Genomic DNA, 56,957 nt, shown 5'->3' with positions numbered 1-56,957 from the left:
TGGTGGACGTGCAGCTGCATCGCTACTGGATTGTCGATGGCGACGGCCAGCGCGTCGAGCGTCGCGTCCATACCGTTGCCGCCCACAGCGCCGCGGCCGACCTCGGGCTGTATCGCCACTACATGCAGAAGGAGATCTTCGAGCAGCCCCGCGCGGTGGCGGATACGCTCCAGGACATCACGTCGATCATGCCGGAGCTGTTCGGCGATGGCGCGTGGCGCGCGCTCAATGGCGTGGAGGATGTGCTGGTGCTGGCGTGTGGCGGCAGCTATCACGCGGCGCTGACCGCCGGCTACTGGATCGAAAGCCTGGCGAATCTGCCGGTGCGGGTGGAGATTGCGAGCGAATACCGCTACCGCGACTCGGTGGTCAATCCCAATACGCTGGTCGTGGCGGTGTCGCAGAGCGGGGAAACCGCCGACGTCCTCGGCGCGGTGCAAGTGGCGAAACAACGTGGCATGACCCGAACGCTGGCGATCTGCAACGTCGCCACCAGCGCACTGGTCCGCGAATGCGCCTTGCATTTCATCACGCGTGCGGGCGTGGAGATCGGCGTGGCATCGACCAAGGCGTTCACGACGCAACTGGTGGCGCTGTTCCTGCTGGCGCTGACGCTCGCGCAGATGCGCGGCCGCCTCTCCGACCAGGAGGAACAGGAGCACCTGCGCGCGCTGCGCCACCTCCCTGACGCGATGAGCCGTGTGCTGGCGCTGGAGCCGCACATCATCGGCTGGGCGGAGCAGCTGACCCGCAAGGAGAACATCCTGTTCCTCGGTCGCGGCATGCATTATCCGATCGCGCTCGAAGGCGCGCTGAAGATGAAGGAAATTTCCTACATTCACGCGGAAGGCTATGCCGCCGGGGAACTGAAGCATGGACCGCTGGCGCTGATCAGCGACGAGATGCCCGTGGTGGCCGTGGCCCCCAGCGACCGCCTGCTCGAAAAGCTGAAGTCCAACATGCACGAGGTCAGCGCGCGCGGTGGCCGGCTCTTCGTCTTCGCGGACATGGATGGCGCGCTGTCGTCGGCAAACGGTGTGGAGATCATCCGGCTCACCGAACACTATGGCCTGATGTCTCCGATCCTTCATACGATTCCGATGCAGTTGCTGGCCTACCATGCCGCGCTGGCGCGCGGGACGGACATCGACAAGCCGCGAAATCTTGCGAAATCGGTGACGGTGGAATAGTTCCAGATCTGTCGCAGTTCGACCCGCTTCGCTCCGCATGCGCACCTCGCTTGCGCTATCGCAATCGGCTCTCGTCGATTCCGCTATCGGATTTGGCCGGCAAGTACAACAATAGTCGTCTTGACTGGATTCCGGCCGGAGCACCCATGAGCCTCTTTCGTACCAAGAACATCGAAGCCATGCTGGAGGTCAGCGAGCATGACGGGCTGCGCAAGGTGCTCGGGCCCGTCGATCTGGTGCTGATGGGCATCGGCGCCATCATCGGCACCGGCATCTTCGTACTGACCGGGACCGGCGCGCTGACGGCCGGCCCGGCGCTGACCGTCTCCTTCGTGATCGCGGCCATGGCATGCGGGTTTGCCGCGCTCTGCTACGCGGAGTTCGCTTCCGCGATTCCGGTATCCGGGTCGATTTATACCTACAGCTACGCCACGCTGGGCGAGATCGTGGCGTGGATGATCGGCTGGGACCTGCTGCTGGAGTATGGGCTGGCGACGTCGGCGGTGTCGGTCGGGTGGTCGGGATACTTCCAGTCGCTGATCGCGGGATTCGGTTTTCATCTGCCCGTGGCACTGACCGCCGCGCCGGGTTCGGTGCGGGGCGCCGAGACGATCCTGAACCTGCCGGCCTGCCTGATCATGCTGGCGATCACCTGGGTGGTGTCGTATGGCGTGCGCGAGTCCACACGGCTGAACAACGTCATGGTGGCGATCAAGATCAGCGTGGTGCTGTTGTTCATCGTCGTGGGTGTCTGGCATGTGCGGCCGCAGAACTGGCAGCCGTTCGCGCCGTTCGGTTTCGACGGCGTCTTCAACGCCGCGGCGCTGGTGTTCTTCGCGTTCATCGGCTTCGATGCCGTGACGTCCGCCGCCGAGGAAGTGCGCAACCCGCGCCGGGACCTGCCGATCGGCATCATCGGATCCCTGGCCGTCTGCACCATCCTCTATGTCACCGTGGCGGCGATCATGACCGGCATCGTGCCGTACATGAAGTTCGAAGGGGTCGATCACCCGGTCTCGCTGGCCTTGCAATATGCCGGGCAGAACTGGGTGGCGGGGTTTGTCGACCTTGGCGCGATCCTCGGCATGACCACGGTGATCCTGGTCATGACCTACGGGCAGACCCGCATCATCTTTGCGATGTCGCGCGACGGCCTGCTGCCCGAGCGGCTGTCGGCCGTGCATCCGGTCCATGCCACGCCATTCGTTGCCACGTGGACGGTCGGGCTGGTGTTCGCCGCGATCGCGGCGTTCGTGCCGCTGAACGTGCTGGCCGAGCTGATCAACATCGGCACGCTGGCGGCCTTCACGCTGATCTCGATTGCGATCCTGGTGCTGCGGCGCACGCGGCCGAATCTGCCGCGCGCGTTCCGCTGCCCGGGCGTGCCGGTGATTCCGTTGCTGGCGGTGGTGTTCTGCCTGTTCCTGATGGCACACCTGCAGGCGCTGACGTGGATTGCCTTCCTGTGCTGGCTGGCGCTGGGGCTGGTGATCTACTTCGCGTATTCGCGCCGCAATGCCGTGTTGCATAACCACGGCGGCGACGCAGAAGGCTAGCCGCCGCGCGACCCCGCATCCTGCAGGAACGCCCGCGAGCGGGGCTCGCCCGCGTAGGCGGAGTTGATGCGCACCCACGGCGTGGTGTCGCCGCCCGGCCGGAAAAAATGGCCGGGTGCCAGCGCGATCCCATACTGCTCGCCCAGTGTCACCAGTTCGCGGGAATCCTCGATGCCGCGCGGGCGCGCCCACAGGAAATTGCCACCCGCGGGTTCGCAGAACACGTCCCACCCGCTCTGGCCGAGGATCTTGACCGCATCGGCGGTCACCTCTCGCGTGCGCACGCGCAGCCGCTCCACGTATTTGCGATAGGCGCCGCGCTCCAGCATCGTCGCCGTCACGGCCTCCGCGAAGTGCGATCCGGCCACGCTGGTCAGCACCTTCACGTCGATCAGGTCCTTGATGAGCGTCTTGTCGGCGACGAGGTAGCCCACGCGCAGCGCCGCCGATACCGTCTTCGAGAATCCGCCGATATAGATCACGTGCTCGAGCTGGTCGAGCGTGGCGAGCCGGTCGGTGAAGTGGAGCTGGAAGTCGGAAAAGATGTCGTCCTCGACGAAGCGGAAGTTGTGCTTGCGCGCGAGTTCGAGCAGGCGGAATGCGACCGGCGGTGACAGCGTCGAGCCGGTGGGATTCTGCAGGATGCTGTTGGTGAAAAACAGCTTGGGCTTGTGGTCGCGCAGCAGCCGCTCGCAGGCCTCGGGATCGGGCCCGTTCGGCGTGTGCGGCACGCCCACCAGCTGCACGCCATGCATGCGCAGGAGCCCGAACAGGTTGTAGTAGCCGGGGTCCTCGACAAACACGGTGTCGCCGGGCTTGAGCAGGTGGCGGACCACGAGGTCCAGCGCCTGGCTGGCGCCCGAGGTGATCAGCACCTGCGACAGTTCCGCCTGGATGCCGACCTGCCGCACGCGCATCAATACCTGCTTGCGCAGCTCGGGATGCCCCAGCGGGGTGGCGTAGTGGATCACGCTGTCGATGTCGTGACGCGCGATATGGCGAATGGCCTGGGTCAGTCCCTCCACGTCGCGCCATTCCTCGGGGACAAAGCCGCCCGCCAGCTTCAGCGCGCCGCTCGGATGGTGGAACTGATCGATGATGTGGAGCGACAGGTCCTCGGCCAGGCTCGGGTCCGACCAGCCGCGCCCGCTGCGCCCGGCGAGCGGGCTATCCGCCACGTAGAAGCCCGACCCCTGGCGCGAGTCGACGAGCCCCTGCGACACCAGCCGGTCATAGGCCTCGATCACCGGGAAGCGGCTGATCTTGTGCTCGGCCGCCATTTGCCGGATCGACGGCAGGCGTGCCCCCGGCGTCGCCTCGCGCGAACTGATCCACGATTTCACGGCAAGGACGATCTGCTCCGTCAGGGGCACACCGGTGGAGGGGTCGAGCATCAGTTTCACGGGAGCGGGGGCGGCAAGTGTCAGTAAAAACTACTGAACAGTTCAACGAAAACTGTTCGGAACTGTGCATGGGATTGTAGTCCGCGCCATGAATAATGGAAGCGTGGCGGAGGCGCCCCCAGGATCGCCGCTCCGCCGGGCATGACGAGGAGACACCGATGCGTGAACTCAAGACCTTTGAACTCGATGAACCGGGGCTGCCAGTCAGCTGGCGCGCCCCGCATGGGCAGAGCGTGACCGTGCTGGAGGGCCGGCTGTGGCTGACCGTCGAAGGCCAGATCGCGGACATGTGGCTGCGTCCGGGCGATGTCGTGGCGTTGCCGGAAGGTGCACGGGTCTGGCTGTCGGGCGAGTCGCCCGTCGCCCGCTTCCGGCTGGCCGAGACCGCGGCGCCGCTGTCGCTCCGGCGCGTCGCCGCCATCGCGCGCCAGATGGCCCGCCGCTGGGCGGAGCGCAAGACCGACGCCTTTGGCGATTGCCCCCAGATCAGCGCCTGACTCCTGCCTCCCGATCTCGCTGCTTGACCGGACGCTCGCCTGACCGGGCGTCCGGTACATCCGGCCTCCGGCCTATCCGGCCTATCCAGACCCCCTTCGGCCAATTCAGCGCCCCGAGGCGCCGGCCACGCCACTCCCGGCCGGCCCGTCTGGCCCGAATCTCCCCGCTATGCGACGATGCCGTGATGGCGCGTGCAGACGCATCGTCTGCGCCCCTTGCCTTACGTTAACGTAAACGTCATATAATCGTCCGGCCCTCGTCAGTGCGATCGTCAGAATTGCCGGCGTGCGGCAGCCAGCCACATATCAGAGCGGTGGAGACAATGACTGATCTTTCCGATGTGAGCAGGACTGCGGCCGCTACGCCGCAGACGGCCGCGAGCCGGACCCCTGTCAACAAGGTGCGGTTCGTGACGGCGGCATCGCTGTTCGACGGCCACGACGCATCCATCAACATCATGCGGCGCATCCTCCAGTCCCACGGCTGCGAGGTCATCCATCTTGGCCACAACCGCTCCGTGCAGGAAGTGGTCACGGCGGCGCTGCAGGAAGATGCCCAGGGCATCGCCATCTCCAGTTACCAGGGCGGGCACGTCGAGTACTTCAAGTACATGATCGACCTGCTGCGCGAGAACGGTGGCGAGCACATCCAGGTGTTCGGCGGCGGGGGCGGCGTGATCGTGCCCGATGAGATCCGCGAACTGCAGGCCTACGGCGTGGCGCGCATCTACAGTCCCGAGGACGGCCAGCGCATGGGGCTGGCCGGGATGATCGCGGACATGGTCCAGCGTTGCGACATCGACCTCACGCGCTATGCGCCGGCCACGCTCGATGCCGTGGCTGCGGGCGACCGCCGCGCGCTCGCGCAACTGATTACCGCACTTGAAAACGGCAAGGCCGACGCATCCCTGGTCAGCGCGCTCCACGCGCAGGCCAAGGCCGCGAAGACGCCGGTACTCGGCATCACCGGCACGGGCGGCGCGGGCAAGTCGTCGCTGACCGATGAACTGATCCGCCGCTTCCGCCTTGACCAGCAGGATGCCCTGTCGATCGCCGTGATTTCGATCGATCCGTCGCGCCGCAAGTCTGGCGGTGCGCTGCTGGGCGACCGCATTCGCATGAACGCGATCAACCACCCGAACATCTTCATGCGGTCGCTGGCCACGCGCGAAGCGGGGTCGGAGATTTCGCAGGCGCTGCCCGACGTGATCGCCGCATGCAAGGCGGCGCGCTTCGACATGGTGATCGTGGAAACCTCCGGCATCGGCCAGGGCGACGCCGCCATCGTGCCGCACGTGGATCTCTCGCTGTATGTGATGACGCCCGAATTCGGCGCGGCCAGCCAGCTCGAGAAGATCGATATGCTCGACTTCGCCGACTTCGTCGCCATCAACAAGTTCGACCGCAAGGGCGCGCAGGACGCGTGGCGCGATGTGGCCAAGCAGGTCCAGCGCAACCGCGAGCAGTGGCACAGCAAGCCGGACGAGATGCCCGTCTACGGCACGCAGGCGTCCCGCTTCAATGACGATGGCGTGACCATGCTCTATCAGGGCCTGGGTGCCGCGCTGGCGGAACGGGGCCTGCAGCTGAAACCCGGTGTGCTGCCGGCGCCGGCCGGGCGGATCTCCACCGGCCAGAACGTGATCGTGCCGCCCGCACGCAGCCGCTATCTGGCCGAGCTGGCCGATACGGTGCGCGCTTACCATCGCCGCGTGGCCGAACAGAGCAAGCTGGCGCGCGAACGTCAGCAGCTGCGCGCCGCGCGCGCGATGCTGCAGGCTGCCGGTGTGGACGGCAACGCGACGGCCGATGGCGCCGCGCTCGATACGCTCGCCGCCGAACGCGATACCGCGCTGGGCAGCGTGGAGCGCAAGCTGCTGTCGATGTGGCCGCAGATGCAGCAGGCCTACAGCGGCGACGAATACGTCGTGAAGATCCGCGACAAGGAGATCCGCACCGGACTGGTCACCACCACGCTGTCCGGCACCAAGATCCGCAAGGTGGTGCTGCCGCGCTTCGAGGATGACGGCGAAGTACTCAAGTGGCTGATGCGCGAGAACGTGCCGGGCAGCTTCCCCTACACCGCCGGCGTGTTCGCCTTCAAGCGCGAAGGCGAAGACCCCACGCGGATGTTCGCGGGGGAGGGCGACGCGTTCCGCACCAACCGGCGTTTCAAGCTGGTCTCCGAGGGCATGGACGCCAAGCGACTGTCCACCGCATTCGATTCGGTGACGCTCTATGGCGAAGATCCGCACGTGCGTCCCGACATCTACGGCAAGGTCGGCAACTCGGGTGTGTCGATCGCCACGCTCGAAGACATGAAGGTGCTCTACGACGGCTTTGATCTGACCAGCCCGAGCACGTCGGTGTCGATGACGATCAACGGCCCGGCACCCACGCTGCTGGCGATGTTCATGAACACCGCCATCGACCAGCAACTCGAAAAGTTCCGCACCGACAACCATCGCGAGCCCACCGCCGACGAGGAATCGAAGATCCGCGCCTGGGTGCTCCAGAACGTGCGCGGCACCGTGCAGGCGGACATCCTCAAGGAAGACCAGGGCCAGAACACCTGCATCTTCTCCACGGAGTTCTCGCTCAAGGTCATGGGGGACATCCAGGAGTACTTCGTCCACCATCAGGTGCGCAATTTCTATTCGGTGTCGATCTCTGGCTACCACATCGCCGAGGCCGGTGCGAATCCGATCTCGCAGCTGGCGTTCACGTTGTCCAACGGCTTCACGTATGTCGAGGCCTACCTGGCCCGCGGCATGCACATCGATGACTTCGCGCCGAACCTGTCGTTCTTCTTCTCCAACGGCATGGACCCGGAATACAGCGTGCTGGGCCGCGTGGCGCGCCGCATCTGGGCCGTGACGATGCGTGACAAGTACGGCGCCAACGAGCGCAGCCAGAAGCTGAAGTACCACATCCAGACGTCCGGGCGGTCGCTGCACGCGCAGGAGATCGACTTCAACGACATCCGCACCACGCTGCAGGCGCTGATCGCGATCTACGACAACTGCAATTCGCTGCACACCAACGCGTATGACGAGGCGATCACCACGCCGACCGGCGAATCGGTGCGGCGCGCGCTGGCCATCCAGCTGATCATCAACCGCGAATGGGGCGTCGCCAAGTGCGAGAACCCCAACCAGGGCAGCTTCCTGATCGAGGAACTGACCGACCTCGTGGAGGAAGCCGTGCTGCAGGAGTTCGAGCGCATCGCCGAGCGTGGCGGCGTGCTTGGAGCGATGGAGACCGGCTACCAGCGTGGCAAGATCCAGGAGGAGTCGCTCTACTACGAGCAACTCAAGCATGACGGCACGTTGCCGATCATCGGCGTGAACACCTTCCGCAACCCGGACGGCGATCCGATTCCGCAGACGCTGGAACTGGCCCGTTCGAGCGAAGATGAAAAGCAGAGTCAGCTGAACCGCCTGGCGGAATTCCAGCGGACCTGTGCGGGTGATGCGCCGGCCATGCTGGAACGGCTGCGGCTGGCCGTGATCGCCAACGAGAACGTGTTCGCGGTGCTGATGGATGCGGTGCGCGTGTGCTCGCTCGGGCAGATCACGCATGCCTTGTTCGAAGTCGGCGGTCAGTACCGTCGAAACATGTAGGGGAGGAGGTTCGCCGCGGAGGAGCGCTGCGTTACACTCAACGCTCCTCCGCCACGAGGCGAGTTTTCTCCGAGACAGTCATGCAAGCCGAGTACGACAGCAACAATATCTTCGCCCGCATCCTGCGCGGCGAACTCCCGTGTTTCAAGATCTACGAGGACGCCGACAACATCGCGTTCCTGGACATCATGCCGCAGTCCGATGGCCACGCGCTCGTCGTGCCGAAGGAGCCGGCGGTGGATTTCTTCGGCCTGTCCGAAGCCGGCGCCGCGGCGGCGATCCGCGCGACCCAGCGCGTGGCGCGTGGTGTGCGCGAGGCGTTCCAGCCCGATGGCGTGGTGATCACCCAGTTCAACGGCGCCGCCGCTGGGCAGACCGTCCCGCACATCCACTTCCATATCGTGCCGCGCTACGCGGACCAGACGCTGCGCGGCCACGCGCGCGAGAAGCAGAGCATGGATGTGCTCCGGCAACACGCCGATCGCGTGATTGCCGCGCTGGCGAAACTGCCGGCCTGAGCGGAGTCCTCCGGCTCTCGCTCCGAATGATTCTGAATCCCTGACCAAGCAAGGAAGTACATGGCAATCAAGACAGTAGGCATCGTCGGTGCCGGCACGATGGGCAACGGCATTGCTCAGGCATGCGCGGTGGTAGGCCTGGACGTCATCATCGTGGATATCAGCGACGCCGCCGTGCAGAAGGGCATCGCCACCGTGGCGGGCAGCCTGGACCGGCTGATCAAGAAGGACAAGGCCACCGAGGCCGACAAGGCCGCCGCGCTGGCGCACATCCACGGCAGTACGTCCTATGACGATCTGAAGCGCGCCGACATCGTGATCGAGGCCGCCACCGAAAACTACGAACTGAAGCTGAAGATCCTCAAGCAGATTGACAGCATCGTGGGGCCGGACGTGATCGTGGCGTCGAACACCTCGTCGATCTCGATCACCAAGCTGGCCGCCGCCACGTCGCGCGCGGACCGCTTCATCGGCATGCACTTCTTCAATCCGGTGCCGATGATGGCGCTGGTGGAACTGATCCGCGGCCTGCAGACCAGCGACGCGACGCATGCCGATGTGGAAGACCTCTCCAGGCGCCTGGGCAAGTACCCGATCACGGTGAAGAACAGCCCGGGCTTCGTGGTTAACCGCATTCTCTGCCCGATGATCAACGAGGCCTTCTGCGTGCTGGGCGAGGGTCTGGCATCGCCGGAAGAAATCGACGAGGGCATGAAGCTGGGCTGCAATCATCCGATCGGCCCGCTGGCGCTGGCGGACATGATCGGCCTGGACACGATGCTCGCCGTGATGGAAGTGCTCTACACCGAGTTTGCCGATCCGAAGTACCGTCCGGCCATGCTGATGCGCGAGATGGTGGCGGCCGGCTACCTCGGCCGCAAGACGGGCCGCGGCGTGTACGTGTACAGCAAGTAAGCTGACGCAGCGCCTCGCGGCACTTTGCCATCAACGCCGGCTACATGCCGGCGTTTTGCTTTCCTCAGTTCCACTCAGCCCGTTTCACACCCGTCTTCCCGACGTCACTCCCCATACTGCCGCAGGCTCTCGAGGTCGAGCACCTCGATCACGCCGTAGTCCACGCGGACCAGTCCCTGCTGTTCCAGCACCTTCAGCGCCTGGTTGGCGCGCTGGCGCGAGATGCCTGCCAGCAGGCCGATCTCTTCCTGTGAAATCTCCAGCGTATTGCCAAGGGCCGGATACAGGTGCTCGTTGAACAGCGACGACACGGCGCGTGCCACGCGGGAATCGATGTCGAGCAGGCGCTCATACTCCACCGCCGCGATGAACTGTCCGAGCCGCTCGTTGAATTGCATCAGCAGGAAGCGCGTGAACGGCAGGCTGGTATCCAGCAACCACTGAAAAGTGTCGCGCGGGATGAAAGCGATGCGCGAGCGGCGCAGCGACATCACGTCGTATTTGCGGATTTCCGACTTCAGCACCGCGCCTTCCCCAAACCAGCCGCCTGTCGGCACGCCGGTGAAGGTGACTGACTTGCCGGACGGCGATACCGTGGTGATCTTGACGATGCCTTCGACCACGCCAAGCCAGTGCTCCGCCAGGTCCCCCTTGTGGCAGACGTAGTCGCCCTGGGCGTACTCGCGCACGGTGGTCACGCGTTTGACACGCTCGCGCTGTTCGGGGCTCAGGTCGACGGCCCAGGCGCAACGGTCGATGAAATCGTTGGAAATCGCGTTAGACATCGCCAGTCTGTTCTCCCGTAGGGATTAACCCGGAATTGTCACCGGCGTGACAACCGGGGGGGTGGGCATCGGCTATCTTACGATCACGACGGAACCGCCCCAGCCAGATTCCACAAGGCATGGCGGGCTTGGTGCGGTGCGGTAACGCACGCTTCGCGCAAAGGCCCAGTATAGCGACCGGTCTGGCGGCTTGATACCCGGCGTGGCCCCTACGCCATCAGGGACAGGAGACAGCGATGCAGGAATCGTCGGCGACGACCTTTCCGCGATGGCTGCTGGCGCATGCCAGTCAGCGCCCGGATCATCCGGCCTATCGCGAGAAGGATCTGGGTATCTGGCAGACATACAGCTGGTCGCAGGCCGCCCGCGAGGTACGCGCGCTGGCATGCGGGCTGGCCGCGCTCGGCTTCCGGCGCGGCATGAACCTGGCCGTGGTGGGTGACAACCGCCCGCGCCTCTACTGGGCCATGACCGCCGCGCAGGCGCTGGGTGGCGTTCCGGTGCCCCTCTATCAGGACGCCATCGCCAACGAGATGGTGTATGTGCTGGACGATGCCGAGATCGACTTCGCCATCGTCGAGGACCAGGAGCAGGTGGACAAGCTGCTCGAAGTGGAAGCGCAGCTCGCCACGCGCGGTCGCGCCGTGCGTCATGTCATCTACGAAGACCCGCGCGGCCTGCGCGACTACGATCATCCGTCGCTGCTGTCGTATGAGCGCCTTCAGGAAATCGGCCGTGAGTACGACCAGGCGCATCCGGGTTTCTTTGACGCAGCCGTCGAGGCTGGCGCGCCGGACGACACCGCGATCATCCTCTATACGTCCGGCACCACGGGCAAGCCGAAGGGCGTCTGCCACGCGCACAGTGGGCTGATCGGCGCGGCCCGCAACGGCTGCCAGTTCGATGGGCTGGGGCCCGACGACGACGTGCTTTCCTACCTGCCGATGGCGTGGGTGGGCGACAACCTGTTTTCCTACGCGCAGGCCATGGTGGCCGGCTTCACCGTGAATTGCCCGGAATCGCGTGAAACCGTGATGACGGACCTGCGCGAGATCGGCCCCACGTATTACTTTGCGCCGCCACGGATCTACGAAGGCTTGCTCACGCAGGTCATGATCCGCATGGAAGACGCCGGTTGGATCAAGCGCAAGATGTTCCACTGGGCGATGGACGTAGCGCGCCGCTGTGGCGCCGACATCCTGGACAAGCGGCCGGTGGCGCTGGGCGACCGCCTGCGCTACGCGCTGGGCGAAGCGCTGATCTACGGCCCGCTGCGCAACGTGCTGGGCATGAGCCGGATTCGCGTGGGCTACACGGCCGGCGAGGCGATTGGCCCGGACCTGTTCCGCTTCTATCGCTCGATTGGCGTCAACCTGAAGCAGTTCTATGGCCAGACCGAGACCTGCGCCTACGTGTGCCTGCAACCGGACGGCCAGGTCAAGTTCGACTCGGTCGGGCCGGCGGCGCCGGGCATGGAAATCCGCATCGCCGACAATGGCGAGGTGCTGGTGCGCGGCGTGGGGCTGCTCAAGGCCTACTACAAGCGCGAGGACGCTACCCGCGAGGCCATCAACGACGAGGGCTACTTCATGACCGGCGACGCCGGCGTGATCGATGCGGACGGCCACCTGAAGATCATCGACCGCGCCAAGGACGTTGGCAAGCTGGCGGACGGGTCGATGTTCGCGCCCAAGTACATCGAGAACAAGCTCAAGTTCTTTCCGTACATCAAGGAAGCCGTGGCGTTCGGCACGGACCGCGCGAGTGTCTGCGCGTTCATCAATGTCGACTTCGACGCCGTGGGCAACTGGGCCGAGCGCCGGCATCTGCCCTATGCGGGCTACGTGGACCTGGCCGCCCAGCCAGACGTGATCGCGATGATCGCCGAGTGCGTGGAACAGGTGAATGCGGATCTGGCGAACGATGCGATGCTGGCCGGATCGCAGGTCGCGCGCTTCCTGATTCTCCACAAGGAGCTGGATCCGGACGACGATGAGCTGACTCGCACGCGCAAGGTGCGACGCGGCTTTATCGCCGAGAAGTACGCGGTGCTGGTGGACGCGTTGTACGCGGGCAAGCCAGAGCAGTTCATCGAGACGCGCGTGAAGTTCGAGGACGGGCGCGAGGGCAGTGTCTCCGCGACGCTGAAGCTGGTGGACGTCAAGCGCTTTCCGCCCGCGGGCGGCGCGCGCGCGGCATGAACAGGGGCGATGGCATGACGCAAAGGGCTTGGCAAGGAGCGACCCGGCAGGCTGATGGCCCGCCGGCCTGGAGCGGCACGGCGCGCGTGGACGCCACCGGCACGATTGCGCCGGCCGGCCCGATCACCCCGTCCGGCCACGCCGAAGGGGTGCAAGGCGAGACGCTGCGTACCGGCGACGCGTGGCAGGCCGATTCCACGGCGCATGTCCACACGCGCGGCGATGTGATCCTGGATCTCCAGAACATCTCGCTGGCGTTTGGCGGCGTCAAGGCGCTGACCGACATCTCGTTCGATGTCTGCGAGCACGAGATCCGCGCGATCATCGGCCCCAACGGTGCGGGCAAGAGTTCGATGCTGAACGTGATCAACGGCGTGTACCACCCGCAGCACGGCCGCATCATCTTCCGTGGCGAGGAACGCCGCCAGATGCATCCGACCGCCGCCGCGCGGCAGGGCATCGCGCGCACGTTCCAGAATATCGCGCTGTTCAAGGGCATGACCGTGCTCGACAACATCATGACCGGGCGCAACACGCAGTTCCGCACCGGTCTGTTCGCCCATGCGCTCTGGTGGGGACCGGCCCGCGCAGAAGAGATGCGCCACCGCCGCAAGGTGGAAGAGGTGATCGACTTCCTGGAGATCCAGGCGATCCGCAAGACGCCGGTGGGCCGGCTGCCGTATGGCCTGCAGAAGCGTGTTGAGCTGGCACGCGCGCTGGCCGCCGAGCCGTCGATGCTGTTGCTGGACGAGCCGATGGCCGGCATGAATGTGGAAGAGAAGCAGGACATGTGCCGCTTCATCCTCGATGTGAATCACCAGTTCGGCACCACGATCGTGCTGATCGAGCACGACATGGGCGTGGTGATGGACATCTCCGACCGCGTGGTGGTGCTGGACTACGGCAAGAAGATTGGCGACGGCACGCCTGAAGAGGTGAAGTCGAATCCCGACGTGATCCGCGCCTATCTGGGCACCTCTCACTAGCGCACAAGGCAGAGACCCATCATGACGTTCTTCATCGAAATCCTGATCGGCGGGCTGTTGTCCGGGCTGATGTATTCGCTGGTGGCGCTTGGCTTCGTGCTGATCTACAAGGCGTCCGGCGTGTTCAACTTCGCGCAGGGCGCGATGGTCTACTTTGCCGCGCTGGCGGTGGTGGGGCTGATGGACAAGGGCCTGCCGATGTGGGCGGCCGTGATCGGCGCGTTCGTCGTGATGATCATCGTCGGCATGAGCACCGAGCGCTTCGTGCTGCGCAAGCTGGTGAACCAGCCACCGATCACGCTCTTCATGGCGACCATCGGTCTCTCGTTCTTCCTGGAAGGGCTGGGGCCGCTGCTGTTCGGCAACGAGGTGCGCCCGATCAACCTCGGGATCGTCGACGAGCCGATCGAGTCGATCATGACGCGCTTCAATATCGTCCTGTCGAAGTTCGACTTGGCGGCCGCGGCCATCGCGGGGGTCCTGGTGGGTTCGCTCGCGCTGTTCTTCCAGTACACGAAGGTGGGCCGCGCGCTGCGCGCCGTTGCGGACGATCACCAGGCGGCCTTGTCGCTCGGCATTCCGCTGCAGAACATCTGGGCCATTGTCTGGGGCGTGGCCGGCTTTGTCGCACTGGTGGCCGGCATGCTCTGGGGATCGCGCAACGGCGTGCAGTTCGCGCTGACGTTGACCGCGCTGAAGGCGCTGCCGGTGCTGATTCTCGGCGGCTTCACCTCGGTGCCGGGCGCCATCGTCGGCGGGCTGATCATCGGCGCCTCGGAGAAGCTGGCGGAGATCTACATCCCGCCCGTGTTCCAGTCGATGTTCGGCGGCAATTTCGGGGGCATCGAAGGCTGGTTCCCCTATGTGTTTGCGTTGTTGTTTCTACTGGTCAGGCCGGAGGGCTTGTTTGGTGAGAAACACATCGACCGCGTGTAACCGGAGGACCGAACGATGCTCTACCGCGAATCCGGCCAGTTCAAGACCAGCTACGTCGCCGACAGCCAGATCTTCCCTATCCGCCAGGATCGCATCGGCTTCGGGGTCCTGATGGCGGTGGCCTTCATCGGCATTCCGCTGGTCGGCTCCGAGTACTGGTTCACCGCCATCCTGACGCCCTTCCTGATTCTCGCGCTGGCGGCGCTGGGGCTGAATATCCTGACCGGCTACGCCGGGCAGCTGTCGCTGGGCACCGCCGCCTTCATGGCCGTGGGCGCGTATGCGGCCTACAACTTCCAGCTTCGCGTCGAGGGCATTCCGGTGCTGCTGACGTTCATCCTCGCCGGGCTGTCCGCGGCGATGGTGGGCGTTGCGTTCGGGCTTCCGTCGCTGCGAATCAAGGGCTTCTACCTGGCCGTGGCGACGCTGGCCGCGCAGTTCTTCGTGGTGTGGGCGCTGACCAAATTTCCCTGGCTGTCGAACAACAGCTCGTCGGGCGTGATCACGGCGCAACGGCTCGATCTGTTCGGCATCGCCATCGACACGCCGGTCAAGCGCTACCTGTTCGTGCTGGCGATGGTCACCGTCCTGGCGCTGATCGCCAAGAACCTCGTGCGCTCCGCCACGGGCCGCGCGTGGATGGCCGTGCGGGACATGGATGTGGCCGCCGAGGTCATCGGCATTCCGCTGATGCGCACGAAGCTGCTCGCCTTCGCGGTCAGCTCGTTCTACTGCGGCGTGGCGGGTGCGCTGTACGCGTTCTGCTATCTCGGTTCGGTGGAGCCCGATGGCTTCTCGCTGGACCTGTCGTTCCGCATCCTGTTCATGATCATCATCGGCGGCGTGGGCAGCATCCTGGGGTCGTTCCTCGGTGCCGCGTTCATCCTGCTGCTGCCGATCTTCCTGGACAACGTGCTGCCGGGGCTGGCGTCGCTGCTGCACCTGCCGTTCACCAACGCCACCGTGTCGCACATCCAGCTCATGGTGTTTGGCGGCCTGATCATCTTCTTCCTGATCGTGGAGCCGCATGGCCTGGCGCGGCTCTGGCAGATCGCCAAGGAGAAACTCCGCCTGTGGCCGTTCCCGCATTGAGGCATTTGGAGTGGTGATTTTTACGTCGTTCTTATAACAACGCCCGTCCGAGGTGAAGGAGACAGTCATGACAACCGTATTTCGCAATGTGCAGCGCGCCGCCCTGGTGGTCAGCGTCGCGGCTGCGCTGCTGGCGCCGTCAATACCGGCGCTGGCGCAAGCCAACGAGCAGTTCGTCGCGTTGCCAAGCTATCGCGTGGGCCCTTACGGTGCCAACGGGCAATCGTTCTATGGCGGCTTTGTCGACTACCTGAACTACGTCAACCTGAAGGATGGCGGTGTCAATGGCGTGAAGCTGTCGTGGGAAGAGTGCGAGACCGAGTACAACAACGCCAAGGGCGTGGAGTGCTACGAGCGGCTGAAGGCCAAGAACAGCACGAGCAAGGGCACGGCGTATCACACCATGTCCACTGGCATTTCCTACGCGCTGGTCGACAAGACCGCCGGCGACAAGGTGCCGCTGGTGATGATGGGCTACGGCCGCACCGACGCCGTCGATGGCTCGGTGTTCCCCTACGCGTTTCCGCTGGTGACCACCTACCAGATGCAGGTGTCGGCCATCGTCAGGTTCCTGGCGTCGAAGAACGGTGGCTCGCTGGCAGGCAAGAAGATCGTCTACCTGTATCACGACTCGGCGTATGGCAAGGAGCCCATCGTCGCGCTGGAGGCGGAGGCGAAGCTCGGCAAGTTCAACCTGGTCGAGATTCCCGTGGCGCACCCCGGCAACGAGCAGGGCGCGCAATGGCTGAAGATTCGCCAGGAGAACCCCGACTACGTGATCTTCTGGGGCTGGGGCGTGATGAACCAGACCGCGCTGAAGGCCGCGCAGAAGGTTGGCTTCTCGCGCGACAAGATGATCGGGTCCTGGTGGGCCGGGTCCGAGGAAGACACGGTGCCGGCCGGCGACGCCGCCAAGGGCTACATGAGCGCCACCTGGAACGTGGCGGGCAAGAGCGTGCCGCTGATCGCGGACATCGACAAGGTGGTGTATGGCGCCAGCAAGGGCAATATGCAGGACCGCAACAAGGTCGGGTCGGTGCTCTATAACCGCGGCGTGTCGGCAGCGGTGGTGACCGTGGAGGCCATCCGCGTGGCGCAGGCGAAGTTCGGCAAGGGCAAGGTGATGACCGGCGACGACATGCGCTGGGCGTTCGAGAACCTGAACCTGACCAGTGCGCGCTTGCAGCAGCTCGGTGCCACGGGCCTGCTGCCCGAGATCAAGACCAGCTGTGACAACCACGAAGGCTCGGGCAAGGTGAAGATCCAGCAATGGGATGGCACCAAGTGGGTGGTGGTGTCCGACTGGATCGAAGGCAACAAGAACCTGATCCACCCGCTGTTCAAGGCGACGGCTGCGCAGTATGCGAAGGAGAAGGGCATCACGCCGGCTTGCATGAAGTTGCAAGGCTAGTTTGTGATGGGTGTTCTCCCCTCTCTTGCATGGCGGGAGAGGGGAGCGAAACAGGTGGTCGAATCAGGAATGCCGACATGACCCTTCTCTCCGTCAACAACATCGAAGTTATTTACGATCACGTGATCCTGGTGCTAAAAGGCGTCTCGCTTGAGGTGCCGGAGGGCCGGATCGTGGCCCTGCTGGGCGCCAACGGCGCGGGCAAGACCACCACGCTCAAGGCCATCTCCAACCTGCTGCACGCGGAGCGCGGCGACGTGACCAAGGGATCGATCGAGTATCGCGGCGACCGTATCGACCAGCTCACGCCCAACGATCTCGTCAGGCGTGGCGTGATCCAGGTGATGGAGGGGCGCCATTGCTTCGCCCATCTGACCATCGAGGAAAACCTGCTGACGGGTGCCTATACGCGCGGACTGTCGCGCAGCGATACCCGCGACGAACTCGAGAAGATCTACACCTATTTCCCGCGCCTGAAGACGCGCCGCAAGTCGCAGGCGGGCTACACCTCGGGCGGCGAGCAACAGATGTGCGCGATTGGCCGGGCGATGATGGCCAAGCCGGCGATGATCCTGCTCGATGAGCCGTCGATGGGGCTGGCGCCGCAGATCGTCGAGGAGATCTTCGAGATCGTGCGCGACCTGAACACACGCGAGAGAGTCAGCTTCCTGCTGGCCGAACAGAACACGATGGTCGCGCTGCGCTATGCCGACTACGGCTACATCCTCGAGAACGGCCGCGTGGTGATGGATGGCGCCGCCGAATCGCTGCGCACCAACGAGGACGTGAAGGAGTTTTACCTGGGCGTGGCGGCTAACGATGCCGACGGCGCCGCGCGCAAATCCTTCCGTGACGTGAAGAGCTATCGCCGCCGCAAGCGCTGGCTGGCCTGACCCCAGGACATCATGGCTGAATATTTCGATTCGCTCGAGACGCGCGCGCCGGCCGAGCGCGAGGCGGCGTTGCTCGCCGCGCTGTCGCGCCAGGTGGCGCATGCTCAGTCGCACGCGCCGTACTTTGCCGAGGTGCTGCGCGAGGTCGATCCCCGCGCGCTGACGTCGCGCGAGGCGCTGGCCGCCTTGCCCGTCACGCGCAAGTCGGAGCTCACCGCGCGCCAGCGCACGATGCCGCCGTTGGGCGGGCTCAATGCCACGCCGTTGGGCGGCTTGCGGCATGTGTTCCAGTCGCCGGGGCCGATCAACGAGCCGGACGGCCATTCGGCGGACTGGTGGCGTACCGCGCGGGCGATGTTCGCGGCGGGCTTCCGTGCGGGCGACCTGGTCTACAACACGTTCTCCTACCACTTCACGCCGGCCGGGATGATGATGGAAGCCGGCGCGCACCGGATCGGCTGCTGCGTGTTTCCGGCGGGCGTCGGCCAGACCGAATCGCAGGTGCAGGCGCTGGCCAGCCTGCGACCGTCGGCCTATGCCGGCACGCCGTCATTCCTCAAGCTGTTGCTGGAACGCGGCGAGGAGATGGGAACACCCTGCGCGAGCCTGAGCAAGGCCCTGGTGTCCGGCGAGGCCTGTCCGCCGCCGCTACGTGCATGGCTGCAGGACCATGGCATCACCGCGCGGCAGATGTATGGCACGGCGGACCTTGGCCTGATTGCTTTCGAGTCCGATGGGGGCGACGGCTGGGTGGTCGATGAAGGCGTGCTGGTGGAGATCGTGGAGCCGGGCGGCACGAAGCCGATGCCCGAGGGCGAGACCGGCGAAGTCGTCGTCACGGTGCTTGGCAACGGCGACTATCCGCTGATCCGCTTCGGGACCGGTGACCTGTCGGCAATCGTCACGGATTCCTCGCATCGCGCCAGCCCATGCGGCCGAACCAATATCCGGCTCAAGGGATGGCTGGGCCGGGCCGACCAGACGACCAAGGTCAAGGGCATGTTCGTGCATCCCGGGCAGGTGGCGGACGTGGTCCGTCGCCATCCGGAGGTGCGTGCGGCGCGGCTGGTTGTGACGGGTTCGGTTGGCGCGGACACCATGACGCTGCACTGCGACGCCACGCGCGACGACGAGGGGCTGGCGCGCGCCATCGGCGAATCCATGCGCGAGGTCCTGCGCCTGCGCGGCGAGGTGCGGTTCGTGTCGGCGGGGTCACTGCCGCAGGATGGCAAGGTGATAGAAGACGCGCGAGACTACAGCTGAGCTACGCCTTGAACTACGCCTGGGGGTCGCCCGTATTGGGATAGCCCCCGCGCGGTCGCGTCGGCAAGCGCACCATCCACACCGTGACGGCCAGGCCGATGGCCAGCAGCGTGAGCGACGATACCGGCCGCGCGCGCAGCAGCCAGGCCGTGGTGCCCATCGAGGTCCACATCATCGACAGCGCGAGGCACTTGGCGCGCAGCGGAATGCTGCGGTGGGCCTGCCAGTCACGCACGAGTGGCCCGAAGCGCTCGTGCGTGATCAGCCAGTTGTGGAATTTCTCCGACCCGCGCGCGAAGCAGGCCGCCGCCAGCAGGATGAACGGCGTGGTCGGCAGCAACGGCAGGAAGATGCCGATGATGCCGAGGGCAAGGCTCAGGATGCCGCAGGTGACCCAGAATGCGCGAATCGCGCGCTCATGGGGCGTGAGCGCGTCGGGCGAGGCTGCGGTCTGGCGTTTGGGGTCGGTCGGCGGCAAGGGAGGGCGTGGCGAGGCGAAAAACGCCCTTATCGTACCAGCCCCAGGCGGGCGCGCGCCGCATCGTACTCGGCTGTCATCCGCGCCACGATTTCGCCGGCGGTGGGGATGTCGTGGATCTGGCCCACGCCCTGGCCGGCGCCCCAGATGTCCTTCCATGCCTTGGCCTTGGAGGCGCCGCTGGAAAAATCCATCTTGGTCTTGTCCGCCACCGGCAGGTTGTCCGGGTCCAGGCCGGAGTTGCTGATGCTCTCGCGGATGTAGTTGCCGTGCACGCCCGTGAACAGGTTGGTGTAGACGATGTCCGCGGCGGCGGAGCTGGTGATCGACTGCTTATATTCGGTGCTGGCGTGGGCCTCTTGCGACGCGATGAAGCGGGTGCCCACATAGGCGAAGTCGGCGCCCATGGCCTGCGCGGCCAGCACGGCGTCGCCGGTGGTGATGGAGCCCGACAGCGCGATGGGGCCGTCGAAGATCTTGCGCACTTCGCCTACCAGCGCGAACGGCGACAGCATGCCCGCGTGGCCGCCGGCACCGGCTGCCACCAGGATCAGGCCATCCACGCCGGCCTCGATGGCCTTCTCCGCATGGCGCAGGTTGACGACGTCATGCAGCACGATGCCGCCGTAGCTGTGCACGGCGTCGATCATTTCCTTGACGGGCGCGCGCAGCGACGTGATGAAGATCGGCACCTTGTGATCGACGCAAACCTTCACGTCGTGCTCCAGCCGCGCGTTGGACGTATGCACGATCTGGTTCACGGCGACGGGCCCCACGGGCTTGCCCGGGTTGGCCGCCTTGAACGCCGCCAGGTCTTCCTGGATCTGCGTGAGCCATTCGTCGAGCAGCTCCGCCGGGCGTGCGTTCAGCGCCGGGAAGGATCCGACGATGCCGGCCTTGCACTGCGCCAGCACCAGCTCGGGGTAGCTGACGATGAACATCGGCGATGCAATGACGGGCAGGGCCAAGTTTTGCAGGGCCGGCGGAATGTGTTTGGCGGCAGGCATGGAGTCTCCTCAATCCACTGTGCGGATGCATCCGCATCCGTCTAATTGAACGATCGTTCGATTATAGGGAGTTTCGCATCGTGCGGCGCTGTTGGGGCGCTAGAGGCTCCAATCTACGCCACTGGAGTTTGTCAGCGTTGGCGCAAAAAAAATGCCCCGCGAAACCGCGGGGCAATTACCACGAAGACTGATAAGAAGAGACGGTAAGACACCTGCCAATGCCTCACCGCGAATCGAAGGATAGTCGGTGAATGTGACCGCCAAAAGACAGCGATGCCACATTTTCCGACCCCCCGGCGAGCGCCACGGCAAGTGCCGGACGCGTATCCGGCTCTCCCCCGGTTCCTCAGATCTTCTCCAGCAGCAGTCCCTTCAGATACTCGCCTTCGGGGAATGCGGCGGACATCGGGTGATCCGTGCCGGCCGACAGGCGGCGCAGGATGCGCGCATCGGTCCGTGCATCGGTGGCTGCGCCGGCCACGATCTTCTGGAACAGCTCCATGCTGATCGCACCCGAGCAGGAATACGTGAACAGCAGGCCGCCCGGACGCAGCAGTTGCATGCCGACCAGGTTGATTTCCTTGTACGCGCGCGCGGCACGGTCGATATGCTGGGCCGACGGTGCGAACTTGGGCGGATCCAGCACGATCAGGTCGAACTGGCGACCCTCGGCGCGGAACTCGCGCAGCATCTTGAACACGTCGGCATCGAGCCACGTGGCACGTCCGGCATCGAAACCGTTCAGCGCGACGTTGGCTTCGGCGATCTTCAGCGCATCGCCGGACGAATCGATCGACGTCACCGACTTCGCGCCGCCGCGCAGCGCCGCCAGCGAAAAGCCGCCCGTGTAGCAGAAGCAGTTCAGTACCTCGCGGCCTTCGGCCAGGTCCCCGACGAGCTTGCGGTTGTCGCGCTGGTCGACGTAGAAGCCGGTCTTGTGGCCGCTGCGCACATCCACGTAGTAGCGCACGCCGTGCTCGGTGACGGACAGCTGCGGATCGGGCTCGGCGCCGGCCAGCACGCCGGTCACCAGCGGCAGGCCTTCGCGCTGGCGTACGGCCGCGTCGGAGCGCTCGTAGACGTTCGGGCAACCGGTCTCCCTGACCAGCGCCTGCACGAGTGCGTCCTTCCATTGCTCCACGCCGGCGGAGTTGAACTGGCAGACCAGCTGGCCGGTCTCGCCGGTGCCGTAATAGTCGACGATCAGGCCCGGCAGCCGGTCCGATTCGCCGAAGACCATGCGCACGGCATCGCTGTCGCGCACCCATTGCCTGCGGTGGGCGATGGCGGCGCCCACGCGGCGCTTGAACAGCGCGTGATCGACGGGTTCGTTCTCGTCGAACGTCCACACGCGGGCGCGGATCTGGGATTCGGGGCTGTAGGCGCCCTTGGCCAGGAAGCGGCCATCGGCGGCGCGGATGGTCACGGTCGAGCCGGGCTCGCAGCGGCCTTCGGTGCTGGCGATGCCCGTGGCGTAGACCCAGGGATGGCGCCGGAGCAAGGACTTTTCCTTGCCGGGCTTGAGGGTGATGACGTTCATGCGGTTACAGCACCACCTTGACCATCGGGTGCGAAGTCAGCGCGCGATACAGGTCGTCGAGCTGCTCGCGGCTGGTGATCCACACCGTCACCGTCAGGCCGAGGTAGTTGCCATTGCGCGACGGACGCATCTCCATCTTGCCGGCGTGGAAGTCGGGGTCGAAACCCTGCACCAGGCTCACGATGGCTTCGGCAAAGCCGTCCTGCATCGCGCCCATGACTTTGATCGGGAAAGCGCTCGGGTACTCGATCAGCGAAGCCTGCGGCGGGATGTCGCCGGGCTGCTGACCGCCATTCGAATCGGTCGTCATGATCTGATCTCGCTTCGCGTGATTACTTGCGCTTGAACCACAGGCGGATGGTGTCCCACAGGCGGCCGAAGAAACCGGCCTCGGGCACCTCTTCCAGGGCCACCACCGGGAACTCGCCCACCTTGGTGGCGCCATCCATCAACTTGACGGTGCCCACCTGCTGGCCCGCGGCGATCGGCGCCAGCAACAGTTCCTGGCGCTCCAGCACCGGCTTGAGACGGCCGCCCGTGCCCTTGGGCACCGTGACGAAGGTCTCGTTGGCCACGCCGATCTTCACGGTGCCGGACTTGCCCTTGTAGATCTCGGGCGTGGCCAGCACCTGGCCCTTGTCATACAGGCGCAGCGTGTCGAAGAACTGGAAGCCGTAGTTCAGGATCTTGAGGCTTTCCTGCGTGCGCACCTGCTCCGTGGTGGTGCCGATCACGATCGACACCAGGCGGCGCGAACCGTTGGGCACGTTGGCCAGCGGACGCTTGGCCGACGAAATCAGGCAGTAGCCGGCGGACTTGGTGTGGCCGGTCTTCACGCCGTCCACGGTCGGGTCGATGTACAGCAGCCGGTTGCGGTTGGGCTGCTTGATCTTGTTATAGGTGAACTCCTTCTGCGAGTACATGCTGTAGTACTCGGGGAAGTCCTTGATGATGCGCGTGGTCAGCGTGGCCAGATCCACCGCGGTGGTGTAGTGGTTCGGGTCGGGAATGCCGTCCGTATTGGTGAAGTGCGTGTTTTTCATGCCCATGCGCTGGGCTTCGCGATTCATCATCGCGACGAAGCCTTCCTCGGACCCGCCCACGGCCTCGGCCAGCGCCAGCGCGGCGTCGTTGCCGGACTGGACGATCAGGCCGAGCAGCAGGTCCTGCACGCTGACCGGCTTGTTCGGCTCGATGAACATGCGGGACTCGTCGCTTTTCACCTTCAGCACTAGTGCGGTGGGCACCACGGTCTGGTCCAGCGTCAGGCGCTTTTCCTTGAGCGCCTCGAAGGCCAGGTAGGCGGTCATCAGCTTGGTCAGCGACGCGGGCTCGATGCGCAGGTCGGCGTTCTGCGACGCCAGGGCCTGCCCGCTCGTCACGTCGTACAGCATCCAGGACTTGGCGGCCACCTGTGGCGTCGGTACGCCTTGCGCCAGGACGGCGGCGGGGGCGGCGGCAAGCGCGGTGGCGATCGTCGCGGCGACGGCAACGGGGGCAAGGGCGGACGCGAAACGCGGCGTGGCTCTGTTCAGCATGTGTGCGATTTCCAACAAGAAAAGGTTTGCGCGGACGGGAAGGTTCACCGGTCCCACGCGTTGACGACGAGCTGCTTGATCAGGTGCAGCTTGCGATGAAAGAAATGATCGGCGCCGGGGATGACGATGACCGGCAATTCCTGCGGACGTGCCCAGTCCAGCACGCTGGCCAGCGGCACGGTGTCGTCCTGCTCGCCGTGGATCACGATGGTGTCCGCCGGCACGGTGGCGACTTCCCAGCGGCTCGCGGCGGTGCCCACCAGCACCAGGCGCTGCGCGGGCGTGCCGGCCTCGGCCAGGCGCCGGGCCACGTGCGTCTGCACGAAGCTGCCGAACGAGAAACCGCCCAGCGCCAGCGGCAGTGTCGCGGCCTCCGGCGACCACGCGGTCTGCGCGCGCATCCAGTCGATCACCGCCAGCAGGTCGTCCTGTTCGCCGATGCCCTTGTCATGCTCGCCGGCGGTGCCGCCCACGCCGCGGAAGTTCGGCCGCACCGTGGCGTAGCCCAGCGCAACGAAGGTGCGCGCCAGCGTCTGCGCCACCTTGTTGTCCTTGGTGCCGGCAAATAGCGGGTGCGGGTGCGCCACGAGCGCCAGCCCGCGCACTGGCGCGTTCTGCGGCAGGTCGATGGAGATATCGATGGCGCCGACGGGGCCGGCGATGGTGGTGACCTGGGTGTGCGCGTTCATGGTGGACAGGCGGGCGTTACGGGCGACTCGGGAAAGCAATCGGATGGCGGGACAGCAAGCCGGGACTACAAGCAGGGACTACGAACGGAACAGCAAGCGGAACAACAAAAAACCGGGCGGAACCCGGCAGGGCACGACGGGCTACGGATCAGCGATCCACCATCAGGCGTTCGACGGGCTTGCCGTTCACCAGATGGCTGTCGATGATTTCGTCGATGTCCTGCTCGTCGACGAAGGTGTACCAGACGGCCTCGGGGTAGACCACGAGCACCGGACCGAGTTCACACCGGTTCAGGCAGCCCGCCTTGTTGATGCGGACGCGGCCTTCGCCGCCGGCAATGCCGAGCTCCTTGCAACGTTTCTTGGCGTACTCCTGCAGCGCCTTGGCGTTGTGGTCGGCGCAGCAGGCTTCGCCGTTTTCGCGCTGGTTCAGGCAGAAGAAGACGTGATGTTGGTAGTAGCTGGTCATGCTGGGGCGGACGGGACAAACGGGGCGAACCAGACGGACTCGGGGGACGCGACGCGAACGGGCCCCGAGGGCACGTTCGGCCGGCGCGGGCCGGGGCAGTGGAACGGAAGCGTGGAATTATACGTGGTCGGCCCCCCCATTCCGCCATGCGGAGGTGCCCGGATTTCCGGAATCTGACCCGCCAGCCGCCCCTCGCGCCCGCCGTCGCCGCGGTGAATGCAACCACTTGAGCGCCTGATGCGCCACAAATCGCGATTCCAGGCCAGGTCTGGCGTCCGAAAGTCTGGAGTCGCCATTTCCGGATTTCCGGAATCCCGGAGCCCGGCGCCGCCAGAGATTTCCCACTTTCCTTGCAAATCAACGATTTGCCGAGCCTGGCACCGATGGCACGGCTGTTGCAATTCGTTACGTCCAGACGCGCCGCATTTCGTGAGGCGTGCGAAGCGGTGCGCCACCCCGAGCGCCCCGGCACCGGTCACAAACACCGAGGACGACATCATGAGGAAACCCTTCTACAAGATCCTGTATGTGCAGGTACTGTTCGCGATTGCCGTGGGCATCCTGCTGGGCCATTTCTGGCCCGATACCGGCGTGGAGATGAAGCCGCTGGGCGACGCCTTCATCAAGCTGATCAAGATGATCATCGGCCCGATCATCTTCTGTACCGTGGTGTCCGGCATTGCCGGCATGCGCGACATGAAGAAGGTGGGCCGCGTGGGCGGCAAGGCGCTGCTCTACTTCGAGATCGTGTCGACCTTCGCGCTGCTGATCGGCCTGCTGGCCGCCCATGCGCTCAAGCCGGGCGTGGGCTTCAACATCGATCCGGCGACGCTCGACACCAAGTCGATCTCGCAGTACGTGTCGAAGGCGCACGGCCAGAGCACGGTCGAGTTCTTCATGCACATCATCCCGGACACGATCTTCAGTGCGTTCGCCAATGGCGACATCCTGCAGATCCTGCTGGTCTCGCTGTTCTTCGGCTCGGCGCTGGCCGTGGTCGGTGAGCGTGCCCGCATCATCCACGACATGGTGGACCAGGTGTCCAAGGTGTTCTTCCACATCGTGCATGTGATCACCAAGGTCGCCCCGATCGGCGCGTTTGGCGCCATGGCATTCACGATCGGCAAGTACGGCCTGGGTTCGCTGGTTCCGCTGCTCAAGCTGATCGGCACGTTCTACTTCACGGCCATCGTGTTCGTGCTGGTGGTGCTGGGCACCGTGGCGCGCATGACCGGCTTCTCGATCATCCGCTTCGTGGCGTACATCAAGGAAGAACTGCTGATCGTGCTGGGCACCAGCTCGTCGGAAGCCGCGCTGCCGCACCTGATGGAGAAGATGGAAAAGCTGGGCTGCTCCAAGTCCGTGGTGGGCCTGGTCGTGCCGACCGGCTACTCGTTCAACCTGGACGGCACCAACATCTACATGACGATGGCGGTGATCTTCATCGCACAGGCCACCGGCATCGAACTGACGTTGCTGCAGCAGCTGACGATTCTGGCCGTGGCGATGGTGACCTCCAAGGGCGCCAGCGGTGTGACGGGGTCCGGCTTCATCACGCTGGCGGCGACGCTGGCCGTGGTGCCGACGATCCCGGTGGCCGGCATGGTGCTGATCCTGGGCATCGACCGCTTCATGAGCGAATGCCGCGCGCTGACCAACATCATCGGCAACGGCGTGGCCACCGTGGTGATCTCGGCCTGGGAGCATGAGCTGGACCGCGCACGTCTCGCCCGTGTGCTGCGCGGCGATGCTGACGACACGGTCGAACTCGCCGACGCCGGCGCGCGCTGACGTGACCGGGGCGGTACCGGCCAGCCCGGCGGCGCCTGCCGCCGGCGCCGTGCCCACGCCGCCCGCTCCGCCCGCCGGCATCCCTCGCCAGCGGGTATCATCGGCGCGAGAAACTTCGCGCGTGCCGATGCCTCATTCCGACGATTTCCTTGCCGTGCATGACCCCGCCGCGCCCGGCCTGGTGCACGCGCCGGGGTCGAGCACGCGCTGGTGGAGCTTTGCCGCCGCGCTGCTGGCCGGGTTGCTGGCGCTCTGCGCGCTGACCTGGCTGGTGTCCGTGCAGCGCGGCATCGCCGCCCTGCAGCAGTCCGCCGTCATGCGCACGGATCGCTATGCGGCCACGCTGGAATCCACGCTCGACCGTTACGAATTCCTCCCCGCGCTGATTTCTCTGCATCCGTCCGTCCGCGCACTGCTGGCCGCGCCGGACGACCCCGCCCGCATCGCGACCGTCAACGACTACCTCGTCGATGTCAACCGGCGCGCCCGCGCCTCCGCCACCTACGTGATCGCCGCAAACGGCCTGGCGCTGGCCGCGAGCAACCATGGCGAGCCCGGCAGTTTCGTTGGCACCGACTACCGTTTCCGGCCGTACTTCCAGATGGCGTCGAGCGGCCAGATCGGTCGTTTCTACGCCATCGGGGTCACCAGCGACGAGCCCGGCTACTACATTGCGCAGCCGATCGAATCCGGCGGCAAGGTGATCGGCGTCACGGTGGTCAAGCTCAACCTGGAATGGTTTCAGCGCGCCGGCGCGGGCAGCGCCGAGCCGCTGGTGGTGTCCGACGATCATGGCGTGATTTTCCTGTCGTCGGTGCCGGCCTGGCAGTACCGCACGCTGCGGCCGCTGCCGGCGGCGCTGCAGGCCGAGCTGCACAAGACGCGCCAGTATCACGACCGGGACGTCACGCCGCTGCCGCTGCAGCCGCTGGCGTCGCCGGTGACGCGCTGGCTGGCCAATACCACGCTCAACGACGGCGTGCGGCTGGTGCGCGTCGGCCCGACCGTCGAGCGGCCACGGGCGCCGGACGGCATCGACGGGGAGAGCGGCCGGTTTGGCCTCGACGACGACGGCAGCGACCGCTATCTCGAAATCAGCCGCGGCGTAGGCCCGGCCGGCTGGACCATGCTGGTGATGGCGCCGCTGGAGCCGGTGCTCGCCAGTGCGCGCAGTGCCACCCTTGGCGCGGCGCTGGCCTATGCCTGCATCTGCCTGCTGCTGTTCAACCTGCGTCAGCGCCGCCAGCGCGCGCGGGACATGCAGTACAGCCGCCAGATGCTGGAGGCGGCGTACGACGAGCTGGAGCGCCGCGTGGAGGCCCGCACGGCGGACCTGATGGCGATCAACGAACAACTGGAAGGTGAAGTGGCCGAGCGCACCCGCACCGAGGGCGAACTGCGCGCCACGCAGGACGAACTCGTGCAGGCCAGCAAGCTGGCCGCGCTGGGGCAGATGGCCGCCGGCATCACACATGAACTGAACCAGCCGCTGGCGGCGCTGCGCACGTTTTCGGACAACACGCGCGTGCTGCTGGAACGCGGCCAGCTGGATGCGGCCACGGGCAATCTGTCCGCCATCGCCGATCTGACCGAGCGCATGGGCAAGATCACCGGGCAGCTCAAGCTGTTTGCGGGCAAGGCCCGGCCGCGCCGCAACGCGGTGCGCATGCGCGCCGCGCTGGACCACGTGCTGCAACTAATGGCGCCGCGCCTGGATGGGGTGACGGTGGCCGTGCACGGGCTGGACGTGAATGCGGACGGGGCTGCGGTCGGGGCCGCCATCGGGGACGATGTGGCGGTCTGGGCCGATGAACTGAAGCTCGAGCAGGTCTTCCTGAACCTGGTGGGCAACGCGCTCGATGCCATCGCCGCGGCAGGCACGGAAGGGCGCCCGGCAGGGCGCATCGACATCGTCGTGCAGGCCGGTCCCGACGGCAACACGATCACCGTGGCCGTGCGCGACAATGGCGCAGGCATTCCGCCCGACGCGCTGCCGCGGCTGTTCGAACCCTTCTTCACGACGAAGGAGATCGGGCAGGGCCTCGGGCTGGGGCTGGCGATCTCGTCGTCGATCGTGCGCGAATTCGGCGGCCAGCTGGTCGCCGGCAATGTGGATGGCGGCGGCGCGGAGTTTGTGGTGACATTGCGGCGGGCCCACCAGCCGCCACCTGAGGCGCAGGCAATGATGGACGCAGGAAAATGATGGCGATGCAAGACGGATTGCGGGTGTTGTTTGTCGAGGATGAGCCGCTGGTGCGCCAGGCGACAGCGCAGAGCCTGGAGCTGGCGGGTTTCGCCGTGCTCGCGCTGCCCTCGGCGGAAGCCGCGATGCCGCACCTGACGGCGGATTTTCCCGGGGTGCTGGTGACGGATGTGCGCCTGTCGGGCGCCAGCGGGCTGGACCTGCTGCAGCACTGCCGCAATACGGCGCCCGGCGTACCCGTGATCCTGGTGACCGGCCACGGCGACATCACGATGGCCGTGCAGGCCATGCGCGAGGGCGCCTACGACTTTATCGAGAAGCCCTTCGGCGCCGACCGCCTGACGGATACGGTGCGCCGCGCGCTGGAACGCCGCGCGCTGGAGCTGGAAAACCTGGCGCTGCGCCGCGAACTGGCGGGGCCGGCGGCGGGCACTCGCATCATCGGCCGCTCGGCGGCCATCGCGCGGGTGCGCGACCTGGTGGCCAACGTGGCCGCCACCGATGTGCCGGTGATGATCAACGGCGAGACCGGCACCGGCAAGGAACTGGTGGCGCGCAGCCTGCACGCGCTGTCCACGCGCCGCGACGCGCCGTTCATCGCGCTGAACTGCGGTGCCGTGCCGGAGGCGATCTTCGAGAGCGAGATGTTTGGCCATGAAGCGGGCGCGTTCACGGGCGCCGGCAAGCGTCGCGTCGGCAAGCTCGAGCACGCCTCGGGCGGCACGCTGTTCCTCGACGAGATCGAAAGCATGCCGCTGGCCTTGCAGGTCAAGCTGCTGCGCGTGCTGCAGGAAGGCACGCTGGAGCGGCTGGGCTCCAATACGTCGGTGCCCATCGACGTGCGCATCGTCGCCGCCGCCAAGGGCGACATGGAATCGCTCGTCGCGCAGGGCGCGTTCCGCCAGGATCTGCTGTATCGCCTGAATGTGGTGACGATCCCGCTGCCACCGCTGCGTGAGCGGCGTGAAGACATCGTGCCGCTGTTCGAGCATTTCATGCTGGTGGCCGCCGTGCGCTACCAGCGGCCCGCGCCGATCCTGTCCGAACTGCAGCGCCAGCAGCTGATGCAGCGGCCCTGGCCCGGCAACGTGCGCGAACTGCGCAATGCCGCCGACCGGCTGGTGCTGGGCGTGCCCGAGGGTGGGCAGGGTGGCGCCAGGATCGAACCTTCCGACGAATCCATGCCGTTGCGCGAGCGCATGGAGCACTACGAGCGCGCGTTGATCGCCGACACGCTCGCCCGCACGGGCGGCGCGGTCAGCCAGGCGGCGGACCTGCTGCAGGTGGGGAAAGCCACCCTCTACGACAAGATCAAGCGATACGGCCTCTAGGAGGTCGCTTCAAAACGACTTTGGCGTCGTTGCCGGGTTTGCCACATTCGCTTGTCGTACCACTTGTATGGCGTTTGCGGCAGCGGCCCGGACGCAACACGCGTGCGGACCGGGCTTGGTACACTCAGGCCCCTCGCGCCTGCGCGCGTACCCCTTACCCCACGATTCAAGCCACGGATTCGCCCCATGTCTGAAGTTTCCCGCTCCGCCATGCACGCCGCCGAGATCGACGGCCATCACCTGACCGCTCCTGCCGTGGTTGCCGTGGCCCGTGGCCGCCGCGCCGCACGCGTGCCCGGCGCCGTCATGGACAAGGTGGGAGAAGCCCGCGCGCGCTTTGAGCAGGTGGCCGCGGCGAATGTGCCGATCTATGGTGTATCCACTGGGTTTGGCGAACTCGTCCACAACTGGGTCGATATCGAGCACGGCCGGGCGCTGCAGGAAAACCTGCTGCGCAGCCACTGTGCCGGCGTCGGTCCGTTGTTTTCGCGCGATGAGGTCCGCGCGATGATGGTGGCGCGCGCCAACGCCCTGTCGCGCGGCTATTCGGCCGTGCGGCCTGTCGTCATTGAGCAACTGCTGAAGTACCTGGAAGCCGGCATCACGCCGGCCGTGCCGCAGGTGGGGTCACTGGGTGCCAGTGGCGACCTGGCACCGTTGTCGCACGTGGCCATCACGCTGATCGGCGAAGGCAAGGTGCTGACGGCCGATGGTGGCACGGCGCCGACGGCCGATGTGCTGCGCGAGCACGGCATTGCGCCGATCGCGCTGGCGTACAAGGAAGGCCTGGCGCTGATCAACGGCACGTCCGCGATGACCGGGGTGTCGTGCCTGTTGCTGGAGACGTTGCGCGCGCAGGTCACGCAGGCCGAGATCATCGCCGCGCTGGCGCTGGAGGGCCTGTCGGCTTCCGCCGATGCCTTCATGACCCACGGCCACGACATCGCCAAGCCGCACCCCGGACAGATCCGCTCGGCCGCCAACATGCGCGCGCTGCTGGCCGATTCCGACCGGCTCGCGGGGCACGGCGAGCTGTCCGCCGAGATGAAGACGCGTGCCGGCGACGAGAAAAACACCGGGACGGGCGTGTTCATCCAGAAGGCGTACACGCTGCGTTGCATTCCGCAAGTGCTCGGCGCCGTGCGCGACACGCTGGAACACTGCGCCACCGTGGTCGAGCGCGAACTCAACTCGTCGAACGACAACCCGTTGTTCTTCGATGATGGCGCGCTGTTCCACGGCGGCAATTTCCACGGCCAGCAGGTGGCCTTTGCGATGGACTTCCTGGCCATCGCCGCCACGCAACTGGGCGTGGTGTCGGAGCGCCGCCTGAACCGCCTGCTGAGCCCGCACCTGAACAACCGCCTGCCGGCGTTCCTGGCGGCCGCCAACGAGGGCCTGTCCTGCGGCTTCGCTGGCGCGCAATACCCGGCGACGGCGCTGATCGCGGAGAACCGCACGATCTGCAGCCCGGCCAGCATCCAGAGTGTGCCGTCGAATGGCGACAATCAGGACGTGGTGAGCATGGGGCTGATCGCGGCCCGCAACGCGCGCCGCATCCTGGACAACAACCAGTACATCCTGGCCATCGAGCTGCTGGCCGCGTGTCAGGCCGCCGAACTCGCGGGCGCCGTGGAGCAACTGGCGCCGGCCGGCCGCGCGGTGTTCGGGTTCGTCCGCGAGCGCGTGCCGTTCCTGGCGATGGATCGCTACATGACCGACGACATCGAATCGATCGCCGCGCTGCTGCGCGACGGGGCAGTGCTGGATGTCGTACGCCGCGCGGGCGTGGACGTCCAATAAGAGGTCGTTTCAAAAAGATCCTGGCGTCGTTGCCGGGATCTGAACGGCCCCGCCAGCGCTACTTCCACATGTTGCGCATGCGGCTGGCGAGGTCGACCTGCGGCAGCGGCGTCTTCGCGGGCGCGTCGCCCGGCATGGGCGGCGGCGGCCAGGACCGGCTGTAGAAGTTCGGCATCACGCGGTTGGGCAGGAAGCGCGTGCGCGATGCGTAGACGTGACGATCGCCAAAGCCCACCTGCTGGTGCACGTAGAACCGCTGCGGCACCACGATGTCCAGATGATCCTTCGCGCGCGTCATCGCCACGTACAGCAGGCGGCGTTCCTCTTCGATTTCTTCCGTGGTGCCCGTGGCGAGGTCGGACGGCATGCAGCCGTCCACCGCGTTGAGCACGTACACCGCCTTCCACTCCTGCCCCTTGGCCGAATGGATCGTCGACAGGATCAGGTAATCCTCGTCGCGTGACGGCACGCCGGATTCGTCGCTCGACGCGCTGGGCGGGTCGAGCGTCAGTTCGGTGAGAAAGCGTTCGCGCGATGCATAGGTGGCCGCGATGCGCTCGATCTGCTGCAGGTCCGCCTGACGCGCGGGGGCGTCGTCGTGGATGCGCTCCAGATGCGGCAGGTACCACGCGACAACCTGCTCGAACTCGGAAGGCCACGGCGAGGCGGGTGCCATCAGCGTGCGCGCCAGCGCGATCAGGTCCTCCCAGGCTGGCACCGCCGCGGGCGGGGGCTCGAAGGCTTCCAGCGCCACGAGCGGCTCCTGCGCGGTCTCCAGTCCCTCCAGCACACGCGCGGCCGTCTTCGGCCCGATGCCCGGCAGCAGTTGCAGCGTGCGGAAGCCGGCCATGCGGTCGCGCGGATTTTCGAGCCAGCGCACCACGGCCATGACGTCCTTGACGTGGGTCGATTCCAGGAATTTCAGGCCACCGAATTTCACGAACGGGATGTTGCGCCTGGCGAGTTCGATCTCCACCTGCGCGCTGTGGTCGGCTGCGCGGAACAGGACGGCCTGTGCCATGAGCGACAAGCCGGCCTCGCGTCGGGCAAGAATCTGCTCCACCACGAAGCGCGCCTGATCGGCTTCATCGTTGACGACCACGACGCCCGGCTTTTCCGCCGATTCCCGGTCGGACCAGAGGTCCTTGGTGAAGCGTTCGGCCGCCAGTCCGATGACCGCGTTGGCGGCGGTCAGGATGGGCTGCGTCGAGCGGTAGTTCCGGGACAGCGTGACCTGGTGCGCGGCGGGCGAGAAATGCGTGGGGAAGTCGAGGATATTGCGCACCGTGGCGCCGCGGAACGCATAGATCGACTGTGCGTCATCGCCCACCACGGTGAGGCCGCGTCCATCCGGCTTGAGCGCCAGCAGGATCGATGCCTGCAGCGCGTTGGTGTCCTGGTATTCGTCGACGAGCACGTGGTCGAACCGCGCGCCCATGTCCAGCGCCAGTGCCGGCTCGGTCAGTGCCTGCGCCCAGTAGAGCAGCAAGTCGTCGTAGTCGAGCACCTGCTGCTTCTGCTTGGCCGCCACATAGCCGGCGAACAGGCCCTTGAGCGCATCTGCCCACATCGCATAGCGGGGGAACTGGGTCTTGAGCACCACCTCCAGCGGCAGCTGCGTGTTGACCACGCGCGAGTAGATCGCCAGGCAGGTCTCCTTGCGCGGAAAGCGCGAGGTCTGCTCCGACAGGCCCAGGTCGTGCCGCACGACATGCATCAGGTCCGCCGCGTCGCCGCGATCGCTGATGGTGAAGGTGGGTGCCAGCCCGAGCGTCTCCGCGTATTCGCGCAGCAGCCGCGCGCCGATTGCATGGAAGGTGCCCGACCACTGCAACGCGGCCCGGCCGGCGCCGGTCTGCGTGCCAAGTGCTTGGTCGACGATGCGCTCCACGCGGCGACCCATCTCGGCCGCGGCGCGGCGGGAAAACGTCAGCAGCAGGATGCGGCGCGGATCGGCGCCCGCCAGCACCAGATGCGCCACGCGATGTGCCAGCGTATTGGTCTTTCCGGACCCCGCGCCGGCAATGATCAGCAGCGGCGCGTCGCCGGGGTGTTCCACCGCAGCCCGCTGCTCGGGGTTCAGCCGCGAGAGGTAGGCCGGCGAGGCGTCGGCATGGACGCCCGCAGGCTCGCCGGCGCGAACGTCGGCGAGGGCGATATCAACATCAGGGGCGAGATCCGGGGGCACGGGCAGGGTGGCGAGCGGCTGAGAAAAATCTGGCGCCCACTGTATATCCATACAGCCACCCCAGGCAAGCCGCCCGTGCGGCGGCGCCGAAAAGCCAACAAAAAAGGTGCCGCATGGGCACCTTTCCAGTGAGGAGGCGTGGGGTCAGGCCGCGCTGGCCAGTGCGCCGTCGAGCAGCTTGTGCAGCGCATCCCACTCGGGTTCGCCGACGTAGCGCTTGAGGATCTTCCCGTTCTTGTCCACCACGAAGGTGGTCGGGGTCAGCTGGACATTGCCGAAGGCCTTGGCGGCGGCGCCGTCGGAGTCCATCGCCACCTTGAACGGCAGTTCGCGGGTCTTGGCGTAATTCATGACGTACATCGGCGGATCGTAGTTCATGGCCACGGCCACGAACTCCAGTCCCTTGTCCTTGTACTGCTTGTAGGTGCGCACCATGTCCGGCATTTCCTTGACGCAGGTGGTGCAGCTCGTGGCCCAGAAGTTGACCAGGTAGACCTTGCCCTTGAGGTCGGCGGTGCTGACTTTTTCACCCGACAGCAGGGTGAAGGTGGCAGCCGGCACGGTGCTGGCCGGCGTCAGGGCACGATAACCGAAGAAGCCAAGCAGTGCGATCACCACGACGGCGGCGGCGATGGGCCAGCGCTTGCGCGAAGTGGCGGGAGAGGCGGAAGTCGACATGGAGTAGCGGTCCCGATGGGAAAAGTCGGCGAGCGGCGTGGCCCGGAACACCGGCCATTCTACTGCTGGCGGCGCCGGTCTGTGCCGCCGGCAGTCCGGTGCGGGTGACCTGCGGCAAATGGCCGCAAGGGCCGGGAGGCTTCAGCCGTATCGGCCACCAGGCCGGCGGATCAGCGGATCACCGCGCCGGCGCGTTCGCGGCGATCCTGGCGCGTGCCTCGTCCAGGGCCTGTTCCAGGTACGCCCCGTAGAAATCGCCCTGCAGCCCCCGGAGCGGGCTGGCCACGTTCCGGCCGTTCCGGTCGAGAAACAGCACGGTCGGGGCCACGGAGATGTTGTGCGCGCGCGCCCACTGCTTTGCCGTGGTCATCGATCCGTCGACGTCGCGCATCGGCGTATCGGCGGTCATGTCGACCTCGCGGGCGGCAATTTCACCGGCCGCCACCTGCGGTGCAAGGTAGTTGCGGCGTACGGTCTCGCAATACGTGCAGCCCGGCAGGCTGACCAGGACCACGAGCGGTTCGCCGTCCCGGGCGGCGGCGGTCGACTGGGCGGCCACGTCCGTCACGGGTGGCAGGTGTCCGGCGGCAAGGCTGGTTCCCGCGCCGAGCGCGAGCGCAAGGGCGGCAAGCCAGGGCACGGCGCGGCGGGACGCGGGCGGGCGATGCGTGGGCAGGCGAGGGGGCATGGGAGCTCGGAAAAAAGCGATGCCGGCGGCAAGCGGGCACGCACGGCTTCCGGGATAATAGCGGCTTGCGCCTGAAGGTGTGCGGGTGCGCGATGCGGCGCCCTCCGCGCCCGTCTTTCGAACCGGCCACTACCGGCCGCACGCCATCCGTCAACCCGCCCCCGTACTCCGGCCTGCCCCCCATGCGCCGCCTGAATTTCCGCCCGCCCCTGCATTCCGCCGCCGCGCTATTGCCGCTATTGGCGCTGACGACGCTGATGGCGTTTGCCGGCTGCTCGCCGCGCTATGACTGGCGGACGATTGTCTCCAGCGATGGCCACTATGCGGCCCTCTACCCGGGCAAGCCAACCAGCGCCGCGCGCGATGTGGCTATCGCCGGGCGCAAGCTGCCCATGACGATGGAGGCCGCACGCGTGGATAACACGCTGTTCGCGGTCGGCGTCGTCACGTTGCCCGCCGACGATGCCGCGCTGCGGCGCGACGCACTGGCGTCGATGCAGGACGGATTGGTGGCCAACCTGGGCGCGCACCCCGAAACGCCGATGCGTGCGCGCGCGGTCGCGATCAAGTCCGCCGCCCAGCCGCCCGTCGTGCTCGATGGCGTGGAACTGACCGTGACCGGCGTCTCGCCGCAAGACAAGTCGCCGCGCCGATTGACCGCGCGGCTGGTCGCCTCGGGCGTGCACGTCTATCAGGCCGTGGTGCTGGAGGCCGGCGATGCCGCGCGGGACGGCCGGCAGGCGGAGCAGGTCGATCAGTTCCTGAGCGGCTTTCATCCGTTTTGAATCGATGCGGAGTGCCGGCGGTCGGCGCTTTGCGAATCTGTAGCTAGGAGAGTGGAAATGCGTTGGGAAGTCTGGCTGGCCTATTTCGCCGCGTGCTGGGTCATCGCGATCTCGCCGGGATCGGGCGCGGTGTTGTCAATGAGCCATGGCCTGTCGTATGGGCTGAAGAAGACGTCGACGACGATCCTCGGCCTGCAGCTGGGGCTGGTCATCATCCTGCTGGTGGCCGGCGGCGGGCTGGGTGCGCTGCTGCTAGCGTCCGAGGAGGCGTTCCTGGTCGTCAAGACGGTGGGTGCCGCCTACCTGATCTACCTCGGCATCCAGCAATGGCGCGCCAAGGTGGAATCGGGCAAGGATGACGGAAAGGATGCGAGCGTGCGCATGGCCGTGATGAGCCCGCATCGCCGCTTTGCGACCGGGCTGCTGACCAACGTGACGAACCCCAAGGGCATCATCTTCATGGTCGCGGTGCTGCCGCAGTTCATCGACCCGACGCATCCGCTGGGACCCCAGCTGGCGATTCTCGCGGCCACGATGTGCGGCGTCGATTTGGTCGTCATGCACGGCTACGCGCTGTTGGCGTCGCGCATGCAGGGCCTGTTCCGCAACGCCCGCGCCGTGCGCTGGCAGAACCGGTTCTTTGGCGGCGTGCTGGTGGCGGTGGGCACCGCGCTGTTCTTTGTGCGGCGCCATCCGGCCTGACGCGTCGGCATAGGCCGAAAGATTCCGGCTGGCGCCCGCTGGCCGGGTTTGCTTCAATGGGGGTAGACCGGTTGCCTGGAGAGCCCGATGCGCGACGCCTTCCCCCTCAGTGCCCCTGTCACTGCACACCGGGAGCCTCCCCCTGAGGAGCCGATCCCGCCCGGCATTCCCCCGGATCTGCCGCCAATCGAGGAGCCACCCCCGCCGCCCGTCGAACCTCCTGTGTGAGGAGGTGAGGGGTGAGGGCGCGGAAAGTCACGCGTCCCGTTTTCACGCGTCCAGTTTCCACGTGCCCCGGTTGAGGGCGGGCCTTGCCGGCCCGCCTTCATGCCGTGCGTAGCGCGCGCCGATACCGGATGGCCTCGGCGACATGGGCGGCGGTCAGCACGCTCGTCCCTTCCAGATCCGCGATGGTCCTCGCCACCTTCAGCACGCGGAAGTACGCGCGCGCGGACCAGCCGAGCGTCTGCATCGCGCCGCGCAACAGGTTCTGTGCGTCGTTGCCGAGCGGGCAATGGGCGTCGATCTCGCGCCCGGACAGATCACCATTGGGCATCCACTGCCTGGGCCATCGCGCGCGAGATCGTGATGCGGCCGGTTTCCAGCGGCTCGCGCAGGACCTCCAGCACCTTGCGTTCGAACTCCGGGAGCTCGTCGAGGAACAGCACGCCGTGATGGGCCAGTGAGATCTCGCCCGGCCTCGGGTTGCCGCCACCGCCCACCAGCGCGGGCGCGCTGGCCGTGTGGTGCGGGCTGCGAAACGGCCTGCGGCCCCAGAGCGCGGGCTGGAAGCTGCCCGTGGTCAGGCTCTGCACCGCCGCGGCCTCCAGCGCCTCCTGCTGGGTCATCGGCGGCAACATGCCGGGAAAGCGCTGCGCGAGCATCGATTTGCCCGTGCCGGGTGGGCCGAGCAACAACACCGAATGCTGGCCGGCGGCGGCTACTTCCATCGCGCGCCTTGCCTGCAACTGGCCGCGCACATCGCGCATGTCCGGGCCGCCGTCCGCGCGGGCGGCCAGCGCGGGTGGCCGGGCCTGTGGCAGCCGGCGATCCGGCAGCGGGCTCAGGTGGTTGCAGATATCAAGGAGCGTCGCACCCGGGTAGACCGCCAGGCCATCGATCAGCGCCGCCTCGGGGCCGTTGCCGGCGGCGACGACGAACGCGCGCGCCGGCAAGCCGTTGGCTGCGCGCCGGGCGTTGTCGCGCGCCAGTCCCATGGCCATTGCCAGTGCACCCCGCACCGGGCGCAGGTCGCCAGCCAGCGAAAGTTCGCCCGCGAATTCGAACGCATCGAGGCCGTCGGCGGGGATTTGCCCGCTGGCTGCCAGGATGCCCAGCGCGATGGCGAGGTCGAACCGACCCGATTCCTTCGGCAGGTCGGCGGGGGGCGAGATTGACGGTGATACGCCGGCTCGGGAATTCAAACTGGCTGTTGACGAGGGCAGCTCGCACGCGCTCCCGGCTCTCGCGGACCTCGGTGTCGGCCAGGCCGACGATGTTGAAGACGGGCAAGCCGTTGGCGAGATGGATCTCCACCGAGACCGGGGGCGCCTCGATGCCGGTCAGGGCGCGGCTGCGCAGGACAGCGAGGCTCATACCTTTGCGAAATTGCTAACGACCGGGAATGAAAAAGGCCGCCGGAATCCGGCGGCCTTCTGGCGTGATGCGGTGTTGCGTGGGGGGTCTCATACCCCGCCGGTGGACGTCCCGCCGGCCCCCGGCGCCACGCCGGCGCGGCGTTCGAGTTCGGCCACGCGGGCTTCCAGTTCCTCCAGGCGCGCGCGCGTGCGGGCCAGCACCTGCGACTGGACATCGAATTCCTCGCGCGTGACCAGGTCGAGGCGCGCAAAGCCCTGGGTCATCATGCTGCGCACGTTTTTCTCGATGTCCTTGGCCGGCGAGTTGCGCAGCGCTTCGCTGACCTTGCTCTGCAGGTCGTTGAAGAGATCGGTCGGTTTCATGGTGGAACTCCTGTTGTGACCAATTAGATCCGGTTGAGAGGCCAGGCTGCGCCGCCATCCGCACTCCGGCACCGCAATGGTGCGAAAAGGCGGGGCTAAGGGCGGGCACCGCACCCATTGCGATGCACTTGTCTGGGGCGTACCGCGACACCGGCCGGCCAGACCGCACCTGGACCGCACTTGGACCGCACTTGGACCGCACCCAGAGGGTCGGGCACGCATCGGGCACGCCACGCGGGCAGCACTTGGCCCTGCATGAGGCGGATTATGGCCCTTTGGCGCCCGCCATGAAAGCGCCGGCAAGGGTTGCTCACATCTTTTAACGGATTCGCGTGTGTGCGAATGACGCCCCCGATCGTCTCCAAAGTGGCTCCGGCGACGCTCGTCGACGTTCGGTAGGGGTTTGCCCGCGATGCCTCGGGACGGGGCGGAGGCTGGCACGGCTGTTGCAGTAGTAACGGTCAGGGGCGTCAGTACCCAAAGCAAGAAAACAAAAGTAGCAGTTCCCTCAATTCGAGCCCGCGAAGACTTAAGGAAAAGGAGAAACCCCGATGAAGAAGTTGAGCCTCGCAGCCAGCGCCACTGCGGCCCTGCTTAGCCTCGCCGCCCCCGCCGCGTTCGCACAGGCGGCCGCTGAAGCGCCGGCCGCCCCCGCAGCCGCGCCCGCCGCAGAGGAAGCATCGCCGCATACGTTCACGGCTAACGTCTCGCTGGTCACCGACTACCGCTATCGCGGTATCAGCCAGACCAACCGTCGTCCGGCGATCCAGGGCGGTTTTGACTACGCGCACTCGAGCGGCTTCTACCTCGGCAACTGGAACTCCAGCATCAGCTGGCTCGAGGACGCCGACTCGTCCGTATCGGCCCCGGTGGAAATGGACTTCTACGGTGGTTTCAAGAACACCTTCAAGGTGTCCGAGGTCGAGTTCAACTATGACGTGGGCGTGCTGCAGTACTACTACCCGGGCGGCTACACCACGACCCGTCCGTACACCACGGAACTGTACGCCGGCATGGGCTGGGGTCCGGTGTTCCTGAAGTACTCGCACGCGGTGACCAACCTGTTCGGCTTCGACGACAGCAAGAACAGCTACTACATCGACCTGACCGCCAACGTGCCGCTGAACTTCTGGGACCTGACGCTGAATGCCCACGTGGGCTACCAGGGCGTCCGTCACTTCAGCGATGCGTCGTACACCGACTGGAAGATCGGCCTGACCAAGGATCTGGGCAAGGGCTTCTCTGTCGCGGTGGCGTACATCGACACCAATGCCGACAAGACCGTCTACACCAACACGCGCGGCCGCTACGTGGGCAAGGCGACGGCCTGGGCTTCGATCACCAAGACTTTCTAACAGCGTATGAGGCCGGGCGGCCCGCCTGAGGAGGCCGCCCCGAGGAGAAATCGGATGAAACTCATCATTGCAGTCATCAAGCCGTTCAAGCTGGACGAGGTGCGCGAGGCGCTCTCCGACGTCGGCGTGTCCGGTATCACCGTGACCGAAGTCAAGGGCTTTGGTCGCCAGAAGGGCCATACGGAGCTGTACCGCGGCGCCGAGTACATCGTCGACTTCCTGCCCAAGGTGAAGATCGAAGTGGCCGTGCCCGACGACGTAGTGGAACGTGCCATCGAGGCCATCGAGAAGTCGGCCCGGACCGGCAAGATCGGCGACGGCAAGATTTTCGTCGCTCCGATAGAACAAGTCATTCGCATCCGCACCGGCGAGACCGGCAGCGATGCCCTGTGACAACTGAGAGACAGAGACAAGAGGCTCACCCCATGAAAACCTGGTTCAAGCGAATCCTGACGGCTGGCGCAATGACGCTGGCAATCGGCACGGCCGGACTCGGCCTGTCCACGCACGCCGTGGCACAGGACAAGCCGGCCGCCGAGGCATCGGCTCCGGCCGCTTCCGCCGCCCCGGCCGCTGCGCCGGCCGCCGCTCCCGCAGCGGCTCCTGCTGCCGCCGCCCCGGCCGATGCCGCCGCGGCCCCGGCAGCCCCGGTCCCCAACAAGGGCGATACCGCCTGGCTGCTGGTCTCCACGGCCTTCGTCATCCTGATGACGCTGCCTGGCCTGGCGCTGTTCTATGGCGGCCTGGTTCGCTCCAAGAACATGCTGTCGGTGCTGATGCAGTGCCTGGTGATCTTCTCGGTGGTATCGATCCTGTGGGCCGTCTACGGCTACAGCTTCGCGTTCACCGAGGGCAACGCGTTCTTCGGCGGCACCGACCGGCTCTTCATGAAGGGACTCACGGTTGACGCCGTGGCCGCCACCTTCAGCAAGGGCGTGGTCGTGCCGGAGCTTGGCTACTTCGCGTTCCAGTGTGCGTTCGCCGCCATCACCTGTGGCCTGATCATCGGCGCCTTCGCCGAGCGCGCCAAGTTCTCCGCCGTGCTGGTGTTCGTGGTGCTGTGGTTCACGTTCGCGTACATCCCGATGGCCCACATGGTCTGGTTCTGGCCGGGTCCGGATGCCTACACCGACGCCGCGGCGGGCACTGCTGCCACGGCCAAGGCGGGCTGGCTGTTCCAGAAGGGCGCGCTCGACTTCGCTGGTGGCACCGTGGTGCACATCAACGCGGCCGTGGCCGGCCTGGTGGGCGCATTCATGTTCGGCAAGCGCATCGGCTTCGGTCGCGAAGCGATCCGTCCGCACAGCCTGACCTTCACGATGGTGGGTGCGTCGCTGCTGTGGTTCGGCTGGTTCGGCTTCAACGCCGGTTCGGCCCTGGAAGCCAACGGCGGCGCCGCCCTGGCCTTCGTCAATACGCTGCTGGCTACCTGCGGCGCCGTGCTGGCCTGGACCTTCGGCGAGTGGATCGGCAAGGGCAAGCCCTCGATGCTGGGTGGCGCTTCCGGCGCCGTGGCTGGCCTGGTGGCCATCACCCCGGCAGCCGGCTTCGTCGGTCCGATGGGTTCGATCGCGATCGGCCTGATCGCCGGCCTGCTGTGCCTGTGGGGGGTGACCGGCCTGAAGCGCATGCTCGGCATGGACGACTCGCTGGACGTGTTCGGCGTGCACGGCGTGGGCGGTATCCTCGGCGCGCTGCTGACCGGTGTGTTCGCTTCGCCCAGCCTGGGCGGCACGGGCATCTATGACTATGTGGCCAACAAGGTGGCTGACGACTACTCCATCGCTGGCCAGGTGTGGATCCAGTTCGAAGGCGTGCTGACCACCATCGTGTGGTCGGGCCTGGTGGCCCTGGTGGCCTACAAGCTGGTCGATATGCTGATTGGCCTGCGCGTTCCGGAAGAAGAAGAGCGCGAAGGTCTGGATATCACCTCCCACGGCGAAACCGCCTACGAGGTCTGATATCAACGAAAGTGTTGTGCTGGAGAGCTGATTGGGAATCTTCTCTCAGGAGTTTTGCCCGGCCACGTGCCGGGCTTTTTTCTGCCTGCGAGGGGCGCCAGCCAAGCGTTGTCAAGGGGCGGCGGGATATTCGCAGGGTGCTTAAATCGGATCTTAAAAAGTCTCAATTGTCTTTAAGGGGGAGCGCACATACAGTGCCAGTGAGGCAGTTTCCTCCACCTGCAGAACGCTCCCCGTATCTGTCAGGCCATTTGAAAGCGCGGCGCCATGCCGCGCCTTTTTTTTGCCCCCTGCGCACCGCCGCACACCACAGCGTACTCCGGCATCGACAGCCCGCCCTTTGAATTCCCCGGAGCCGTCCCCATATCGTTATCCCTTATGCTGGCGGCTGCATATGCTTATGTATGGCCTGCCTGCAGCCGGTTGGCCGTTCCTCTACAATCGGGGCGGACAACAAAAGATGATTAATTAGGATGGATATGGTCCCGCATCTCATCACCGCGCTGAACGGTCCGCTGCTCGAACTGGAAAAGAAGATCCTGGACGCCACGCCGTCCATCGAGCGCTGGTTCAGGCTGGAATGGCAGGAACATACCCCGCCGTTCTACTGTTCTGTCGACCTGCGCAACGCCGGTTTCAAGCTGGCCCCGGTCGACACCAACCTGTTCCCCGGCGGCTTCAACAACCTGGCGCCCGAGATGCTGCCGCTGGCCGTGCAGGCCGCCATGGCCGCCATCGAGAAGATCTGCCCGGATGCCAAGAACCTGCTGCTGATCCCCGAGCGTCACACCCGCAACATGTTCTACCTGCAGAACGTGGCGCGTCTGTCGCTGATCATGCGCCAGGCAGGCCTGAACGTGCGCCTGGGATCGCTGTCCGACGACATCACCGAACCAACGCCGATCGAATTGCCCGACGGTCAGACGCTGGTCGTGGAGCCGCTTGCGCGCCTGGGCACCAAAGGCCGCCGGCTGGGGCTGAAGGACTTCGATCCCTGCTCGATCCTGCTCAACAACGACCTCTCGGCCGGCATTCCGCCGATCCTCGAGAACATCAACGAGCAATACCTGTTGCCGCCGCTGCACGCGGGCTGGTCCACGCGCCGCAAGAGCAGCCACTTTGCCGCCTATGACGAGGTGGCCAAGAAGTTCGCCAAGCTGATCGACATCGACCCGTGGATGGTCAACCCGTACTTCGCGCGCACCACCGGCGTGGACTTCCACGAGCGCGTGGGCGAGGAAGAGCTGGCCGATGCCGTCGAGGGCGTGCTCAAGAAGATCGCCAAGAAGTACCGCGAGTACGGCATCAAGGAAACGCCCTACGTGGTGGTCAAGGCGGATGCCGGCACCTACGGCATGGGCATCATGACCGTGCGGGACCCGTCCGAGGTCAAGGGTCTCAACCGCAAGGAGCGCAACAAGATGAGCGTCGTCAAGGAAGGCCTTGAGGTCAGCGACGTCATCATCCAGGAAGGTGTGCACACGTTCGAGAAGGTGAACGAGGCCGTGGCCGAGCCGGTGGTCTACATGATCGACCGCTACGTGGTTGGCGGCTTCTACCGCGTGCACACGGGTCGCGGTAACGACGAGAACCTGAATGCGCCCGGCATGCACTTCGTGCCGCTGGCGTTCGCCCCGAACGGCATTCCGGACAGCCACGCCAAGCCGGGCGCGGCCGTGCCCAACCGCTTCTACATGTATGGCGTGGTGGCGCGGCTGGCGCTGCTGGCTGCATCGCTGGAACTCGAGAAGACCGACCCGAATCCGATTCTCTGATCCGCGGCTTACGCCGCCTGCCGTCCGGGCATCTCCCGCCCGGACGTTTCCTTTCTGACGCGAACGCGACGAATCATCATGCGCATCCTCTTCATTACCGACCCGCTGGAGACCTTCAAGACGTACAAGGACTCCACCTACGCCATGATGACCGAGGCCGCCGCGCGTGGGCATGAGCTGTTCTTCTGCCTGCAGTCGCAGTTGTCGCTGTCGGCCAACGTGGTCGAGGCCGTGGCGCGGCCGCTGGCCCTCACGGAAGACGCGCACGACTGGTTCCGCCTGGGCGAAGCCGCGCTGATGCCGCTGGGCACGTTCGATGCGGTCCTGATGCGCAAGGATCCGCCGTTCGACATGGAGTACGTGACCAGCACCTGGCTGCTGGAGCTGGCCGAGTCACAGGGCGCACGCGTCTTCAACAAGCCGCGCGCCATTCGCGATCACTCGGAAAAGCTGGCAATCGGCCAGTACCCGCAGTTCATCACGCCCACGCTGGTCACGCGCGACGCGGGACGCATCCGCGCGTTCCATGCCGAGCACAAGGACATCATCGTCAAGCCGCTGGACGGCATGGGCGGCATGGGCATCTTCCGCGTGGGCGCGGACGCCATGAACCTGGGCGCGATCGTCGAGACGCTGGGCGACAACGGTGCCCGCACGCTGATGGTCCAGCGCTACATTCCGGCCATCAAGGACGGTGACAAGCGCATTCTGCTGATCGGCGGCAAGCCGGTGCCGTATTCGCTGGCGCGCATTCCGCAAGGCAGCGAGATCCGGGGCAACCTGGCCGCCGGTGGCCTGGGCCGCGCGCAGGAACTGAGCGCGCGCGATCGCGAGATCGCCGAGACGCTGGCGCCGGGCCTGTGGAAGCAAGGGTTGCTGCTGGTGGGACTGGATGTGATCGGTGACTGCCTGACCGAGGTAAATGTGACGAGTCCGACCTGTTTTCAGGAAATCACCCAGCAGACGGGGTTCCCTGTGGCGGCCATGTTTATCGACGCGCTGGAAGCGGCCGTCGCCGCTGACCGACGCTAACGCGCCACAATCGTCCATACCCGGGCAATCATGGGAAGGGGCCGCTGGGCTGCCTGCTACAATTCGGGCAGTCCAACGGATTCACCATCATGGCAGGAATTCTGATCATCGCGCATGCGCCACTGGCTTCGGCGCTACGCGATTGCGCTGCCCACGTCTACTGCGGCCAGCCGCCGCGGCTCGAGGCCATCGACGTCATCCCTGACGCCGACCCCGCCGCCGTGCTGGCCGAGGCACGCAGCCGCCTTGCCACCGTGTGCGAGGAAAACGGCGCCCTAGTGCTGACCGATATTTTCGGCGCCACGCCCGCCAATATTGCGGCGCGCCTGGCGGAGCCGGGCCGTGTCAAGGTGCTGGCCGGCGTCAACCTTCCCATGCTCGTGCGGGCTATCTGCTATCGCACCGAAAAGCTCGACCAGCTGGCGACCAAAGCGCTGGCAGGCGGCGCGCAAGGTGTGCTGCAGGTCGGTACGACCACCGTCCAGAACCAAACCGCAAATCATCCCGACAAATATGCTGCAGAGGGACACAACCATCATCAATAAGCTCGGGCTGCATGCCCGTGCCTCCGCCAAGCTCACGCAACTGGCGGGCAATTATGTGAGCCAGGTCAAGATGTCCCGCAACGGTCGCCAGGTTGATGCCAAGAGCATCATGGGCGTGATGATGCTGGCGGCGGGCATTGGCTCCACGGTCACGATCGAAACCGACGGCCCCGACGAGCAGGAGGCAATGGACGCGCTGCTGGCGCTGATTGCCAACCGCTTCGGCGAGGGCGAGTGAGATTCGACGACACAACCCGCATTCTTAAACGTTCCTGACGGAGCGGTTCATGCCCTTTGCCTTGCACGGCATTCCGGTCTCGCGTGGGGTCGCCATCGGGCGTGCCCACATCCTGGCGCCGGCCGCGCTCGACGTTTCGCACTACCTGGTCGACGAAGACCGGCTGGATGCGGAGGTCGAGCGTTTGCGCGCGGCGCGTGCCGCCGTTCGCGCCGAGCTGATCGCGCTCAAGCGCGATCTGCCGCGCGAGGCGCCCGAGGAGATGGGGGCATTCCTCGACGTGCACACGATGATCCTCGACGACGAGGCGCTGTCGCGCGAGCCGGAGGAGCTGATTCTCCATCGCCGCTACAACGCAGAGTGGGCGCTGACCACACGGCTCGAAGAGCTGATGCGGCAGTTCGAGGAAATCGAGGACGAGTACCTGCGCGAACGCAAGGCCGACATCCAGCAGGTGGTGGAGCGGATTCTCAAGGTGCTGGCCGGCGCGCCCGTGCTGGCGCCCGCGCCGGTGCCTGCGCTGGCCGCGGATGGCGTGCCAGCGCCAGGCGTGATCGTAGTGGCCCACGACATCGGCCCGGCGGACATGCTGCAATTCCGCCACACCGTTTTCCACGGCTTCGTGACGGATCTGGGCGGGCGCACATCGCATACCGCCATTGTCGCGCGCAGCCTGGACATTCCGGCCGCCGTGGGCGTGAAGAGCGCCAGCGAGCTGATCCGGCAGGACGACTGGATCATCATTGACGGCGATGCCGGACTGGTCATCGTGGACCCGTCGGCGATCATCCTCGAGGAATACCGTCACCGCCAAAGCGAGCGGGTGCTGGAGAAGAAGCGCCTGCAACGGTTGCGCCATACGCCGGCCGTTACGCTGGACGGGCTTGAGATCGAGCTGCTGGCCAACATCGAAATGGCCGAGGATGCCGGCGCGGCGCTGGCCGCCGGGGCGGTCGGGGTGGGGCTGTTCCGGTCCGAATTCCTGTTCATGAACCGGCGCGGCGAACTTCCGGACGAGGAAGAGCAGTTCACCGCCTATCGGGGCGCCGTGGAGGCCATGCACGGCCTGCCGGTGACGATCCGCACGATCGACATCGGCGCGGACAAGCCGTTCGACGGCCGCGGCGACGACTTCGAGACTGCGCTCAACCCGGCGCTGGGGCTGCGGGCGATCCGCTGGTCGCTGTCCGAGCCGGCGATGTTCCTGACCCAGTTGCGTGCCCTGTTGCGAGCCTCCGCGTTCGGCCCGGTGCGGTTGTTGATACCGATGTTGGCCCACGCGAGCGAGATCGACCAGACGCTGGATCTGATCGCCCAGGCCAAGCGCCAGCTGGACGACCGCGGCCAGCCATACGATCCGGGTGTGAAGATCGGTGCGATGATCGAGATTCCGGCGGCGGTGCTGATGTTGCCGCTGTTCCTGCGGCGCATGGACTTCCTGTCGATCGGCACCAATGACCTGATCCAGTACACGCTGGCCATCGACCGGGCCGACAACGCGGTCGCCCACCTGTACGATCCGCTGCATCCGGCCGTGCTGCAATTGATCGCCCGCACGATCCGCGATGCCAATCGCGCCGGCGTACCGGTGGCCGTCTGCGGCGAAATGGCCGGGGACCCCCTCATGACACGCCTGCTGCTGGGCATGGGCCTGCGCGAGTTCTCCATGCATCCGGCGCAATTGCTGCGTGTCAAGCAGGAAGTCATCCACGCGCACTGCGAAAGTCTGGGTCCGATCGTTGACCGGGTGCTCAATGCCTATGAGCCCGACGAACTTGCCGCGGCACTGAAGCAGCTTTCGGCGTAAGACAACCCTAAGGCAACTGGGGTTTTTGTCCGCGGATTTGCAACGCAAGCGCCGCGTTTTGCGCCGAAAAGTGGCGTTGGGAATCCATTCGAAAACCGTTTTGTGATCCTTCCGATGCTGACTCCCGATGTGGCTTAATGGGAATTGTTATCATTTTCGATCTCTGATATTCTGCCTCTCATCGCGTTCGGCATGCCGGTGCCGACGCTGCCCCCAGGAGGCTTTTGTGTACGTCTGCATCTGCAATCAGGTCACCGATCATGAAATCCACGGCGCCGCCCACCTTGGCGTGTCGACGATGGACGAGCTGGCGGAAACGCTCGGCGTTGGGACTTGCTGCGGCCGTTGCCGCGATTGCGCGCAGCAGGTGCTGTGCGAAGGCGTGGCCGCCGTACAGAACATGAAGGCTTCCACGATCTCGACCATTCAGGTTGTCGAGATTTCGACCTGTTCCACGGCCACGTCACGTGCCATAATGGACACTCGGGACCCGGCAGTCGCGAATGACCAGCGTACCGAGCTGGTCGCCTGAAATACACCGAATAACGCGTGCATTGAGAAGCGCGCCCACGGACTGGCAAGTCCGCGGCGCGCTTTTTGTTGCATTCGTGATTTCCGACTGCACGGGGCGTCTTCAGACGCCCCGTCGTGCTTTTACGCGGGCCCGTTGCAACAGGAGCCCCGAATGAAAGGTGACAAGAAGGTCATCCAGCATCTGAATGCCCAGCTCAAGAATGAGCTGACCGCCATCAACCAGTATTTCCTGCACGCCCGCATGTACCGCCATTGGGGCCTGAAGAAGCTGGGCGACGTGGAGTACAAAGAGTCGATCGGCGAAATGAAGCACGCCGACCGTCTGATTGACCGCATTCTGATGCTCGATGGGCTGCCCAACCTGCAGGACCTGCACAAGCTGCTGCTCGGCGAAGATACGCCCGAAATGCTCAAGTGCGACCTGAAGCTGGAGCAGACCGCCCACGCCACCGTAAAGGAAGGCATCGCATATTGCGAATCCGTTGGCGACTACGTCAGCCGCGAGATCCTGGTCGATATCCTCACGGACACCGAGGAGCATATCGAGTACCTGGAAACGCAGCTGGACCTGATCGACAAGGTCGGCCTGCAGAATTACCTGCAGTCGCAGATGGAGCCGGGCGCGCAGTAAGCGCGCAGGCGACGTCAGCAAGGGATATGCGCCAGCCGCTGCCAGGGAAGTGAGGCGGTGGCCGGCGATCCGCGTGGCGTTGCATGACGCCACGTCCGAATGCGGGGCCGGTCATTAACCGTTCTCATTCGGATTCTTGTCTTCATCTAGTCGAATCGCGTCGGCTTGAGTGACTCAGCGGGGATGGGCTCCGCCGCATGGGTTGCTCGGGTCGATGCCTCGATGGCTGGCCCCAGGGCTCGCTTGAAGGGCCCGCCGCAACGCCCCGATTCCGCGGGCGCTTCTCAGTGGCTCCCACGGTACCCATCAGTGTCCTCATCAGGGCTCCACGTCAGTGCCCACATCAATGGTGGCCGCAAACCTCGCAGTCCGGGGTGCGGGCCAGCCGCATCGTCGTCCACTCCATCGTCATCGCGTTGACCATCAGCAGCCGCCCAGCCAGGGTTTGACCGACGCCGGTCAACAGCTTCAGGGCTTCCGCCGCCTGCACCGTGCCGACGATGCCGACCAGCGGCGCAAACACGCCCATGGTCGCGCACGCGGCCTCGGGCGCCGGCTCGGAGGGCGGGAACAGGCAGGCATAGCACGGTGCATCCGGATGGCGCAGGTCGAATACGCTCACCTGGCCGTCGAAGCGCAGCGCAGCGCCCGAGACCAGTGGCTTGCGGTGCCGCAGGCAAGCGCGGTTCACGGCCTGGCGCGTGGCAAAGTTGTCGCAGCAGTCCAGCACCACATCGGCCAGCGCGACCAGCCCATCGAGTTCGGCATCGCCAACGCGCTGCGGGATGAGGGTGACGTCGACGCCCGGATTGATGCGCAACAGTCCTTCCTTTGCCGACTCCACCTTGGGGCGCCCGACATTGGCCGTCGTGTGAAGGATCTGGCGCTGCAGGTTGGTCAGGTCGACGTCGTCGTTGTCAACGATCGTGATCCGCCCCACGCCGGCCGACGCCAGGTAGGGCAGTGCCGCCGCCCCCAGTCCGCCCGCGCCGATGACCAGGGCATGCCCGGCCAGCAGGCGTTCCTGACCTTCGATACCGAGTTCATCCAGCAGGATATGGCGCGAGTAGCGCAGAAGCTGATCGTCGTTCATGGTGCCCGTCAAACAAAAGCGGCCCGTCGGTCGTGCACCGCGGGCCGCGCAGGGGAGGGGTGGAAAAACGCCGCTTAGCGGTTCTTGCCGGTCGGCGTGCCGAGCGGATCGCCGATCGGGGCGCTTGCCGGCGGCTGGCTGGCCGGCTTGGGCGCCGCGGCCGGTTTGGCCGCCGGCTTGGCCGGGGCCTTGTCCGATACCTTTTCCTTGTCCGGCTTGCCTGCGGACTGGGCCGCCTCCAGGCGCGACTTCGAGCGCTGGACCGACTTGCCGTTCAGTTGCGCGATCGCCTGCTGGAGCATGAAGTCATCCGCGGAGCCAAACTCCACCGGCTTCTTGCGGCGATCCTTCTCGCGCTCTTCCGGCGTCTTCTTCGCGTTCTCTTCTTCCAGGCGGCGCAATTCTTCCACACGGCGCTGCTCGCGCTCGTTCATTTCCGGCTCTTCCGACTCCTGCTTGTTGTGCAGGTGGCGCTCGGTGTCGATCTCGCGCGTGATCAGCGCGTCGTCCGGATCGCCCTCGGGAGTCTGGTCGACCGGAATGTCCGGACGGATGCCCTTGGCCTGGATCGACTTGCCCGTCGGCGTGTAGTAGTACGCGATGGTCAGCTTGATGCCGGTGTCGTTGGTCAACGGGCGCACGGTCTGGACCGAGCCCTTGCCGAACGTCGTCTTGCCCATGATCAGCGCGCGGTGGTGATCCTGCAGCGCGCCCGCCACGATTTCCGACGCCGATGCCGAGTAGGCGTTGGTCAGCACGACCATCGGAATCTTCTTGAACGTTGCCGGCAGGTCCTTGAGCGGATCGTCCTCGATCGACGACAAGCGGTAGTTGTTGAACGATGCCTTGTAGACGCGCTTGGCGTCCGGCACCTGGCCGTTGGTGGAAACCACCGTGGCATCGTCCGGCAGGAACGCCGCGGCCACGCCGACCGCGCCTTGCAGCACGCCGCCGCCGTTGTTGCGCAGGTCCAGGATGATGCCCTTCAGGCCGGGATTCTTGTCGGCCATGTCCTTCAGGCGGCGCCCCAGGTCGGACACGGTGCGCTCCTGGAAGCTCGTCAGGCGCACCCAGCCGATGGTGTTGTTGTCGAGCATCTTGGTCTTGACCGACTGCACGCGGATTTCCGCGCGGGTGATCGAGACCGGGAACGTGCGTTCCTCGCTCTTGCGATAGATGGTCAGCGTGACCTTGGTGCCGGGCTCGCCGCGCATGCGCTTGACCGCCTGCTCCAGCGGCAGGCCGCGCACGGGCTTGTCGTCGATGCGGGTGATCAGGTCGCCCGGCTGGATACCGGCGCGGAACGCGGGGGTATCCTCGATCGGGTTGATGACCTTGACCAGGCCTTCTTCCTGCGAGATCTCGATGCCCAGGCCGGCAAAGCGGCCGCGCGTGCCTTCCTGCAGTTCCTTGAAGTCCTTCTCGTCCAGGTAGGCCGAGTGGGGGTCGAGGCTGGCGACCATGCCCTTGATGGCTTCGGTCAGCAGTTTCTTGTCGTCGACCGGCTCCACATACTCGCGCTTGATCTGCCCGAAGATGTCCGACATCAGCCGCAGCTGGTCGAGCGGCAGCGGCCCGGACGAATTCTGGGCCGTCGCCGAGATCTGCAGCGTGGCGAGCACGCCGGCAACGACGCCGACTGAGACGAGGCTAATGTTCTTGAGCGTCTTACGCATGGGCAGCCTGAACGTGTGAGGATGTTGCAATATATCGCCCGGGCGCGGCCTGGGGGCAGGCCGGGGCCGGATTCGAACCGACAGTATAAGAGGGTGCGCAAAAAAAGACCTGTGCGCCGCAAATCCGAGGTGGGCGCGGCCACACAAGCGGTCAGCGCCTACCCGGAGGACGTCCGGGCAGGCGCTTCTACGCCACACGGACGGTCAGCGGGCCTTGCCCTGGTTGGCCACGGCGGCCAGCGATGCGGCGATGGCTTCCTGGTCGCCCAGGTAGTAATGGCGCAGCGGGCGCAGATTGGCGTCCAGCTCGTACACGAGCGGGGTGCCGTTGGGAATGTTGAGGCCGACGATGTCGTCATCCGAAATCTGATCCAGGTACTTCACCAGCGCGCGGATACTGTTGCCATGGGCGGCGATGACCACGCGCTTGCCGGATTGGATGTCGGGAGCGATCGATTCGTTCCACAGCGGCAGCACGCGGGCCACGGTGTCCTTCAGGCACTCGGTCAGCGGGATCAGCTCGCGCGGCACATTGGCATAGCGCGGGTCGTTGAACGAAGCACGTTCATCGGTCGCTTCCAGCGCCGGGGGCGGGGTGTCGTAGCTGCGGCGCCAGACCAGCACCTGCTCGTCGCCGTACTTCTTGGCGGTTTCCGCCTTGTTCAGGCCGGCCAGCGCGCCGTAGTGGCGTTCGTTCAGGCGCCATTCATTGCGCACGGGAATCCACATCTGGTCCATTTCGTCCTGCACGTGCCAGAGCGTGCGGATGGCGCGCTTGAGCACGGACGTGTAGGCCACATCGAAGGCGAAGCCGGCTTCCTTGAGCAGCTTGCCGGCCAGGGTGGCCTGGGCGACGCCCGTATCGGTCAGGTCGACGTCGACCCAGCCGGTGAAGCGGTTTTCGAGATTCCACGTGGATTCGCCGTGGCGGATGAGAACGAGCTTGTACATGCTGCTTCCAGGGAGTAAGTGACCTGCGGCGCCCCTGCCTGGCCGGCTGGCGGCCACCGACAAATATCGGCGCGGGCGCGAAACCGCGTATTTTATAATGCCGCCGACCCAACCCAACGGAATGCCAACGTGAATTTCTTCGCCGATTACAACAACCTGGCCCTGATCGCCATCGCCGTGGTCTCCGGCGGCCTGCTGGCCTGGCCGCAGATCAAGGCTGGCACGGGCGGCAAGCGTGTCAATACGGCCGCCGCGACCCAGCTGATCAATAAGCGCAATGCCGTGGTGGTGGACATCCGCGACGCCGCCGAGTATGCCAAGGGCCACCTGCCGCAAGCGAAGAGCGCGCCCCTTGCCGACCTTCCCTCGCGCGCGCCCGGACTCGCAAAGGACAAGGCGGTCCCCATCATCGTGATCTGCCAGACCGGCCAGCGCTCGGGCAAGGCGCAAGCAGCCCTGAAGGAAGCCGGGTACAGTGAGGTCTACGCGCTGGAGGGCGGCATGGCTGCCTGGCAGCAGGCCGGCCTGCCGGTCATCAAGTAACCCAGTCAACGTCCAGTAATCATTGCAGTCACGGCGCGGATCCGCCCATGGCGGTCCGCGTCGTTGCATTTCAAGTCAAGGAGAACACGCATGGCCCGCGTCGTCATGTACAGCACGGTGGTGTGCCCCTATTGCCAGATGGCCGAGCGCCTGCTGAAGCAACGTGGGGTCGGTGAGATCGAGAAGATTCTGATCGATCGCGAACCCGGCAAGCGCGAGGAAATGATGACGCGCACCGGCCGCCGGACCGTGCCGCAGATCTACATCGACGAGACACATGTAGGCGGCTTCGACGACCTCTCCGCGCTGGACCGCCAGGGCGGCCTCATGCCCCTGCTGGCAGCCTGACAGCGCCCCGGCCCGCTCCCGTGGGCCGGGGCTTCGTCTAGGAAGACTCTGATTCCGCTGGCGGCGGGTGAATTCGCCATCCGCGTCATGTACCATATGCGTTTTCCCAACCGGGCGCCGGCCCGCGCCGAAACGGCTCCGCCCCAGGCGTGGCTGTCCGTTCGCGTTGCCGGCCTCCATGGCGCAGTGCGCCCAAACCGACCATCCGGAAGCCTCATATGAGCGACCAGCAACAAGCCACCCAGCAGGACGACCAGCCCTTCTTCAACATTCAGCGCGTGTACCTGAAGGACATGTCGCTGGAGCAGCCGAATTCCCCGGCCATTTTCCTGGAATCGGAAGCGCCGTCGGTGGAAGTGCAGGTCAACGTGGCCGCCGCCCAGCTGCAGGAAGGCATCTTCGAAGTGGTGGTGACGGGCACCGTGACGACCAAGGTGCAGGACAAGGTGGCATTCCTGGTGGAAGCGCACCAGGCTGGCATCTTCGACATCCGCAATGTGCCCGCGGAGCAGCTTGACCCGCTGCTGGGCATCGCCTGCCCGACCATCCTCTATCCGTACCTGCGCGGCAACGTGGCAGACGTGATCACGCGTGCGGGCTTCCAGGCCATCCACCTGTCGGAAATCAACTTCCAGGCGCTGTACGAGCAACGCCTGCAGGCTGCCATGCAGGAAGCCGGTCAGGGTGGAGAATCCGGCATTGTCATGCCCGACGGCAGCCAGGCCCGCCACTAATCGGGACGACTGACCGCGGTCATCGCAAGAACGGGGCTTCGGCCCCGTTTTGGCTTTCTTTGACGTCCATACTGTCTTCATGACAGCGCCAACCGCCAGACCTGCCATGAAACTGACCTTCCTCGGCGCCGGTGCTTGGGGTACCGCCCTTGCCAGCCATGCTGCCGCCGTGCACGACGTGGTGCTTTGGGGCCGCGATCCCGAACAGCTTGCCGGCATCGCCCGGACGGGCACGAACGCGGCCTATCTTCCCGGGGTACCGCTTGCGCCGAAACTGGCCTGTGAGCTGGACTTCGACCGGGCCGTCGACCATGCGCTTGCCGATCCGGATGGCCTCGTGATCGTGGCGACGCCGGTGTCCGGCCTGCGCGAGATGACGCGCCGGCTGGCGGCGCGCCGCAAGGGGCCGCTGGCGATGCTCTGGCTCTGCAAGGGCTTCGAGGCCGAGACCCACGCGCTGCCGCACCAGATGGTGCGGGAGGAACTCGATGCGCTGGGCGTCGCCGCCGGCGAGATCGAATACGGCGTGCTGACCGGCCCGAGCTTTGCGAAGGAAGTGGCCCAGGGCTTGCCATGTGCGCTGACCGTGGCCGGGTCCGCGCACACGCTGGCGGATCGCGCGCAGGCGGCGTTCCACCACCACGCGATGCGCATCTATGGCAGCGACGACCTGACTGGCGTCGAAGTCGGCGGCGCCGTGAAGAACGTGCTGGCGATTGCCACGGGCGCGAGCGATGGGCTCGGACTCGGCCTGAACGCCCGCGCGGCTCTGGTCACGCGTGGTCTGGCCGAAATGACCCGGCTTGGGCTGGCACTGGGCGGCCGCCTGGAGACCTTCATGGGCCTCGCAGGCATGGGCGATCTGATCCTGACGGCCACGGGTGACCTGTCGCGCAATCGCAAGGTCGGCCAGCAACTGGCCAGCGGCAAGACCCTTGACCAGATCCTGGCGGACCTCGGCCATGTGGCCGAAGGCGTGCGCTGCGCGCAGGCCGTGGCCGCGCTAGCTGCCCGGCACGGCGTGGACATGCCGATCACGCGCGCCGTCTGCGCGGTGTTGTTTGAAGGCCTGAATGCGGCCGATGCCGTCGCCCGTCTGCTGCAACGCGACGCCCGAGACGAATAATTTCCCATCCAATGACTCCACGCCGCCGCGCCCTCGGGGCGCTCCTTGCCGCCTCCGCAACCGCCGCCGTCGCAGCCTGGGCGCCCGCCGCGCTTGCAGACACGTGGCCCGCGAAGCCGATCCGCATGATCGTGCCGTTCCCGCCCGGCTCGTCGCCGGACCTGATGGCGCGCCTGGTGACGGAAAAACTGGCCGCCGTGCTCGGGCAGCCCGTGGTGATCGAAAACCGGCCCGGCGCCGGCGGCAATATCGGCACCGGCATGGTGGCCAAGGCGGCGCCCGATGGCTACACGCTGCTGTTCACGATCAACGGTCCGCTCGTGACCGCGCCGTCGCTCTACCGCCATCTCAGCTATGACCCGGTGCGCCAGCTGGCGCCCGTGACGCTGGTGGCGACATCGCCAAACGTGCTGGTCGTCGATGCGCGCCTGCCCGTCCACAACCTGCGCGAGTTCGTGGCGCTCGCCAGGTCGAAGCCGGGCACGCTGAACTACGGGTCGGTGGGCAACGGCAGCGCGGCCCATCTGGCGATGGAGCAACTCAAGACGATGGCCGGCATCGACCTGCAACATGTTCCATATCCCGGCTTTCCGCAAATCACGACCGCCATGGTCGGTGGTCAGGTACAGGCCGGATTCATGGTCCCGGCGATCGCCATGCCGATGGTGACGGCTGGCAAGCTGCGGATACTGGCCGTGACCACCACCGGCCGCACTGCCGTGCTGCCTTCGGTCCCGACGGTGGCGGAATCCGGCTATGCGGGATTCGAGGCGATTTCCTGGCAGGCCGTGCTGGCCCCGGCTGGCACGCCGGCACCGATCATCGACCGGCTGTATCGCGAGCTGGTGGCCATCATCGGCAGCGACGACGTGCGGGAGAAGATGCGTGCGCAGTACTTCGTGCCAGCGGGCACGGCGCCGGCATCGCTGCGGCAGACGATGGCGAGCGAGAAGGCGCGCTGGGACAAGGTCATCCGAGCCGCTGGCGTACAGCCCGAGGGCTGAGCGCGACGAAACGTCAGGCGCCGCCGGCGAAGCCGTTCTGGCGCCACGCCTCGAACACGACCACGGCCACCGTATTCGACAGGTTCAGGCTGCGGTTGTTGGGGCGCATTGGCAGGCGGATGCGCTGCGCGGCGGGAAACCACTCGCGGCGTTCTGGCGCCAACCCGCGCGTCTCCGAGCCGAACACAAACCAGTCGCCTGGCGCAAAGCTGACCTGGCCGAACGGCGTGGCGCCATGCGTGGTGAGCGCGAACATGCGCGTCGGGTCGGGCTGCTCGGTGGCCATCAATGCGTCCCAGCTCTCGTGCACGCGCATCGTCGCGTACTCGTGATAGTCCAGCCCGGCGCGGCGCATGCGCGCGTCTTCCAGCGGAAATCCCAGCGGTTTGACCAGATGCAGCTGCGCGCCCGTATTGGCGCACAGGCGGATCACGTTGCCAGTGTTGGGCGGGATTTCGGGTTCGACGAGGACGACGTTAAACAT

The 56,957-nt window shown here is 66.0% G+C and carries 51 protein-coding genes and 1 pseudogene (1 of these 52 cut by a window edge); 34 read left to right on the top strand and 18 right to left on the bottom strand.

Annotation, left to right across the window (positions count from 1 at the left end; translation table 11 throughout):
- Both glmS and AC1DOX_RS00760 read left to right on the top strand, forming a co-directional pair.
- Window positions 1-1,190, top strand: the 3' portion of a protein-coding gene (glmS, locus tag AC1DOX_RS00765) for a glutamine--fructose-6-phosphate transaminase (isomerizing) (protein WP_441618721.1). It extends 640 nt beyond the left edge of the window; 1,190 of the gene's 1,830 nt are visible here — the last part of the coding sequence; the start codon falls outside the window, past its left edge; it ends in the stop codon at window positions 1,188-1,190.
- A 146-nt stretch (window positions 1,191-1,336) separates the two neighbouring features.
- On the top strand, window positions 1,337-2,746 hold the full coding sequence (locus AC1DOX_RS00760) for an amino acid permease (RefSeq protein WP_441618723.1): 1,410 nt from the start codon (window positions 1,337-1,339) through the stop codon (window positions 2,744-2,746).
- Here AC1DOX_RS00760 and AC1DOX_RS00755 read toward each other — a convergent pair.
- Entirely contained in the window at window positions 2,743-4,149 is a 1,407-nt protein-coding gene (locus tag AC1DOX_RS00755) for an aminotransferase-like domain-containing protein (protein WP_092135690.1), read from the bottom strand. The genes AC1DOX_RS00760 and AC1DOX_RS00755 overlap by 4 nt on opposite strands.
- Window positions 4,150-4,307: 158 nt before the next feature.
- On the opposite strand from AC1DOX_RS00755, the gene AC1DOX_RS00750 reads away from it, so the two are divergent.
- The 4 genes from AC1DOX_RS00750 to AC1DOX_RS00735 all read left to right on the top strand — a co-directional run bounded on the left by AC1DOX_RS00750 (window position 4,308) and on the right by AC1DOX_RS00735 (window position 9,702).
- On the top strand, window positions 4,308-4,646 hold the full coding sequence (locus tag AC1DOX_RS00750) for a DUF2917 domain-containing protein (protein WP_441618725.1): 339 nt from the start codon (window positions 4,308-4,310) through the stop codon (window positions 4,644-4,646).
- 323 nt (window positions 4,647-4,969) lie between these two features.
- Entirely contained in the window at window positions 4,970-8,269 is a 3,300-nt protein-coding gene (gene icmF / locus AC1DOX_RS00745) for a fused isobutyryl-CoA mutase/GTPase IcmF (protein ID WP_477112388.1), read from the top strand.
- An 80-nt stretch (window positions 8,270-8,349) separates the two neighbouring features.
- Window positions 8,350-8,787, top strand: a complete 438-nt coding sequence (locus tag AC1DOX_RS00740; protein ID WP_441618729.1) for an HIT family protein — start codon at window positions 8,350-8,352, stop codon at window positions 8,785-8,787.
- 60 nt (window positions 8,788-8,847) lie between these two features.
- On the top strand, window positions 8,848-9,702 hold the full coding sequence (locus AC1DOX_RS00735) for a 3-hydroxybutyryl-CoA dehydrogenase (protein ID WP_441618731.1): 855 nt from the start codon (window positions 8,848-8,850) through the stop codon (window positions 9,700-9,702).
- Between the two features lie 104 nt (window positions 9,703-9,806).
- On the opposite strand, the gene AC1DOX_RS00730 is transcribed toward AC1DOX_RS00735, so the two are convergent.
- Window positions 9,807-10,475, bottom strand: a complete 669-nt coding sequence (locus tag AC1DOX_RS00730) for a Crp/Fnr family transcriptional regulator (protein WP_441618784.1) — start codon at window positions 10,473-10,475, stop codon at window positions 9,807-9,809.
- Window positions 10,476-10,723: 248 nt separating this feature from the next.
- Between AC1DOX_RS00730 and AC1DOX_RS00725 the strand changes: the two genes are divergently transcribed.
- The 7 genes from AC1DOX_RS00725 to AC1DOX_RS00695 all read left to right on the top strand — a co-directional run bounded on the left by AC1DOX_RS00725 (window position 10,724) and on the right by AC1DOX_RS00695 (window position 19,269).
- Entirely contained in the window at window positions 10,724-12,688 is a 1,965-nt protein-coding gene (locus AC1DOX_RS00725) for an AMP-dependent synthetase/ligase (protein ID WP_441618733.1), read from the top strand.
- The gene (locus tag AC1DOX_RS00720; protein WP_441618735.1) at window positions 12,685-13,674 is read left to right on the top strand and encodes an ABC transporter ATP-binding protein; all 990 of its coding nucleotides are present in this window, start codon (window positions 12,685-12,687) and stop codon (window positions 13,672-13,674) included. The genes AC1DOX_RS00725 and AC1DOX_RS00720 overlap by 4 nt, the downstream gene beginning before the upstream one ends.
- A gap of 21 nt (window positions 13,675-13,695) precedes the next feature.
- Window positions 13,696-14,610 carry a branched-chain amino acid ABC transporter permease gene (locus tag AC1DOX_RS00715; protein ID WP_441618737.1) on the top strand — a complete coding sequence of 305 codons (915 nt, stop codon included), beginning with the start codon at window positions 13,696-13,698 and terminating at the stop codon, window positions 14,608-14,610.
- Between the two features lie 15 nt (window positions 14,611-14,625).
- Complete coding sequence (locus AC1DOX_RS00710) at window positions 14,626-15,702, top strand: branched-chain amino acid ABC transporter permease (RefSeq protein ID WP_441618739.1); 1,077 nt, start codon at window positions 14,626-14,628, stop codon at window positions 15,700-15,702.
- Between the two features lie 67 nt (window positions 15,703-15,769).
- Window positions 15,770-17,113: an ABC transporter substrate-binding protein gene (locus AC1DOX_RS00705; protein WP_092135704.1), complete on the top strand. Its 1,344-nt coding sequence runs from the start codon at window positions 15,770-15,772 to the stop codon at window positions 17,111-17,113.
- A gap of 77 nt (window positions 17,114-17,190) precedes the next feature.
- The gene (locus tag AC1DOX_RS00700) at window positions 17,191-18,006 is read left to right on the top strand and encodes an ABC transporter ATP-binding protein (protein ID WP_441618741.1); all 816 of its coding nucleotides are present in this window, start codon (window positions 17,191-17,193) and stop codon (window positions 18,004-18,006) included.
- A 12-nt stretch (window positions 18,007-18,018) separates the two neighbouring features.
- Entirely contained in the window at window positions 18,019-19,269 is a 1,251-nt protein-coding gene (locus AC1DOX_RS00695) for a phenylacetate--CoA ligase family protein (RefSeq protein WP_441618743.1), read from the top strand.
- Window positions 19,270-19,282: 13 nt separating this feature from the next.
- Here the strand turns inward: AC1DOX_RS00695 and AC1DOX_RS00690 are convergent, their stop codons facing one another.
- The 7 genes from AC1DOX_RS00690 to AC1DOX_RS00660 form a co-directional block, all read right to left on the bottom strand.
- The gene (locus AC1DOX_RS00690; RefSeq protein ID WP_441618745.1) at window positions 19,283-19,747 is read right to left on the bottom strand and encodes a YbaN family protein; all 465 of its coding nucleotides are present in this window, start codon (window positions 19,745-19,747) and stop codon (window positions 19,283-19,285) included.
- A gap of 29 nt (window positions 19,748-19,776) precedes the next feature.
- Complete coding sequence (locus tag AC1DOX_RS00685) at window positions 19,777-20,754, bottom strand: NAD(P)H-dependent flavin oxidoreductase (protein ID WP_441618747.1); 978 nt, start codon at window positions 20,752-20,754, stop codon at window positions 19,777-19,779.
- Window positions 20,755-21,100: 346 nt separating this feature from the next.
- The gene (locus AC1DOX_RS00680) at window positions 21,101-22,294 is read right to left on the bottom strand and encodes a class I SAM-dependent rRNA methyltransferase (protein ID WP_441618749.1); all 1,194 of its coding nucleotides are present in this window, start codon (window positions 22,292-22,294) and stop codon (window positions 21,101-21,103) included.
- Between the two features lie 4 nt (window positions 22,295-22,298).
- Window positions 22,299-22,604: a YbeD family protein gene (locus tag AC1DOX_RS00675; protein ID WP_092135714.1), complete on the bottom strand. Its 306-nt coding sequence runs from the start codon at window positions 22,602-22,604 to the stop codon at window positions 22,299-22,301.
- 22 nt (window positions 22,605-22,626) lie between these two features.
- On the bottom strand, window positions 22,627-23,832 hold the full coding sequence (locus tag AC1DOX_RS00670; RefSeq protein ID WP_441618751.1) for a D-alanyl-D-alanine carboxypeptidase family protein: 1,206 nt from the start codon (window positions 23,830-23,832) through the stop codon (window positions 22,627-22,629).
- A gap of 44 nt (window positions 23,833-23,876) precedes the next feature.
- Window positions 23,877-24,521, bottom strand: coding sequence for an alpha/beta hydrolase (locus tag AC1DOX_RS00665; protein WP_441618753.1), 645 nt, complete (start codon window positions 24,519-24,521; stop codon window positions 23,877-23,879).
- Window positions 24,522-24,669: 148 nt separating this feature from the next.
- The gene (locus AC1DOX_RS00660) at window positions 24,670-24,990 is read right to left on the bottom strand and encodes a (2Fe-2S) ferredoxin domain-containing protein (RefSeq protein ID WP_092135718.1); all 321 of its coding nucleotides are present in this window, start codon (window positions 24,988-24,990) and stop codon (window positions 24,670-24,672) included.
- Window positions 24,991-25,488: 498 nt separating this feature from the next.
- On the opposite strand from AC1DOX_RS00660, the gene AC1DOX_RS00655 reads away from it, so the two are divergent.
- The 4 genes from AC1DOX_RS00655 (at window position 25,489) to cmdF (ending at window position 32,118) form a co-directional block, all read left to right on the top strand.
- Entirely contained in the window at window positions 25,489-26,781 is a 1,293-nt protein-coding gene (locus AC1DOX_RS00655; protein ID WP_441618756.1) for a dicarboxylate/amino acid:cation symporter, read from the top strand.
- Between the two features lie 127 nt (window positions 26,782-26,908).
- Window positions 26,909-28,984, top strand: coding sequence for a sensor histidine kinase (locus tag AC1DOX_RS00650; protein ID WP_441618786.1), 2,076 nt, complete (start codon window positions 26,909-26,911; stop codon window positions 28,982-28,984).
- A gap of 5 nt (window positions 28,985-28,989) precedes the next feature.
- The gene (locus tag AC1DOX_RS00645; protein ID WP_441618758.1) at window positions 28,990-30,315 is read left to right on the top strand and encodes a sigma-54-dependent transcriptional regulator; all 1,326 of its coding nucleotides are present in this window, start codon (window positions 28,990-28,992) and stop codon (window positions 30,313-30,315) included.
- A 186-nt stretch (window positions 30,316-30,501) separates the two neighbouring features.
- Window positions 30,502-32,118, top strand: a complete 1,617-nt coding sequence (gene cmdF, locus AC1DOX_RS00640) for a tyrosine 2,3-aminomutase (protein ID WP_441618760.1) — start codon at window positions 30,502-30,504, stop codon at window positions 32,116-32,118.
- 58 nt (window positions 32,119-32,176) lie between these two features.
- On the opposite strand, the gene AC1DOX_RS00635 is transcribed toward cmdF, so the two are convergent.
- From AC1DOX_RS00635 to AC1DOX_RS00625, 3 genes are all read right to left on the bottom strand, one after another.
- The gene (locus AC1DOX_RS00635) at window positions 32,177-34,306 is read right to left on the bottom strand and encodes an ATP-dependent helicase (protein ID WP_441618788.1); all 2,130 of its coding nucleotides are present in this window, start codon (window positions 34,304-34,306) and stop codon (window positions 32,177-32,179) included.
- Window positions 34,307-34,450: 144 nt separating this feature from the next.
- Window positions 34,451-34,984, bottom strand: coding sequence for a TlpA disulfide reductase family protein (locus tag AC1DOX_RS00630; protein WP_441618762.1), 534 nt, complete (start codon window positions 34,982-34,984; stop codon window positions 34,451-34,453).
- A gap of 178 nt (window positions 34,985-35,162) precedes the next feature.
- Complete coding sequence (locus tag AC1DOX_RS00625) at window positions 35,163-35,672, bottom strand: thioredoxin fold domain-containing protein (RefSeq protein WP_441618764.1); 510 nt, start codon at window positions 35,670-35,672, stop codon at window positions 35,163-35,165.
- Between the two features lie 182 nt (window positions 35,673-35,854).
- Between AC1DOX_RS00625 and AC1DOX_RS00620 the strand changes: the two genes are divergently transcribed.
- Entirely contained in the window at window positions 35,855-36,457 is a 603-nt protein-coding gene (locus tag AC1DOX_RS00620) for a hypothetical protein (protein ID WP_441618766.1), read from the top strand.
- A 57-nt stretch (window positions 36,458-36,514) separates the two neighbouring features.
- On the top strand, window positions 36,515-37,159 hold the full coding sequence (locus AC1DOX_RS00615; protein ID WP_441618768.1) for a LysE family transporter: 645 nt from the start codon (window positions 36,515-36,517) through the stop codon (window positions 37,157-37,159).
- Window positions 37,160-37,484: 325 nt separating this feature from the next.
- Here the strand turns inward: AC1DOX_RS00615 and AC1DOX_RS00610 are convergent.
- Window positions 37,485-38,755, bottom strand: a pseudogene (locus AC1DOX_RS00610) (YifB family Mg chelatase-like AAA ATPase).
- Window positions 38,756-38,844: 89 nt separating this feature from the next.
- Window positions 38,845-39,120, bottom strand: coding sequence for an accessory factor UbiK family protein (locus AC1DOX_RS00605; RefSeq protein ID WP_092135728.1), 276 nt, complete (start codon window positions 39,118-39,120; stop codon window positions 38,845-38,847).
- 551 nt (window positions 39,121-39,671) lie between these two features.
- Between AC1DOX_RS00605 and AC1DOX_RS00600 the strand changes: the two genes are divergently transcribed.
- From AC1DOX_RS00600 to bfr, 10 genes are all read left to right on the top strand, one after another.
- Entirely contained in the window at window positions 39,672-40,475 is an 804-nt protein-coding gene (locus AC1DOX_RS00600) for a TorF family putative porin (RefSeq protein ID WP_092135730.1), read from the top strand.
- A gap of 54 nt (window positions 40,476-40,529) precedes the next feature.
- On the top strand, window positions 40,530-40,868 hold the full coding sequence (locus tag AC1DOX_RS00595; protein ID WP_011296481.1) for a P-II family nitrogen regulator: 339 nt from the start codon (window positions 40,530-40,532) through the stop codon (window positions 40,866-40,868).
- A 32-nt stretch (window positions 40,869-40,900) separates the two neighbouring features.
- On the top strand, window positions 40,901-42,436 hold the full coding sequence (locus AC1DOX_RS00590; RefSeq protein WP_477101346.1) for an ammonium transporter: 1,536 nt from the start codon (window positions 40,901-40,903) through the stop codon (window positions 42,434-42,436).
- Between the two features lie 479 nt (window positions 42,437-42,915).
- On the top strand, window positions 42,916-44,211 hold the full coding sequence (gene gshA, locus AC1DOX_RS00585) for a glutamate--cysteine ligase (protein WP_441623731.1): 1,296 nt from the start codon (window positions 42,916-42,918) through the stop codon (window positions 44,209-44,211).
- A gap of 78 nt (window positions 44,212-44,289) precedes the next feature.
- Window positions 44,290-45,243: a glutathione synthase gene (gshB, locus tag AC1DOX_RS00580; protein WP_441623733.1), complete on the top strand. Its 954-nt coding sequence runs from the start codon at window positions 44,290-44,292 to the stop codon at window positions 45,241-45,243.
- Between the two features lie 89 nt (window positions 45,244-45,332).
- A complete protein-coding gene (locus AC1DOX_RS00575) occupies window positions 45,333-45,788 on the top strand; it encodes a PTS sugar transporter subunit IIA (protein WP_092135734.1) in 456 nt (151 codons plus the stop codon).
- A complete protein-coding gene (locus AC1DOX_RS00570; protein WP_092135736.1) occupies window positions 45,757-46,026 on the top strand; it encodes an HPr family phosphocarrier protein in 270 nt (89 codons plus the stop codon). Before AC1DOX_RS00575 ends, AC1DOX_RS00570 begins: the two co-directional genes overlap by 32 nt.
- Before the next feature lie 49 nt (window positions 46,027-46,075).
- Window positions 46,076-47,833 (top strand): phosphoenolpyruvate--protein phosphotransferase, encoded by a 1,758-nt coding sequence (gene ptsP / locus AC1DOX_RS00565; RefSeq protein ID WP_441623736.1) that lies wholly within the window; start codon window positions 46,076-46,078, stop codon window positions 47,831-47,833.
- 226 nt (window positions 47,834-48,059) lie between these two features.
- A complete protein-coding gene (locus AC1DOX_RS00560; RefSeq protein WP_092135739.1) occupies window positions 48,060-48,365 on the top strand; it encodes a (2Fe-2S)-binding protein in 306 nt (101 codons plus the stop codon).
- 153 nt (window positions 48,366-48,518) lie between these two features.
- Window positions 48,519-48,998, top strand: a complete 480-nt coding sequence (gene bfr, locus AC1DOX_RS00555; protein WP_092135741.1) for a bacterioferritin — start codon at window positions 48,519-48,521, stop codon at window positions 48,996-48,998.
- 343 nt (window positions 48,999-49,341) lie between these two features.
- Here bfr and AC1DOX_RS00550 read toward each other — a convergent pair whose 3' ends face one another.
- From AC1DOX_RS00550 to gpmA, 3 genes are all read right to left on the bottom strand, one after another.
- The gene (locus AC1DOX_RS00550) at window positions 49,342-50,091 is read right to left on the bottom strand and encodes a HesA/MoeB/ThiF family protein (protein WP_092135742.1); all 750 of its coding nucleotides are present in this window, start codon (window positions 50,089-50,091) and stop codon (window positions 49,342-49,344) included.
- A gap of 74 nt (window positions 50,092-50,165) precedes the next feature.
- Window positions 50,166-51,767 carry a S41 family peptidase gene (locus tag AC1DOX_RS00545; RefSeq protein WP_441623739.1) on the bottom strand — a complete coding sequence of 534 codons (1,602 nt, stop codon included), beginning with the start codon at window positions 51,765-51,767 and terminating at the stop codon, window positions 50,166-50,168.
- A 204-nt stretch (window positions 51,768-51,971) separates the two neighbouring features.
- Window positions 51,972-52,718 carry a 2,3-diphosphoglycerate-dependent phosphoglycerate mutase gene (gene gpmA, locus AC1DOX_RS00540; protein WP_092135745.1) on the bottom strand — a complete coding sequence of 249 codons (747 nt, stop codon included), beginning with the start codon at window positions 52,716-52,718 and terminating at the stop codon, window positions 51,972-51,974.
- Window positions 52,719-52,847: 129 nt separating this feature from the next.
- Here gpmA and AC1DOX_RS00535 point away from each other — a divergent pair, with 129 nt between their 5' ends.
- The 5 genes from AC1DOX_RS00535 to AC1DOX_RS00515 all read left to right on the top strand — a co-directional run bounded on the left by AC1DOX_RS00535 (window position 52,848) and on the right by AC1DOX_RS00515 (window position 56,473).
- Window positions 52,848-53,261, top strand: coding sequence for a rhodanese-like domain-containing protein (locus AC1DOX_RS00535; protein ID WP_441623741.1), 414 nt, complete (start codon window positions 52,848-52,850; stop codon window positions 53,259-53,261).
- Between the two features lie 90 nt (window positions 53,262-53,351).
- Window positions 53,352-53,609, top strand: a complete 258-nt coding sequence (gene grxC, locus AC1DOX_RS00530) for a glutaredoxin 3 (RefSeq protein ID WP_092135749.1) — start codon at window positions 53,352-53,354, stop codon at window positions 53,607-53,609.
- Between the two features lie 218 nt (window positions 53,610-53,827).
- On the top strand, window positions 53,828-54,343 hold the full coding sequence (secB, locus tag AC1DOX_RS00525; RefSeq protein ID WP_092135750.1) for a protein-export chaperone SecB: 516 nt from the start codon (window positions 53,828-53,830) through the stop codon (window positions 54,341-54,343).
- Window positions 54,344-54,449: 106 nt separating this feature from the next.
- A complete protein-coding gene (locus AC1DOX_RS00520) occupies window positions 54,450-55,469 on the top strand; it encodes an NAD(P)H-dependent glycerol-3-phosphate dehydrogenase (protein WP_441623744.1) in 1,020 nt (339 codons plus the stop codon).
- An 11-nt stretch (window positions 55,470-55,480) separates the two neighbouring features.
- A complete protein-coding gene (locus AC1DOX_RS00515) occupies window positions 55,481-56,473 on the top strand; it encodes a Bug family tripartite tricarboxylate transporter substrate binding protein (protein WP_441623746.1) in 993 nt (330 codons plus the stop codon).
- 13 nt (window positions 56,474-56,486) lie between these two features.
- Here AC1DOX_RS00515 and trmL read toward each other — a convergent pair whose 3' ends face one another.
- Window positions 56,487-56,957: a tRNA (uridine(34)/cytosine(34)/5-carboxymethylaminomethyluridine(34)-2'-O)-methyltransferase TrmL gene (gene trmL, locus AC1DOX_RS00510; RefSeq protein WP_092135755.1), complete on the bottom strand. Its 471-nt coding sequence runs from the start codon at window positions 56,955-56,957 to the stop codon at window positions 56,487-56,489.

This window comes from Cupriavidus sp. 01L415, from assembly GCF_056400065.1.
Note: the sequence above shows the minus strand (reverse complement) of the source record. Positions and strands in the feature narration are given on the sequence as shown.

Excerpts from the sequence above, each read along its gene's own strand:
- AC1DOX_RS00760 (WP_441618723.1), top strand. The coding sequence starts at position 1,337 with ATGAGCCTCTTTCGTACCAAGAACATCGAAGCCATGCTGGAGGTCAGC.
- AC1DOX_RS00750 (WP_441618725.1), top strand. The coding sequence starts at position 4,308 with ATGCGTGAACTCAAGACCTTTGAACTCGATGAACCGGGGCTGCCAGTC.
- icmF (WP_477112388.1), top strand. The coding sequence starts at position 4,970 with ATGACTGATCTTTCCGATGTGAGCAGGACTGCGGCCGCTACGCCGCAG.
- AC1DOX_RS00740 (WP_441618729.1), top strand. The coding sequence starts at position 8,350 with ATGCAAGCCGAGTACGACAGCAACAATATCTTCGCCCGCATCCTGCGC.
- AC1DOX_RS00735 (WP_441618731.1), top strand. The coding sequence starts at position 8,848 with ATGGCAATCAAGACAGTAGGCATCGTCGGTGCCGGCACGATGGGCAAC.
- AC1DOX_RS00725 (WP_441618733.1), top strand. The coding sequence starts at position 10,724 with ATGCAGGAATCGTCGGCGACGACCTTTCCGCGATGGCTGCTGGCGCAT.
- AC1DOX_RS00720 (WP_441618735.1), top strand. The coding sequence starts at position 12,685 with ATGAACAGGGGCGATGGCATGACGCAAAGGGCTTGGCAAGGAGCGACC.
- AC1DOX_RS00715 (WP_441618737.1), top strand. The coding sequence starts at position 13,696 with ATGACGTTCTTCATCGAAATCCTGATCGGCGGGCTGTTGTCCGGGCTG.
- AC1DOX_RS00710 (WP_441618739.1), top strand. The coding sequence starts at position 14,626 with ATGCTCTACCGCGAATCCGGCCAGTTCAAGACCAGCTACGTCGCCGAC.
- AC1DOX_RS00705 (WP_092135704.1), top strand. The coding sequence starts at position 15,770 with ATGACAACCGTATTTCGCAATGTGCAGCGCGCCGCCCTGGTGGTCAGC.
- AC1DOX_RS00700 (WP_441618741.1), top strand. The coding sequence starts at position 17,191 with ATGACCCTTCTCTCCGTCAACAACATCGAAGTTATTTACGATCACGTG.
- AC1DOX_RS00695 (WP_441618743.1), top strand. The coding sequence starts at position 18,019 with ATGGCTGAATATTTCGATTCGCTCGAGACGCGCGCGCCGGCCGAGCGC.
- AC1DOX_RS00685 (WP_441618747.1), bottom strand. The coding sequence starts at position 20,754 with ATGCCTGCCGCCAAACACATTCCGCCGGCCCTGCAAAACTTGGCCCTG.
- AC1DOX_RS00680 (WP_441618749.1), bottom strand. The coding sequence starts at position 22,294 with ATGAACGTCATCACCCTCAAGCCCGGCAAGGAAAAGTCCTTGCTCCGG.
- AC1DOX_RS00675 (WP_092135714.1), bottom strand. The coding sequence starts at position 22,604 with ATGACGACCGATTCGAATGGCGGTCAGCAGCCCGGCGACATCCCGCCG.
- AC1DOX_RS00670 (WP_441618751.1), bottom strand. The coding sequence starts at position 23,832 with ATGCTGAACAGAGCCACGCCGCGTTTCGCGTCCGCCCTTGCCCCCGTT.
- AC1DOX_RS00665 (WP_441618753.1), bottom strand. The coding sequence starts at position 24,521 with ATGAACGCGCACACCCAGGTCACCACCATCGCCGGCCCCGTCGGCGCC.
- AC1DOX_RS00660 (WP_092135718.1), bottom strand. The coding sequence starts at position 24,990 with ATGACCAGCTACTACCAACATCACGTCTTCTTCTGCCTGAACCAGCGC.
- AC1DOX_RS00655 (WP_441618756.1), top strand. The coding sequence starts at position 25,489 with ATGAGGAAACCCTTCTACAAGATCCTGTATGTGCAGGTACTGTTCGCG.
- AC1DOX_RS00650 (WP_441618786.1), top strand. The coding sequence starts at position 26,909 with ATGCCTCATTCCGACGATTTCCTTGCCGTGCATGACCCCGCCGCGCCC.
- AC1DOX_RS00645 (WP_441618758.1), top strand. The coding sequence starts at position 28,990 with ATGCAAGACGGATTGCGGGTGTTGTTTGTCGAGGATGAGCCGCTGGTG.
- cmdF (WP_441618760.1), top strand. The coding sequence starts at position 30,502 with ATGTCTGAAGTTTCCCGCTCCGCCATGCACGCCGCCGAGATCGACGGC.
- AC1DOX_RS00630 (WP_441618762.1), bottom strand. The coding sequence starts at position 34,984 with ATGTCGACTTCCGCCTCTCCCGCCACTTCGCGCAAGCGCTGGCCCATC.
- AC1DOX_RS00625 (WP_441618764.1), bottom strand. The coding sequence starts at position 35,672 with ATGCCCCCTCGCCTGCCCACGCATCGCCCGCCCGCGTCCCGCCGCGCC.
- AC1DOX_RS00620 (WP_441618766.1), top strand. The coding sequence starts at position 35,855 with ATGCGCCGCCTGAATTTCCGCCCGCCCCTGCATTCCGCCGCCGCGCTA.
- AC1DOX_RS00615 (WP_441618768.1), top strand. The coding sequence starts at position 36,515 with ATGCGTTGGGAAGTCTGGCTGGCCTATTTCGCCGCGTGCTGGGTCATC.
- AC1DOX_RS00605 (WP_092135728.1), bottom strand. The coding sequence starts at position 39,120 with ATGAAACCGACCGATCTCTTCAACGACCTGCAGAGCAAGGTCAGCGAA.
- AC1DOX_RS00600 (WP_092135730.1), top strand. The coding sequence starts at position 39,672 with ATGAAGAAGTTGAGCCTCGCAGCCAGCGCCACTGCGGCCCTGCTTAGC.
- AC1DOX_RS00595 (WP_011296481.1), top strand. The coding sequence starts at position 40,530 with ATGAAACTCATCATTGCAGTCATCAAGCCGTTCAAGCTGGACGAGGTG.
- AC1DOX_RS00590 (WP_477101346.1), top strand. The coding sequence starts at position 40,901 with ATGAAAACCTGGTTCAAGCGAATCCTGACGGCTGGCGCAATGACGCTG.
- gshA (WP_441623731.1), top strand. The coding sequence starts at position 42,916 with ATGGTCCCGCATCTCATCACCGCGCTGAACGGTCCGCTGCTCGAACTG.
- gshB (WP_441623733.1), top strand. The coding sequence starts at position 44,290 with ATGCGCATCCTCTTCATTACCGACCCGCTGGAGACCTTCAAGACGTAC.
- AC1DOX_RS00575 (WP_092135734.1), top strand. The coding sequence starts at position 45,333 with ATGGCAGGAATTCTGATCATCGCGCATGCGCCACTGGCTTCGGCGCTA.
- AC1DOX_RS00570 (WP_092135736.1), top strand. The coding sequence starts at position 45,757 with ATGCTGCAGAGGGACACAACCATCATCAATAAGCTCGGGCTGCATGCC.
- ptsP (WP_441623736.1), top strand. The coding sequence starts at position 46,076 with ATGCCCTTTGCCTTGCACGGCATTCCGGTCTCGCGTGGGGTCGCCATC.
- bfr (WP_092135741.1), top strand. The coding sequence starts at position 48,519 with ATGAAAGGTGACAAGAAGGTCATCCAGCATCTGAATGCCCAGCTCAAG.
- AC1DOX_RS00550 (WP_092135742.1), bottom strand. The coding sequence starts at position 50,091 with ATGAACGACGATCAGCTTCTGCGCTACTCGCGCCATATCCTGCTGGAT.
- AC1DOX_RS00545 (WP_441623739.1), bottom strand. The coding sequence starts at position 51,767 with ATGCGTAAGACGCTCAAGAACATTAGCCTCGTCTCAGTCGGCGTCGTT.
- gpmA (WP_092135745.1), bottom strand. The coding sequence starts at position 52,718 with ATGTACAAGCTCGTTCTCATCCGCCACGGCGAATCCACGTGGAATCTC.
- grxC (WP_092135749.1), top strand. The coding sequence starts at position 53,352 with ATGGCCCGCGTCGTCATGTACAGCACGGTGGTGTGCCCCTATTGCCAG.
- secB (WP_092135750.1), top strand. The coding sequence starts at position 53,828 with ATGAGCGACCAGCAACAAGCCACCCAGCAGGACGACCAGCCCTTCTTC.
- AC1DOX_RS00520 (WP_441623744.1), top strand. The coding sequence starts at position 54,450 with ATGAAACTGACCTTCCTCGGCGCCGGTGCTTGGGGTACCGCCCTTGCC.
- AC1DOX_RS00515 (WP_441623746.1), top strand. The coding sequence starts at position 55,481 with ATGACTCCACGCCGCCGCGCCCTCGGGGCGCTCCTTGCCGCCTCCGCA.
- trmL (WP_092135755.1), bottom strand. The coding sequence starts at position 56,957 with ATGTTTAACGTCGTCCTCGTCGAACCCGAAATCCCGCCCAACACTGGC.